Below are 57,671 nucleotides of genomic sequence, written 5' to 3'. Positions count from 1 at the left end.
TGCAAGCGTTGGTGCCATTACTGATCCATTCACCGGTCATTTTGGATTTATTCACGACACTGATTTCCAGTACCCGGCGTAGCGCTGTACCGGTGCGGGCATTTTCACTGGCGGCGCTAATGACGTCACGGATTAACGGCAGCGTGGCCTGCTTTAATGAACAGGCACATACAGCCAATGAATTAGCCAACGTTATCGCCCTGCTTCGCCAGGAGGAACGTGAATTACAGCGTTGGGAACAGCGACATCCGGTTGAGCGCGTCACCCTGCAGGCGGTACAATGGCTAACCCGAGCGCCCGACCGTTTTAGCGCCGCGCTGTTAACCCCTTTGTTCGATCAGGGCATCTCTTCTGAACAAGCGATTAACCTGCTGGCCTGGAGCGGATTGTGCGGATGGTTGAATCGCTTGAAAATCGCGCTGGGCGAGACTTATTAACCGATCCACTTACTGAAAGAGCGCTTGCCGCAACTGAGAGAATCGCGTAAAACTGTCAGCCGCTCTTTTAGCCACGAAAATAGACAATTATGCTTCAGGACAACCCGCTGCTAGCGCAGCTTAAACAGCAACTGCATTCCCAGACGCCACGTGCAGAAGGGGTGGTAAAAGCCACGGAAAAAGGCTTTGGCTTCCTGGAAGTCGATGCACAAAAAAGCTATTTCATTCCACCGCCGCAGATGAAAAAAGTGATGCATGGCGACCGCATTGTTGCGGTTATCCATACAGAAAAAGATCGTGAATCTGCCGAGCCGGAAGAACTGATCGAACCCTTCCTGACGCGCTTCGTGGGTAAAGTTCAGGGCAAAAATGATCGTCTGTCCATTGTGCCGGATCATCCGTTACTGAAAGAAGCGATCCCTTGCCGTGCCGCCCGCGGCGTTGAGCACGACTTTAAAGAAGGTGACTGGGCCGTCGCTGAAATGCGCCGCCACCCGCTGAAAGGCGATCGCACCTTCTATGCTGAGTTAACCCAATTTATCACTTTTGCTGATGACCACTTTGTCCCGTGGTGGGTCACGCTGGCACGCCATAATCTCGAAAAAGAAGCGCCGGACGGTGTGGCAACTGAGATGCTGGATGAAGGTCTGGTTCGTCAGGACTTAACCGCCCTCAACTTTGTCACCATCGACAGCGCCAGCACCGAAGATATGGACGATGCGCTGTATGCTGAAGAGCTGGCCGACGGCAAACTGCAATTAACTGTCGCCATTGCCGACCCTACGGCCTGGATTGCAGAAGGCAGCAAGCTGGATAAAACGGCAAAAATTCGCGCGTTTACTAACTATCTGCCGGGGTTCAATATCCCGATGCTACCACGCGAACTGTCTGACGATCTGTGCTCTTTACGCGCGAACGAAGTGCGTCCGGTTCTGGCTTGTCGTATGACCATCACCGCGGATGGCGCGATTGAAGACAACATCACCTTCTTCGCAGCGACGATTGAGTCGAAAGCGAAGCTGGTCTACGACAACGTCTCCGACTGGCTGGAAGATACCGGTGACTGGCAGCCTGCAAACGACGCGATTGCTGAACAAATCCGTCTGCTACACCGTATTTGCCTGAGCCGCGGTGAATGGCGTCATAACCATGCTCTGGTATTTAAAGATCGCCCGGATTACCGTTTTGTTCTTGGTGAAAAAGGTGAAGTCCTGGACATCGTCGCTGAGCCGCGCCGCATCGCAAACCGTATCGTGGAAGAATCCATGATTGCGGCAAACATTTGCGCCGCCCGCGTGCTTCGCGACAAGCTGGGCTTCGGGATTTATAACGTCCATATGGGATTCGACCCGGCCAACGCCGACGCTCTGGCCGCGCTGCTAAAAACCCATGGTATGCACGTTGATGCCGAGGAAGTCCTGACGCTGGAAGGTTTCTGCAAACTGCGCCGCGAGCTGGATGCGCAGCCTTCTGGTTTCCTCGACAGCCGAATTCGCCGTTTCCAGTCTTACGCTGAAATCAGTATCGAGCCAGGGCCGCACTTTGGGCTGGGTCTGGAGGCTTATGCCACCTGGACCTCTCCTATTCGTAAATATGGCGATATGATTAACCACCGCCTGCTTAAGGCCGTCATCAAAGGTGAAACCATTTCCCGCCCTGGGGATGATACCACGGTGCAAATGGCGGAACGTCGTCGCCTGAACCGGATGGCTGAACGTGATGTGGGCGACTGGTTATACGCCCGTTTCCTGAGTGACAAAGCCGGGACCGATACCCGCTTTGCGGCCGAGATAATTGACGTCAGCCGCGGCGGTATGCGCGTACGTTTAGTTGATAATGGTGCAGTCGCATTTATTCCTGCCCCATTCCTGCACGCCGTTCGGGACGAGCTGGTATGCAGCCAGGAAAGCGGCACGGTGCAAATTAAAGGTGAAGTGGTTTACAAAGTCACGGATGTGATTGACGTAACCATCGCCGAAGTTCGCATGGAAACCCGCAGCGTTATCGCGCGTCCAGCCGCGTAACACGTATCAATCCAGCGACCTTTCTCATTTTGTGAAAGGTCGTTTCTTTTTTCCGCCCAAATTCCCACCACCGCACTACACTTCTTTCATTCGGTCAATTTTATTTTTTTACTTTTTTCAGTTCCGCTGGCTTTGCTTTTTACGGATTCTGGATTAAACATAAATATATAAAAAAAACAATACGTTCAGCCATAATCACCCCGAATGAATCATGGCTACCCATACTTTTGAGGCTCTATGCGCTTTAAACGGGATAGTACACATGATGAAAGACGTCCGGGAGCTGGTTACGTTGTATAGCTATGTGGGCACTCATAACCCCTACTGGCGTTTATCAGAGGATTGCAACATCCTGCATTTCTCTATCGACGAAGCGTCAGAAGCTGATCAGACCATCGAATTATTACCTGAACAAGCCGATCGCATTCGCGAGATGACGGTGATCACGTCAAGTCTGCTAATGACGTTGCCCATTGAAGATGACGACATTCCCGTGCATCTGGTCGGTCGAAAAATCAATAAGCGCGAATGGGCCGGTAGCGCATCAGCCTGGGATGACACCCCCTCCGTCGCCCGCGATCTGGCCCACGGCCTCTCTTTTGCCGAACAAGTCGTTTCCGAAGCCAATTCCGTTATTGTCATTCTTGACCGCATGGGCAACATTCAGCGGTTTAATCGCCTGTGCGAAGAGTACACCGGCCTCAAAGAACGTGAAGTCATTGGTCAAAGTGTATTCACATTATTTATGAGCCGTCGTGAAGCGGCGGCTTCACGGCGCAATATTGAGGTCTTTTTTCGCGAAGGTAACTCGTATGAGGTTGAACGCTGGGTCAAGACCTGCAAAGGCCAGCGTCTGTTTCTGTTTCGCAATAAATTTGTGCATAACGGTAGCGGCAAGAACGAAATTTTTCTGATCTGTTCCGGGACCGATATCACTGAAGAACGCCGCGCGCAGGAACGACTGCGGGTGTTGGCGAATACCGACTCCATCACTGGATTACCAAACCGCAACGCAATTCATGAACTGATCAGCAATGCAATTGAGAACGCGGGCGATACGCAGGTCGGTATTGCGTACCTCGATCTGGATAACTTCAAAAAGGTAAACGATGCCTACGGGCATATGTTTGGCGATCAGCTACTACAAAGCGTGTCGCTGGCAATCCTCAGTTGCCTCGAAGACAACCAGATCCTGGCGCGATTTGGCGGTGATGAATTCATTGTTCTTGCCACCGAAACATCCCAGGGCACACTGGAAGCCACCGCATCACGCATTCTGACGCGCCTGCGCCAGCCCTTCCGCATCGGTCTGATTGAAGTCTATACCGGATGCTCTATTGGTATATCCCTCGCACCTCAGCATGGTCAGGACTGCGAGAGCGTCATTCGTAACGCGGATACAGCCATGTACACCGCGAAAGAAGGCGGCCGTGGGCAGTTTTGTGTTTTTTCTCCGGAAATGAATCAGCGAGTATTTGAATATCTGTGGCTGGATACTAATCTGCGTAAGGCGCTGGATAACGATCAACTGGTTATCCATTATCAGCCAAAGATAACCTGGCGCGGTGAAGTGCGCAGCCTGGAGGCGCTGGTTCGCTGGCAATCTCCGGAACGCGGCCTCATTCCACCGCTGGAGTTTATCTCCTACGCCGAAGAATCGGGGCTCATCGTCCCGCTGGGGCGTTGGGTTATTCTCGACGTTGTGCGGCAGGTCGCGAAATGGCGCGACAAGGGAATAAACCTGCGCGTGGCGGTAAACGTTTCTGCCCGCCAGCTCGCCGACCAGACGCTGTTTACCGCACTTAAGCAGGTACTTCACGAGCTCAACTTTGAGTATTGCCCCATCGATGTTGAATTAACGGAAAGCAGTTTGATAGAAAATGAGCAACTGGCGTTGTCAGTCATTCAGCAGTTTAGCCAGTTAGGAGCGCAAATCCATTTGGATGATTTTGGTACCGGTTATTCGTCGCTGTCTCAACTGGCCCGCTTCCCGCTAGATGCCATTAAACTGGATCAGACCTTTGTCAGAGAGATCCACAAACAACCTATTTCACAATCGCTGGTACGGGCCATAGTTGCGGTAGCGCAGGCGCTCAACCTGCAGGTCATCGCCGAAGGCGTGGAAAGCGCGAAAGAGGATGCGTTTCTGACCAAAAATGGCGTCAATGAGCGTCAGGGGTTTTTATTCGCCAAACCAATGCCAGCCGCCGCATTTGAACGTTGGTATCGCCGCCATCTGAGTAAAAAAATGCGCTAATGCAGAGAGAATGAAGGTGATAAATAGCCATAAATGGACATTACATGACGACGCTATCCACATGTAATCACAGAATATATAATATTCTTCAATCGTTCAGGTTAATACTATTTTTCCCTTCTCTTTTGCCATGAAATTCTGCATCATGAAATTCAAACTCTATTGCCATTAGGATGACGACCATGTCTGATATCGACGCTCAGCGTCTGGCCGAACGTATTGATACCGTGCTGGATATCCTCGTTGCAGGTGATTACCACTCAGCCATCCACAATCTTGAAATTCTGAAAGCTGAACTGTTAAACACGGTCAAAGAAGATGCCGAATCTTTGGCGAAAAAGCAGAAGGCGCCATGGGAGATCTGATGACAGTGATCTTTTGATGTCGCTGCTATCAGCAAGTGCAGATAATGCAGTTTCCGTTTAATTTCCGATACGATATCGCAATAAAATTAATACTATGAATTCCCGACAACAATCTATTTTGCAGATGGTGACCGATAAAGGTCAGATGAGCGTCGCCGATCTGGCAAAAGTCACCGGTGTCTCCGAAGTGACGATTCGACAGGATCTGAACACGCTGGAAAAACAGAGTTACTTACGCCGAGCCCACGGTTTTGCTGTTTCATTGAACAGCGATGATGTTGAAACGCGCATGATGACCAATTTCACTCTGAAACGTGAACTGGCTGAATTCGCTGCATCTCTGGTCAGTCCAGGCGAATCCGTATTCATTGAGAATGGCAGCAGCAATGCACTTCTGGCCAGAACGCTGGCAGAGCAAAAAGATGTCACCATCATCACCGTGAGCAGCTACATTGCTCATCTGCTCAAAGAAACGCCCTGTGAAGTGATACTTCTCGGTGGAATTTACCAGAAAAAAAGTGAGAGCATGGTCGGCCCCTTAACTCGCCAGTTTATCCAGCAGGTACACTTCAGTAAGGCCTTTATCGGCATTGACGGCTGGCAGGCTGATACCGGTTTTACCGGACGCGATATGATGCGTTCTGACGTGGTTAACGCGGTGCTGGAAAAAGGCGCAGAAGTTATTGTGTTGACCGACAGCTCAAAATTCGACGCCATTCACCCTTACACGCTGGGTCCATTAGAGCGATTCAGCCGCGTAGTAACGGACTCCAGACTCAGCGCCAGCGTACAAATGCAGCTCGAACATTCAGGATTAATCGTCAATATCATTGATGCCCACGCATAAAATCTTCAGTAGATGGTTTGTCACCAGACAAATCATCTGCTCTCTGAGAGTTATCTGACAGTCCAATTAAGACTTTTTACCTGTCGTTAACAGGATAAAGTCGTAAAATTAATGTTAGCGATATAACAGGAACGAACCTCCAACTTCAGGATAGTGTTTGTAATGACTTCGCTAAACGGTTTCACGGAAATATCTTCGATAGTCTTAATTTGACGCTATCCTTAAAGAACACTGGATTCCGTGAATCAATAATTCAGGAGAAAGTATTATGTTAGTAACGAGCAAAAAAATGACCGCTGCCATTCTGGCGATTACTCTGGCAATGTCGCTGAGTGCCTGCTCTAACTGGTCCAAACGAGATCGTAACACCGCAATCGGTGCTGGTGCAGGTGCAATAGGTGGTGCAGTCCTGACTGACGGTAGCACGCTGGGTACGCTGGGTGGTGCTGCAGTAGGTGGTATTATTGGCCACCAGGTGGGTAAATAATCTACGGTTAAACGGCTCGATATAATAATACGTTTACTTTTTCAGGTCTGTATTATTAAAAAGCCACGGAAATTTTCCGTGGCTTTTTTATTAACCGCCAGCCAGTTTAACTTTCATTCCTTTAGCTTCCAGCAGCGATTTAATCAGGTCGCGTTTATCCCCCTGAATTTCAATCACGCCATCTTTCACTGCTCCACCGCAACCACACTTTTTCTTCAGTTCTGCGGCTAATTTGGTCAGTTCGGCATCGTCTTGATCAATACCGGTAATCAGGCACACGCCCTTCCCTTTGCGACCACTGGTCTGGCGCTGGATACGAACAATGCCATCGCCTTTTGGACGCTCAGGCGCTGTTTTCGGTTCATCAATACGCCCGGAGTCGGTAGAGTAGACCAGACGAGAGTTTGAGTCGTTCATTTACGCACCTCGTTTCAGGGAAGCATTGATCATCTTCAGCGTCTGCGCGGGATCGGCCGACTGGGTGACCGGACGACCAATCACCATGTAATCCACACCTGCTAATTGCGCCTGTTCCGGTGTCATAATACGACGCTGATCGCCCGCCTCGCTGCCTTCTGGACGAATACCCGGTGTCACCAGCTTAAATGCCTGGCCCAACGCCTGCTTGAATCGCACCGCTTCCTGAGCTGAGCATACGACACCGTCCAGACCACAATTCTGGGTTAAGCGCGCCAGTCTTTCAGCATAATCTGCAGGTGACAACGTCACGCCGAGATCGGCGAGGTCGCTGGCTTCCATACTGGTCAGAACCGTCACGGCAATCAGTAGCGGCGCGTCCTGGCCAAAAGGCACTAAGGCTTCACGGGCTGCAGTCATCATACGCGCCCCGCCAGAAGCGTGAACGTTAACCATCCAGACACCAAGTTCGGCAGCAGCGGCAACTGCATGTGCGGTGGTATTGGGAATATCATGAAATTTCAAATCAAGAAAGATGTCAAAACCACGCTGTTGTAGATCGCGAACCAACTGAGGTCCAAAAAGCGTGAACATCTCTTTGCCCACTTTCAAACGGCAATCACGAGGATCAATTCTGTCGACAAAAGCTAATGCTTTATCACGATTAGAATAATCGAGAGCGACAACGACAGGAGAATCGGTAACAGCACGAGAAGAAGATGAAGCAGTAAACGTCATGACCAGACCTTCTTGAGGATGGGCGCCCACGGCGGCGCGAAATGGGTAAACGGCGTGCATTCTACCTGCGGTAATAGAAAATTAACAGGCGCGATTACATTTCTGCCAGGCGAACCGGCAGCGGAGGTTGTGGATGGATCGATTACACACCAATAGTATGTTGTAACTAAAATGAGGTTTTTTTAAAAATTACAGCCCATCAAGTCCGCGAATGGGCTTAATGGTTGACCATGAACGGCAGGATGGACAGTGCCAGTACAGCGTATACGCCGTAAAACCGCACTTCTGGCAGCTGTAACGCGGTTTACTACGTACCTGCTCTCCGACCATATCGCGCAGAACCATCAGGCTCTCTTTGGCACGCCCTTCTTCGGCTTCGTGGAGATGATAATCCATCAGCTTGTGGAACACGCGCATCGTAGGATGACGTTGCAGCTGACGAGTGATATAGACCTGAGCGGTATCAGCCCCCTCACGCGCCTCAAGAATATCCGCCAGCATCAGTTCGGCGGCGGCACCAGTATTTTCCTCGACGGCCCGACGTAAAAACTCCGCCCACTCATCGTTTTTCCCCAGATGCTGGTAGCAGCTTTGCAGCATTTCCAGCGTTTCGCTGACCAGTTCTTTGTCCTGGGAAATGACCCGTTGCAGGCTTTCAACCGCCTTCGCGTAATCACCTTTTTCCATGTACACGCGCCCCATCATGATGGATACCCGTGCACTGTTTTTGTCTGCCGCGGCGCCTTTTTTCAACAGCGTCATGGCGCGATCCATATCGTCGCTACCCATTTGCTGTAAGGCCAGTTCGCAGTAGAAGTGGGCTATCTCATTACGCTGTTTGTCTTTGCCGAGTTTTACCAGACGCTCTGCGACATCAATGGCTTTTTGCCATTCGCTGGTGGCCTGATAAATTTGCAACAGTTGCTGTAATGCGCCAACCCGAAAATCAGTTTCATCGGTAAGCTGATTGAACATGTCTTCCGCGCGGTCGTACAGTCCCGCGGCCATGTAGTCGCGCCCCAGCTGTTGCACGGCCAGCAAACGCTGCTCGTAGGTCAGCGAGGCACTTTCCATTAACGTTTGATGGATGCGGATTGCGCGATCGACTTCACCGCGAGAGCGGAACAGGTTTCCGAGGGTGAGATGAGCCTCAACGGTGCCTGTGTCCTCTTTTAGCATATCAAGGAACAGATCCACCGCTTTATCTTGTTGGTTGCTCAGGAGGAAGTTAACCCCGGCGACATAGTCACGAGAAAGACGGTTAGCTTCATCCTGCTTGGTTTGTTGCGCACTTCTGCGACCCATATACCACCCATAGGCAGCGGCTACAGGTAAAAGCAGAAACAACAACTCCAACATAAATAATTATTCCTTCACAACCGACGAATCGGCAGATACCGCAACGTCGGTCGCAGGCGCAAGCTGGTTTTCCAGTCGTTTGATTTTACGTTCGGCGCGCGCAAGAGACACACGAACCTTCAGCCAGAAAAGGCCGCAAATTAGCCAACCAATCGCAAACCCTGCGGCAAACAATACAGCAAGCAGCGTAGAGATACGATACTCACCCTGAGCCAGCAGGTAATTAAACGTAACCTGTTGATCGTTTTGCGCACCCAATGTCACCGAAATAACAAAAATCGCCAACACCAGTAAGAAAATGAGTAAATATTTCACATTACTTCCCGTTATGTGGTTTGAGCGAATAAATCGTGTCCAACTTACCGCGTTGAGCCCTTTAAATTACCATTTTCACAACGAGTGCGAAACGGAAAAGCGCTTTCCACTTTCTGATTTGAGGGCAAAATTTGAAAAATCAATCATCGCTAGCTTTCTTGTTCTCGCTGCGCGATTTCTTTTTCCTCCTGCACTGGTGGGGTTAATGGTCCGCATACCCGCTGTGCAAGCCAGGTTGCCAGCGTCACCAGCAGCCACGAAATCAGCGTTGCCACCACCAAATCACGGGGCCAGTGCATGCCTAACAGCAAGCGGCTGCCCATCACGCCGGTCGCCCAGATCAGCAAAAACACAATCGTCAGCGTTCGTCTGCGCGGCCATAACAGCCCTACGCCCAGTAAAGCCCAACTGGCGGCAAACATCGTATGTCCGGACGGAAAGGCAAAACCCGTTTCTTTTTGCCAGTGCTTGCGTAAAAACGTTGGAATATCCTGCTGTTCAGCCAATTGTTCTTTGACTAAATGCCCACGATCTTTACGTTTTAAAGTGTAGAACTCATCAACCGGAATATGGTGCGTTTTTTCCAGCCACACGACAAAAGGTCGCGGTTCTTGCACCCTGTCTTTTACCCAGGACTTCACGCCCTGTCCCACTAAAATCGCCGCTGCCAGAATAGCAAACAGCATTACCGCGGCTTTAAGACGAAAACGCAGGCACCACAGAAACCACGCACAAAGCGCAACGTGAGTGATAATTCCCCACGGCTGCGTCACCGTTTCCGTTACCCAGTACAAGGACTTTAACCACCAGACATTGTGCCCCGGCTGCCAGCTCCAGCCTGATACCCATACGGCAACCGGCATGATAAGTAGCAGTCCGGTCCCCACTGCGGTGCGCTTTGCAATAGACAGCATTGCCTCTCCTTTCGTCGATAAGTATCACAATCATAACTGAAAAATTCACACGTCGGGAAAATTGACAATTTTGTGCCATTCCAAAAGCGAATCCGTGGTCGCGATTAGGTGAACGTCGTTGCCTTATGGCAAAATAGTGTAATACAGAACAGAAGCCGACAGGCGAAGGCACGACGAGTGCCAGCATAATCTGGAGAATTACATGCAGCTTAAACGTGTGGCAGAAGCCAAACTGCCAACCCCCTGGGGTGATTTCCTGATGGTGGGATTTGAAGAACTGGCAACCGGACACGATCATGTCGCACTGGTTTTTGGCGATATCACAGGCCAAACACCTGTCCTGGCGCGCGTCCACTCCGAATGTCTGACTGGCGATGCGCTGTTTAGCCTGCGTTGCGATTGCGGTTTCCAGCTCGAAGCGGCCCTCACCCACATTGCAGAAGAAGGGCGTGGCATTCTGCTTTATCACCGTCAGGAAGGACGCAACATTGGCCTGCTCAACAAAATCCGCGCTTACGCGTTGCAGGACCAGGGTTATGATACCGTTGAAGCGAATCATCAGTTGGGATTTGCGGCAGACGAGCGCGATTTCACGCTGTGTGCCGATATGTTCAAGCTGCTGGGCGTGGATGCGGTACGTTTGCTGACCAATAACCCGAAGAAAGTAGAAATCCTGACCGAAGCGGGAATCAATATTGTTGAACGCGTGCCGCTGATCGTGGGCCGTAATCCAAAAAATGAACATTATCTGGACACCAAAGCCGCCAAGATGGGACATTTGCTGGGCAAATAATCGTTGTCACCGCCTATCAAAAAGCCTGCTCTCGCAGGCTTTTTTGCATTTTAATTCAACATATTACGAATCACGTAGTGCAGAATGCCGTCGTTTTGGTAATACGTTAGCTCCGTCGCGGTATCAATGCGACAGCGGCATAGAATCACCTCTTTACGCCCATCTGCGCGGACCATACTCACCGGAACTGTCGCCCCCGGTTTAATGTTTTGTAGGTCCGTAATATCGATCGCCTCCTCACCGGTTAATCCCAGCGTTTTACGCGTGACGCCCTGCGGGAATTCCAGCGGTAAAATGCCCATGCCAATCAGGTTAGAACGGTGAATTCGCTCAAAAGACTCTGCGATAACCACGCGAACGCCCAGCAAACGTGGGCCTTTCGCCGCCCAGTCGCGGCTGGAGCCGGATCCATACTCTTTCCCGGCAATCACTGCCAGAGGCACGTTCTCCTGCTGGTATTGCATGGCCGCATCATAAATAGCCACCACTTCGGTTCCCGGCAAATGACGCGTCATACCACCTTCCACGTCGGGTACCATCTCATTGCGAATACGAATATTGGCAAAGGTACCACGCATCATCACTTCATGATTCCCGCGTCGTGAACCGTAAGAGTTAAAATCTTTACGCTCAACGCCATGGCTTTGCAGATAGCGCCCCGCCGGGCTGTCTGGCTTAATACTGCCGGCAGGAGAAATATGGTCGGTGGTAACAGAATCTCCGAGCATCGCCAGAATATGCGCACCGTGAATGTCCTGAACCGGATCCGGCGTAGCCTGCATACCATCGAAGAACGGTGACAAACGGATATAGGTCGAGTCAGACTGCCAGCCATAGGTATCAGCGCGATCAACCTGGATTGCTTTCCATTCTGGCGTGCCTTCAAAGACTTCAGCATACTCTTTATGGAACATGGCGGTAGAGACCTGCTCAACGGCGCGGGCAATTTCCTTGGCTGTCGGCCAAATATCTTTCAGATAAACAGGATCGCCTTTTCTGTCATGGCCTAACGGATCTTTCGTCAGGTTGATGTTCATATTCCCCGCCAGCGCGTAGGCCACCACCAGCGGCGGAGACGCCAGCCAGTTGGTCTTCACGAGCGGATGGATACGACCTTCAAAGTTACGGTTTCCAGAAAGCACTGCCCCAACTGTAAGATCGCCTTTTTTGATGGCTGTTTCGATAGGATCGGGTAAGGGGCCAGAGTTGCCAATACAGGTGGTACAGCCATAACCCACAAGATTAAATCCCAGCTCATCAAGGTACGGAGTGAACCCAGCCTTTGCCAGATAATCGGAAACCACCTTCGATCCTGGCGCCAACGAGGCTTTCACCCATGGCTGACGTTTCAAACCAAGCGTTACGGCTTTTTTCGCCAGCAGCCCCGCCGCCATCAATACGCTTGGGTTTGAGGTGTTGGTACAAGAGGTGATAGCGGCTATCACCACCGCGCCGTCCGGCAGCTTATACTGCTGACCGCTCATGGTATAGTCCACTGGCTGACGGTCTTTCAGCGAGCTATTCACCTCAAGTTCATTACTCGCCGAAAAGGCTTTCGGCACATCAGCCAGCGCCACCCGATCCTGCGGACGCTTCGGTCCAGCAAGGCTTGCCTCTACGCTGCCCATATCCAGCTCCAACGAACTGGTAAACACAGGTTCATCCCCTGGGTTACGCCACATTCCCTGCGCTTTGGCATAGGCATTGACCAACTCAACCTGTTCCTCACTGCGCCCGCTCAGACGCATATACTCAAGGGTAATGTCATCGATCGGGAAGAAACCGCAGGTTGCGCCGTATTCCGGTGCCATGTTCGCAATGGTTGCTCGATCGGCCAGAGGTAAGGTGTCCAGCCCATCACCATAGAATTCAACGAATTTACCGACGACACCGTGCTTACGCAGCATCTGGGTGACGGTCAGAACCAGGTCGGTGGCAGTGATACCTTCCCGCAGTTTACCCACCAGTTTAAAGCCCACAACATCCGGGATCAGCATTGAGACCGGTTGACCCAGCATTGCCGCTTCAGCTTCAATGCCTCCAACGCCCCAGCCCAGCACACCGAGACCATTAATCATCGTGGTATGGGAATCGGTACCGACCAGTGTATCGGGATAAGCCACCCACTCACCGTCCTGTAACTCGCTCCAGACAGCTTTGCCAAGATATTCAAGGTTAACCTGGTGGCAAATCCCCGTACCCGGTGGTACAACGCTGAAGCGACTAAATGCCTGCTGTCCCCATTTCAGGAACACATAACGTTCATGGTTACGTTCCATTTCCAGGCGCACGTTTTCTTCGAAAGCATCATCATCACCGAAACGATCCACCGTTACCGAGTGGTCAATGACAAGATCCACTGGCGAAAGCGGATTCACTTTTGCCGTATCCCCACCCAGACGTTTTACCGCTTCGCGCATGGCGGCGAGATCGACCACCGCCGGCACGCCGGTAAAATCCTGCATCAGAACACGAGCAGGTCGATAGGCAATTTCTCGATCGGCATGGGCGGTCTTCAGCCAATGCGCAAGCGCATGAATATCATCTTCGGTAACGGAATTACCGTCCTGCCAGCGAAGCAGGTTTTCCAGCAAAACTTTTAGCGATTTCGGTAAACGGGTGATATCACCCAGTGATTTAGCGGCCAGCGGCAGACTGTAGTAACGGTAGGTTTTATCTTTAACCTGCAATGTGTCCTTACTGGCTTCTCGTAGGGTCGACGACATAGCTCCTCCTTAATGACAGGGTTGGATCCCCTGGTTTTCCTCAGGGTTAGTATTAAAGATAACACAAACAAAATGTAACGCTTTGATAACAACTCAAATTGATAAAAGTGGAGGGCTACAAAAGGGGCAACTGAAGTATCTGGCGAGGAGAAAGGTTTAAGCGGTCAAGGTTAATACGGTGATAAGCATGGCTCATCACGATTGCCCGGAATAAAATATTTGCAGTACAAGACAACGGACTAATAATAATTATAAAATTCGTATCAATTATTGTTTCTGTTCATCATCATCCGCAAACAGATCGATAAACGTCCGTTGTTCAGGAGAGAGTTTCCAGGTCGCTGGAATATTCGGCTTATTCTCTGCGCTGCGTTGACTCTCTTGTTCAGGGTCATCCGGAGATGGCATCACGGTGGAGCGTTGTTCCAGTGTGGACATGACCTACCCCCACACGTTCCAGGCCACGAGCGCGACAATAATCCAGAACACGGCAGAGCCAAGAAACACAGCGAACCAGGCTTTACGTTTCATCACGGGATCCCGGCGTGCTGGCTGGTTTCCTGAAGGCATCGCTAACCTCATACTATCGAAATCACTTATCATTTAAGCACCAAACAATCGGTACAATTAATCATCAGATAGGAGGAATCCTAATAAAAAAGGTCAAAAAAAGCCAGTTAATTTTCATGCTCGACCTGATAAATAAATTAATTATTTGATCGGTTATAAATATTTGAGAGGGGTTTTTGGCGACCTTACTAATTTGAAACTACTTTAGCAAGTGTTTACCATAAACAATATATGGTTAATATATAGAGGAAAAATATTGAATAGATTCAGACTCTGCCGTCGGTATCGCTTTATGTTTGAGGATACCGACGAGGTAACAGCCGTTATTATTTCTCAGGCAATTTAATATCTTTAAACATGGCTTCAATATCGTCGTTGGAACGTAGCGCCACCGCCGTATCTACCACATCACGCGTCAGATGCGGCGCGAAACGTTGAATAAAATCATACATGTAACTGCGTAAAAAAGTGCTGCGACGAAAACCAATCTTGGTGGTGCTATGGCTGAAGATATCATGGGCATCAACGCGCACCAGGTCAGGGTCGGAGACAGGATCAACCGCCATACTGGCAATTACCCCCACGCCGAGGCCCAGGCGTACATAGGTCTTAATGACATCGGCATCGGTCGCGGTAAAAACTATACGCGGCTCAAGCCCCGCACGGTTGAACGCGGTGTCCAGTTCCGAACGTCCGGTAAATCCAAACGTGTAGGTCACCAGCGGGTACTGCGCCAGTTCTTCAATGGATACGGCGGATTTGCCCGCCAACGGATGGTCCGGCGTAACGACAATCGAACGGTTCCAGTGGTAGCAAGGCAGCATCACCAGATCGTCATACAGGTGCAGGGCTTCCGTCGCGATAGCAAAATCTGCATTCCCTTTCGAGACGGCTTCGGCGATTTGCGTCGGCGACCCCTGGTGCATATGCAATGAGACGCGTGGATAACGCTCAATAAAGCCTTTAATAACGTTCGGCAAAGCGTAACGCGCCTGAGTGTGCGTGGTGGCGATATACAGTGAGCCTTTGTCCGGCCGGGTATGTTCGCCAGCAACGGACTTAATGGCATCCACCTTCGACAAAACTTCTCGCGCGATTCGAATGACTTCCTGCCCCGCTGGCGTAACCTGGGTCAGGTGCTTACCGCTACGGGCAAAAATCTGGATGCCAAGTTCATCTTCCAGCATACGAACTTGCTTACTGATACCTGGCTGAGAGGTATAAAGCCCTTCCGCCGTTGAGGAGACATTAAGGTTGTGGTTCACCACCTCAACAATGTAGCGAAGCTGCTGTAATTTCATGTTAAGCCATCCCGATTTGCGCCATCAAATCATCGTTTCAGAGCAGGCTCGTTGGCGCTGCTAATACGATTTAATAATAAAAAGTGTGTTAACTATAACCACTATATCATTTCTATGTGAGCTGTATAGGGATGACAAAAAATAATACGCCAGAAACAAAAAGGGCCGCTTACGCGACCCTTTGAGGAGAAATTCAGCCGGAATGCTGTTATTTCTTCCCTTCTACCCATTTACCGTCAACGAAGAACGCGGACCAGCCGGTCGCCTTACCGTCTTTCTCCGCAGCAACGTATTGCTGCTTGGTTTTACGGCTGAAACGAACCATCGACTTGTTGCCGTCCGGGTCAGTCTGCGGCGCATCTGCCAAATAGCGCAGTTTTTCCGGCAGACGATCGCGGAAGCGGTACAACTCTTCAACCAGCGGCGCACGTGTCTCACGTGATTTCGGGAACGTATTTGCCGCCAGGAAGATACCTGCAGCACCATCACGTAACACGAAATACGCATCAGATTTTTCACACGGCAGTTCTGGCAACGGAACCGGATCCTCTTTCGGTGGAGCAACTTCACCGTTACGCAGGATCTTACGGGTATTTTTGCACTCGTCGTTGGTACACGCCATGTACTTGCCGAAACGTCCCATTTTCAGGTGCATTTCAGAGCCACATTTCTCGCACTCAACGATAGGACCGTCATAACCCTTGATGCGGAATTCGCCTTCCTCGATCTCATAGCCATCACAGGTAGGGTTATTACCGCATACATGCAGCTTGCGCTTAGGATCGATAAGGTAGCTGTCCATCGCCGTGCCGCACTTCTGGCAGCGACGTTTGGCGCGCAAAGCGTTGGTTTCCGCATCGTCGCCTTCCAGCACGTTCAGCACTTCATTTTCCGGCACCAGGTTAATGGTGGTTTTGCAACGCTCTTTCGGGGAAAGCGCATAGCCAGAACAACCCAGGAAAACGCCGGTGCTGGCGGTACGAATACCCATCTTGCGTCCGCAGGTTGGGCAATCAATGCTGGTCAGCACCATCTGGTTCGGACGCATACCGCCCTCTTCAGGATCTTTCTCGGCTTTATCCAGTTGCTGAGTAAAATCAGTGAAGAAGTTGTCGAGTACGCCCTTCCATTCGGCTTCGTGATTTGCCACCTGGTCGAGACTGTCTTCCATCTGCGCGGTAAAGTCGTAGTTCATCAGTTCGCGGAAGTTTTCTTCCAGACGATCGGTGACGATTTCACCCATTTTTTCAGCGTAGAAGCGACGGTTCTCAACGCGAACATAACCGCGATCCTGAATCGTAGAAATGATCGACGCATACGTGGATGGACGACCAATACCACGTTTTTCAAGCTCTTTAACCAGCGAAGCTTCACTGAAGCGCGCAGGCGGTTTGGTAAAGTGTTGCGCAGGTGTCAGTTCGATGAGCGTCAACGTATCGCCTTTATCCACCGCTGGTAAAATGCGGTCTTCATCGCCCTTACGCAGCGCAGGCATCACTTTCGTCCAGCCATCGAAGCGCAGAATACGACCACGCGCCTTCAGACGGAAATCACCCGCACCCACCGTCAGCGTGGTGGAATCATATTTAGCAGGCGTCATCTGACAGGCAACAAACTGACGCCAGATCAGCTGATACAGTTTTTGCGCATCGGCTTCCATATCTTTCAGCGATTCCGCCTGAACGGCGACATCGGAAGGACGGATAGCTTCGTGCGCTTCCTGCGAGTTCTCTTTGCTGGCGTACTGGTTCGCGCTCTCCGGCAGATACTTTTTGCCGAAATTATCGCTGATGTAATCGCGAACCATGTTCACCGCATCCTGGCTCAGGTTGGTTGAGTCAGTACGCATATAAGTGATGTAGCCCGCTTCATACAAGCGCTGCGCCATCATCATGGTTTTCTTCACGCCGAAGCCCAGACGCGTGCTGGCGGCCTGCTGTAGCGTGGAGGTGATGAACGGCGCACCCGGCTTGCTGCTGGTCGGCTTATCTTCACGTTCCAGAACGCTGTAGCGCGCTTTTTCCAACAGGCTAACAGCGGCAAGCGTTTGTTCCCGGTTGACCGGACGGAACGGTTTATCATTCTGATGCGTCACCTCAAGCGGTAACGCGTCGCCGCCTGGCGTGGTCGTGTTAGCATCAATTTCCCAGAACTCTTCTGGAACGAATGCTTTGATTTCGCGTTCACGCTCAACCACCAGACGCACGGCAACCGACTGTACGCGGCCTGCTGACAGGCCTCGCGCAATTTTTTTCCACAGCAGCGGCGACACCATATAGCCCACAACACGGTCCATAAAGCGGCGCGCCTGTTGCGCATTGACGCGGTCGATGTTCAGCTCGCCCGGTTTTTCAAACGCCTGACGAATAGCGTTTTTGGTAATTTCGTTAAACACCACGCGACTGTAGCGGGTGTCGTCGCCACCGATCACTTCCCGCAGGTGCCACGCAATGGCTTCCCCTTCGCGGTCAAGGTCGGTTGCGAGATAGATGTGGTCGGCTTTTTCAGCCAGTTGCTTCAGTTCAGAAACAACTTTTTCTTTACCAGGCAGCACTTCATAGCGCGCATCCCAGTTGTGCCACGGGTCAACACCCATACGATTGACGAGAGCGCCACGTTCATCCTTTTTGGGCTTTTTAGCCGTTTTGGTGGAGGTTGAGTCGGCGCTCTTTTTAGTTGCTGAGCCACTGGTCGGCAAATCACGGATATGACCGACGCTGGATTTCACCACGTAGTCATTACCCAGATACTTGTTGATCGTTTTGGCTTTTGCCGGGGACTCAACGATGACAAGAGCTTTACCCATATTCACCTTTACCTAATTTGATTCTTCCAGAATGCGTCGCACGTTGATTCACCTTCCACTGGCGACGAGACATCGATATGGTCTCTGCGTCGGCGGATATCAACCCTTAAACTAATTCGCGCTTGTAATGTAACTCTCATGTAACTGAGTTAACAGGCTTTTTCGCTCACAAACGCTATAGCACGACGGAGTATTGGTCGAATGTCAAGCAAATCTGTTGCCAGATTGACGAAAGCGTCACACTGTACCTGATAAAATGCGTTACGCAACTTTATTAGCATGCAAAAACAAATCTCGCCACTTGCAACACTGTCGTAAGACCTTCATTTAAGTCAGGGAATATTTGCCCATAAGCCGGGCTCGGCGTAGACTAATGTCCTTGTTTAAGGAGTAAATAATGCATAAAGACACTCAACCCATCGATCGCGAAACACTGCTGATTGAAGCCAACAAAATCATTCGTGAGCATGAGGACACGCTGGCGGGGATTGTCGCCACCGGCGTAACGCAGCGAAATGGCGTGCTGGTTTTCAGCGGAGATTACTTTTTAGACGAGCAAGGGCTACCGACGCCCAAAAGTACGGCGGTGTTTAATATGTTTAAACATCTGGCGCACGTACTTTCTGAAAAGTATCACTTGATCGATTAACACGAGAAATGATTTGCCGGATGACGGCTGCGCCTCATCCGGCAATAACAATTTTACATCAGCGGTTTTTGTCCTCGCTGCCACCAACGCATCAGTAAACGATCGGCGCTCTCGGCGGCACTGCCGGTAAAACGGTCCATCAGTTTTTTACGCTGCAGATAACGTACGTTCAATACGTCACGACCGTCCATCAGTCCGAGGATCACCTCATCACTGGTATTGATCTCATCCACCAGCCCGTTGGCCAGCGCCTGTTGACCAAACCAGTGTTCACCCGTGGCAACCTGCTCAATGTCCAGAGCCGGACGCATGCGCTGTACAAAATCTTTAAACAGATGATGGGTTTCGTTCAGGTCTTCGCGGAATTTCTGCCGCCCTTCTTCCGTGTTTTCACCAAGTAAGGTCAGCGTACGCTTGTACTGTCCGGCGGTGTGCAGTTCGATATCAATATCTTTCCCTTTCAGGAAGCGGTGAAAGTTCGGGATCTGTGCCACAACGCCAATAGAGCCGACAATAGCAAATGGTGCCGAGACAATTTTATCCGCCACGCAAGCCATCATATATCCGCCGCTCGCAGCGACTTTATCTACCGTAACGGTCAGCGGGATCTGCTTATCGCGCAGACGTTGTAACTGGGACGCGGCCAGGCCATAGCCGTGTACTACGCCGCCCGGACTTTCCAGACGAACCACGACCTGATCCTGGGGTTTAACGACCGCCAGCACTGCCGTCACCTCTTCGCGTAATGCGCTGACCTCATGGGCATCCATACTGCCTTTAAAATCAAGTACCCAAACCCGTGGTTTATCAGATGACGTACTGTCTCCCAGTTTCGCTTTTGCCTTAGCGGCCTTCGCCTCAAGTTTGTGTTTCTTTTTCTGCGCCTTATGCCAGAATTTTTGCTGATGCCCATCCAATAAGGCCAGCGACAGGTCTTCTTTCATCTCTTTATATTGATCGCTGAGATTAATGACCCGCAATTCCCCACGCTGACGTTTGCGTTGTGTCGCGTTTACGATCAGCATAACTACCACCGCAATAGCCACCACGACAGTGACAATTTTTGCCAAAAACAACCCATATTCAGACAACAATTCCACGTGACCCACCTTGGTTAAACAACGCTACTTTCGCTCAGTGTACAACAGCCTTGTTAACCCGTCTTGCTTCATCCATTCAGTAAAAAGCATGACAACGCGTTCATTTTGCGGTGTTATTGCCTTTGGCTGATTGAAAAAGAACAGGGTTTAAGGCATAAAGCCCAAAAGTTATCGCGAACGAGATGGCCAGGACGTCGCCGAGGAGTAGCCGTGCATTATCAACCGAAACAAGATCTTCTACAGGACCGCATTATTCTGGTCACCGGTGCCAGCGATGGTATCGGACGTGAAGCCGCACAGACCTACGCGCGTTATGGCGCGACCGTGATTCTGTTAGGGCGTAACGAAGAAAAACTGCGTCAGGTTGCCCGCTCCATCGCCGAAGAAAAAGGTACGCAACCACACTGGTTCACGCTGGATCTGCTCACCTGTACGTCTGACGAATGCCACCAGCTCGCACAGCGCATTGCCGCGCATTTCCCGCGTCTGGATGGCGTATTGCATAATGCCGGATTGCTCGGTGACATTTGCCCGATGAGCGAGCAAAACCCGCAGGTATGGCAGGACGTGATGCAGGTAAACGTGAACGCCACCTTTATGCTGACTCAGGCATTGCTGCCGTTGTTGCTCAAATCCGATGCCGGATCGCTGGTCTTTACCTCCTCCAGCGTCGGTCGCCAGGGGCGCGCCAACTGGGGGGCATACGCCACCTCCAAATTTGCTACCGAAGGAATGATGCAGGTTCTGGCTGATGAATATCAGAACCGCCACCTGCGCGTAAACTGTATCAATCCTGGTGGAACGCGTACCGGCATGCGAGCCAGCGCGTTCCCGACGGAAGATCCGCAAAAATTGAAAACCCCCGCCGATATTATGCCGCTGTACCTGTGGCTGATGGGCGATGACAGCCGCCGTAAAACCGGTATGACTTTCGATGCCCAGCCGGGCCGTAAACCAGGAATCGCCCAATGAGTGAAGAACGCTATCAGCAGCGCCAGCAGCGCGTAAAAGACCGGGTTGACGCCCGTGTTGCCGCCGCCAGAGACGAGCGCGGGATTATTATTGTGTTCACCGGAAATGGTAAGGGTAAAACCACCGCCGCGTTCGGTACCGCCACGCGCGCAGTAGGCCACGGTAAAAAAGTCGGCGTAGTGCAATTTATTAAGGGGACGTGGCCAAACGGTGAACGTAACTTACTCGAACCCCACGGCGTTGAGTTTCAGGTCATGGCGACAGGATTTACCTGGGAAACGCAGAACCGCGAGTCCGACACCGCAGCCTGCATGGCCGTATGGGAACACGGCAAGCGGATGCTGGCCGACGCAGAGCTGGATATGGTGATACTGGACGAGCTGACCTACATGGTTGCATACGACTATCTGCCGCTCGACGAGGTCATCAATGCCCTAAACGCGCGCCCTGCCCATCAAACGGTTATTATCACCGGTCGTGGATGTCATCGCGATATTCTGGAGTTAGCGGATACGGTCAGCGAACTGCGGCCGGTTAAGCACGCCTTTGAAGCGGGTGTGAAAGCCCAGATGGGGATCGATTACTGATAGTAGGCCGGATAAGGCGCTTACGCCGCATCCGGCTCCACGCTAACGCCTGATGGCGCGTTGCTTATCAGGCCTACTCATGATTAACCGTTGTTGCTGCGACCGCCCGGACGACGGCTGCTGCCAACCTGAGAGTGGCGCTTCACCGCACGGCGGATCTGGTTTGCCTTCATACGGCGACGATCTTTCTCGACGGCAACTTTAGAGGTGGTTTCCGGCTTCAGTTCCACCAGTTCACGCAAATAGTTGGTCTGCGCGAGGTCAAGTTCCGTCCAGCCGCCACGCGGCAGGCCTTTCGGCAGCGGAATATCACCGTAACGTACACGGATAAGACGACTTACCTGCACGCCCACGGCTTCCCACAGGCGACGGACTTCACGGTTACGCCCTTCGGTCAACGTGACGTTATACCACTGGTTGATCCCTTCACCGCCGCTGAACTTGATCGTTTTAAATGCGGCCGGACCATCTTCCAGTTGCACGCCACGACTCAGATCGCGCAGTTTTGCGTCATCAACCTGACCAAACACACGCACCGCATATTCACGTTCAACTTCGCGGCTTGGGTGCATCAGACGGTTCGCCAGTTCGCCATCGGTGGTAAACAGCAGTAAACCACAGGTATTCACGTCCAGACGTCCCACGGCAATCCAGCGCGCATCGCGCAGTTTTGGCAGACGATCAAACACGGTCGGACGACCTTCCGGGTCGTTACGGGTACACAGTTCACCTTCTGGCTTGTAATAAGCCAGAACACGGCAGATTTGCTCCGCAGATTCTTTCACCGAAATCAGATGACCGTCGATACGGATTTTCAGACCCGGCGTAACTTCAACGCGATCGCCGAGCGTGGCAATTTTGCCATCAACGCTCACGCGACCCGCGGCAATTATGGATTCAATTTCACGGCGAGAACCGTGGCCAGCGCGCGCCAGCACTTTTTGTAACTTTTCGCTCATAGAGCTTCCTTTAGATGTCGCCTTCACAGGCGTCGAACAGGAGAATCAACGGCGCCAGTCAGCGCCATTTTAAGGCCGCGTAGTATAGCGGTTCGCGCCCTTATAAGAAAGGTTTAACGTCGCCGACGCCTTCGCGCAATACCACCGGGGAATCATCGGTTAAATCAATGACCGTGGTTGGCTGCTGGCCGAGATATCCACCGTGGATAATCAAATCCACCACTTTCTCCAGACGATCTTTGATTTCTTCCGGATCTGACTCGGTAAATTCGCTGCCCGGCAGCATCAGTGATGTAGAGAGCATGGGCTCGCCCAGCGCTTCCAGCAGCGCCAGCGCAATCGGATTCGAGGGTACACGCAAACCAATGGTCTTACGTTTTTCCTGCAACAGTCGACGTGGTACTTCTTTCGTCCCCTTCAGGATGAACGTGTAGTTGCCCGGCGTGTTGTTTTTAATTAAACGGAAGGCCACGTTGTCGACAAACGAATAGGTCGACAGTTCGGACAGGTCACGACACATCAGCGTAAAGTTGTGCCCGTCCGGCAGGTGACGGATGCGACAAATGCGCTCCATTGCGCCTTTATCTTCAATTTTGCAACCCAACGCATAGCCGGAATCAGTTGGATAGACGATCACCCCTCCTTTACGCACGATTTCAACGGCCTGATTGATCAGGCGCTGCTGTGGGTTTTCGGGATGAATATAAAAAAACTGGCTCATACTTTCCTCTCTGTGGTCTCGGGCTGTTCCCAAAGTTGCCAGACGCCTTCTACGCCTGCGGGCAACCAGAGTTTACGACCCAGCTCAATCCATGGGCAGGGTAGATGAAAATCAGACCCTTGCGATGCCCACAGTTGATGCTGACGCGCAAGCGTCGCCAGATGGGTGCGTTCATTGGGAGACTGCTGGCACTGTGCCACTTCCATCGCGTCGCCGTGATGTTCAGCAAAATGCGCAACCAGTCTTTTCAGCCACTTAGCGCTAAGATCGTACCGCCCAGGATGAGCCAGAACTGCCTTACCGCCAGAATGATGAATGACATCAATAGCTTGTTCTATTGTACACCACTGTGGCGGAACGTAACCGGTTTTCCCACGAGCAAGATATTTTTTAAAGACATCCGCCATGGTTGTGGCTTTTCCGCATTCCACCAGAAAACGCGCAAAATGCCCCCGAGTGATCGCCCCGCCATCAGCCAGGCGTAATGCCCCTTCCCACGCGCCGGGAATATGCGCTTTGTCGAGTCGTTCAGCAATCAGGCGCGCGCGCTGCTGACGACGTTCCGTTTGCTGCGCCAGAAATTCGCACATCATTGGATGGGCGATATCAATGTTCAGACCCACGATATGGATCTCATGGTTTTCCCAGACTGTTGATATCTCGACGCCAGGGATCAAATTTAACGCTAAACCCGCACGTGAAATTTCTTCTCTTGCCGCCGCAATACCCGCCGTGGTGTCATGATCGGTGATCGCCAGTGTACCGACTCGCATCTCTACCGCACGGTGTACTAAGGCTTCTGGCGTTAATCGCCCATCGGAGGCTGTAGTATGACTGTGCAGGTCATAAATCACTGCGTAATTCGTGTCGCTCAATGCGGCTCCCGTTTCACTAAATGTCTTAACCCGCCCATCATAGCGGTTTAGACAAATATACTGAAATCAGGTGTTGACTTTATTCCATTGAACTAGTTAACTAGTACGCAAGTTCACATGAAGAAGGTATCTGAGATGAAAGCAACATTTGTTCTGCACGGTTGGTGGCGCACTTCCTGATTTCGGGCAGTGTCTTACGTCTGCAATATGCAACCAGATACCCGGCCCGCCAAATGAGCGGGCTTTTTTTTGAACAAAATTAATGAGAATAACGATGCAAACACAAAAACCGACACTCGAACTGCTTGCCTGCGATGCCGCCTACCGTGAAAATCCGACGGCGCTGTTTCATCAGGTGTGTGGCGCACGTCCGGCAACGCTGCTGCTGGAATCTGCCGATATCGACAGCAAAGACGATCTGAAGAGCCTGCTGCTGGTCGACAGCGCATTACGTATTACCGCCATCGGTGACACTGTCACCATTCAGGCATTATCCGCTAACGGCGCATCGCTGCTGCCGCTGCTGGATGCTGCCCTGCCAGCGGGTGTTGAGAACAAACAACAGCCGAATGGTCGCCATCTGCGATTCCCTGCCGTTAGCCCGCTGCTGGATGAAGACGCCCGCTTATGTTCCCTGTCCGTATTTGATGCCTTCCGTTTATTGCAGGAGCTGGTTAATGTTCCTGCGCAAGAACGTGAAGCGATGTTCTTTGGCGGTCTGTTTTCCTACGACCTGGTTGCCGGTTTTGAAGATTTACCTCAGCTTGAAGCGGGCAACCGTTGCCCTGACTACTGCTTCTATCTGGCAGAAACGCTCATGGTCATCGACCATCAGAAGAAAAGCACCCGCATTCAGGCCAGCATATTTACCCCCAGCGATGCAGAAAAACAGCGTCTTAATGCCCGTCTGGCGCAACTGAGCCAGCAGCTTACCGAACCTGCGCCGCCGCTGCCCGTCACTGAAGTTCCGCACATGCGCTGCGAATGCAATCAGAGCGATGAAGAGTTTGCCGCCGTGGTTCGTGGTATGCAAAAAGCCATTCGCGCTGGCGAAATTTTCCAGGTGGTTCCATCCCGTCGTTTCTCGCTGCCCTGCCCGTCACCGCTGGCGGCCTACTATGTGCTGAAGAAAAGTAACCCCAGCCCGTACATGTTTTTTATGCAGGACAACGATTTCACTCTGTTCGGCGCCTCTCCGGAAAGCTCGCTGAAATACGATGCCACCAGCCGGCAGATTGAAATCTATCCGATTGCCGGGACCCGCCCACGCGGTCGTCGTGCGGACGGTTCGCTGGACCGCGATCTCGACAGCCGTATTGAGCTGGAGATGCGTACCGATCATAAAGAGCTTTCCGAGCACCTGATGCTGGTAGACCTGGCGCGTAACGACCTGGCGCGCATCTGTACGCCCGGCAGCCGCTACGTTGCTGACCTCACCAAAGTGGATCGTTATTCCTTCGTTATGCACCTGGTTTCCCGCGTAGTCGGCGAGCTGCGTAGCGATCTGGATGTGCTGCATGCTTACCGCGCCTGTATGAACATGGGTACGCTAAGCGGAGCGCCGAAAGTTCGCGCCATGCAGCTTATCGCCGAGGCCGAAGGCCGTCGTCGCGGCAGCTATGGCGGTGCAGTAGGTTACTTCACGGCCCATGGCGATCTGGATACCTGTATTGTGATTCGTTCCGCCCTCGTGGAAGACGGTATTGCCACCGTTCAGGCTGGCGCCGGAATTGTTCTGGATTCCGTTGGGCAGTCAGAAGCCGATGAAACCCGTAATAAAGCGCGTGCGGTTCTGCGTGCTATCGCCACCGCACACCACGCACAGGAGACCTTCTAATGGCTGACATTCTGCTGCTCGATAATATCGACTCTTTTACCTATAACCTGGCAGATCAGCTGCGTACTAACGGTCATAACGTGGTGATTTACCGCAACCATATTCCGGCCCAGACATTAATAGACCGCTTAGCGACCATGAAAAATCCGGTGCTGATGCTCTCTCCAGGTCCAGGTGCGCCAAGCGAAGCGGGCTGCATGCCGGAGCTGTTAACCCGCCTGCGCGGCAAGCTGCCAATCATCGGCATTTGTCTGGGGCATCAGGCCATTGTCGAGGCCTATGGTGGATACGTGGGACAGGCTGGGGAAATCCTGCACGGCAAAGCGTCCAGCATTGAACACGACGGTCAGGCAATGTTCGCCGGTCTGGCAAATCCGCTGCCGGTGGCGCGCTATCACTCGCTGGTTGGCAGCAACGTTCCGGCCGGATTGACCATCAACGCCCACTTTAACGGCATGGTGATGGCGGTACGTCACGATACCGATCGCGTATGTGGCTTCCAGTTCCATCCAGAATCTATTCTGACCACCCAGGGCGCACGTCTGCTGGAGCAAACGCTGGCCTGGGCGCAACAGAAACTCGAACAGACCAATACCCTGCAACCTATTCTGGAGAAACTGTATCAGGCCCAGACGCTGTCTCAGCAGGAAAGCCACCAGCTGTTCTCCGCCGTGGTACGCGGTGAACTGAAGCCGGAACAACTGGCTGCGGCGCTGGTGAGCATGAAAATTCGCGGCGAGCACCCGAATGAAATTGCCGGTGCGGCAACCGCGTTGCTGGAAAACGCCGCCCCGTTCCCGCGACCTGATTATCTGTTTGCCGATATTGTCGGTACCGGTGGTGACGGCAGCAACAGTATCAATATTTCCACCGCCAGCGCCTTTGTGGCGGCCGCTTGCGGACTGAAAGTCGCCAAACACGGCAACCGCAGCGTCTCCAGCAAGTCGGGCTCTTCGGATCTGTTAGCGGCTTTTGGCATCAATCTGGATATGAACGCCGATAAATCCCGTCAGGCACTTGACGACCTCGGTGTGTGTTTCTTGTTTGCGCCGAAATACCACACCGGTTTTCGCCATGCCATGCCAGTACGCCAACAGTTGAAAACCCGTACGCTGTTTAACGTCCTCGGCCCGTTGATTAACCCGGCACATCCGCCGCTGGCGCTGATCGGCGTTTACAGTCCGGAACTGGTGCTGCCAATTGCCGAAACGCTGCGCGTGTTGGGGTATCAGCGGGCAGCCGTGGTGCACAGCGGCGGCATGGATGAAGTTTCGCTGCATGCGCCGACCATTGTGGCAGAGCTGCATGATGGCGAAATCAAGAGCTATCAACTGACGACGGAAGACTTTGGCCTGACGCCTTACCACCAGGAACAGCTGGCTGGCGGCACGCCGGAAGAAAACCGTGACATTCTTAGTCGCTTGTTACAAGGTAAAGGTGAAGCCGCTCATGAAGCTGCTGTTGCCGCGAATGTCGCCATGTTAATGCGCCTGCACGGTGAAGAAGATTTAAAAGCCAATGCGCAAACCGTGATTAATGTACTGCGCAGCGGTGCGGCCTATGACCGTGTCACTGCACTGGCAGCAAGAGGGTAAATGATGCAAACCGTTTTAGCGAAAATTGTCGCAGACAAGGCGATTTGGGTAGAAGCCCGCAAACAGCAACAACCGCTGGCCAGCTTTCAGAATGATGTTCAACCCAGCGCTCGTGATTTCTACGATGCGCTGCAAGGTGCACGCACCGCCTTTATTCTGGAGTGCAAAAAAGCGTCTCCGTCAAAAGGCGTGATCCGTGATGACTTCGACCCGGCACAGATTGCGGGCGTATATAAACAATATGCTTCCGCGATTTCCGTACTGACCGATGAGAAATATTTTCAGGGGAGCTTTGATTTCCTGCCCATCGTCAGCCGCATCGCACCGCAGCCGATTCTGTGTAAGGACTTTATTATCGATCCTTACCAGATTTACCTGGCGCGCTTCTATCAGGCGGACGCCTGTCTGCTGATGCTGTCGGTGCTTGATGATGAGCAATATCGTCAACTCGCCGCCGTCGCCCACAGTTTGAAAATGGGCGTACTGACCGAAGTCAGTAACGATGAAGAGCTGGAGCGTGCTATCGCACTGGGTGCCAAAGTCGTCGGTATCAACAACCGTGATTTACGCGACCTGTCGATTGATCTGAATCGCACCCGCCAACTGGCGCCGCGACTGGGTCATGGCGTAACCGTCATCAGCGAGTCCGGTATCAATACCTATGGTCAAGTGCGAGAACTCAGCCACTTCGCCAACGGTTTTCTGATTGGCTCCGCGTTGATGTCGCATGATGATCTGCATGGTGCCGTGCGTCGCGTTCTGCTCGGCGAAAATAAAGTCTGCGGTTTAACCCGAGCTCAGGATGCAAACGCGGCATACGAAGCGGGTGCCATATACGGCGGGTTGATTTTTGTGTCCACATCGCCACGCACGGTCAGCGTTGAACGCGCGCGCGAGGTCATGACCGGCGCACCGCTGCAATATGTCGGGGTGTTCCGCAACGCAGAGATCACCGACGTGCGCGAAACAGCGGCGGCTCTGGGGTTAACAGCCGTGCAATTGCATGGTAGCGAAGACCAGACCTATGTTGACGCCCTGCGCGACGCGCTCCCCGAACAGGTGCAAATCTGGAAGGCGTTAAGCGTCAGTGAAACGTTGCCAGCTCGTGATTATCAGCACGTCGATAAATACGTATTCGACAATGGTCAGGGCGGCAGCGGTCAACGCTTCGACTGGTCACTTTTAGGCGGACAATCTCTGGATAACGTTTTACTGGCTGGCGGACTCGGCGCTGATAACTGCGTTGACGCGGCAAAAACCGGCTGTGCCGGTCTCGATTTCAATTCTGGCGTAGAGTCACAGCCGGGCATCAAGGATGCACGTCTTTTGGCTTCGGTCTTTCAGACGCTGCGCGCATATTAAGGAAAAGGACATGACAACATTACTCAATCCGTATTTTGGTGAATTTGGCGGTATGTATGTGCCACAGATTCTGATGCCTGCCCTGCGCCAGCTGGAAGAAGCTTTTGTCAGCGCGCAAAAGGATCCTGAATTTCAGGCGCAGTTTACAGACCTGCTGAAAAACTATGCTGGTCGTCCAACTGCACTGACCAAATGCCAGAACATTACTCAAGGCACCCACACTACGCTGTATCTCAAACGTGAAGATTTGCTGCACGGCGGCGCGCACAAAACCAACCAGGTGCTGGGCCAGGCATTGCTGGCGAAACGTATGGGGAAAACGGAGATCATCGCCGAAACCGGCGCGGGCCAGCACGGTGTTGCATCAGCTCTCGCCAGCGCACTGCTGGGGCTGAAATGCCGTATTTATATGGGTGCAAAAGACGTTGAACGCCAGTCGCCAAACGTTTTCCGTATGCGTCTGATGGGGGCTGAAGTTATCCCGGTTCACAGCGGTTCTGCAACGCTGAAAGATGCCTGTAACGAAGCGCTGCGCGACTGGTCTGGCAGCTACGATACCGCGCACTATATGCTCGGTACGGCGGCAGGTCCACATCCCTTCCCGACCATTGTTCGTGAATTTCAGCGCATGATCGGCGAGGAAACTAAAGCGCAGATCCTTGAAAAAGAAGGTCGCCTGCCGGACGCGGTTATCGCCTGCGTGGGCGGCGGTTCTAACGCCATCGGTATGTTCGCGGACTTTATTAATGAAACCAGCGTCGGTCTGATTGGCGTCGAGCCTGGCGGCCATGGGATTGAATCAGGGGAACATGGCGCACCGTTGAAGCATGGTCGTGTCGGGATTTACTTCGGCATGAAGTCCCCGATGATGCAGACCGAAGAAGGACAGATTGAAGAGTCTTACTCTATTTCCGCGGGGCTGGATTTCCCGTCTGTCGGGCCGCAGCATGCGTATCTGAACAGCATTGGTCGCGCCGATTATGTTTCGATCACCGACGACGAAGCGCTTGAGGCCTTCAAAACGCTGTGTCTGCACGAGGGGATTATTCCGGCGCTGGAGTCCTCCCATGCCCTGGCACACGCATTGAAAATGATGCGTGAAAACCCGGAAAAAGAGCAGTTACTGGTGGTTAATCTCTCCGGTCGCGGCGACAAAGACATTTTCACCGTACACGATATTCTGAAAGCGCGAGGGGAAATCTGATGGAACGTTACGAAAACCTGTTTGCACAGCTGAAGGACCGCAAAGAAGGCGCTTTTGTCCCCTTCGTAACCCTGGGCGATCCGTCTGTTGAGCAGTCACTGAAAATCATTGATACGCTGATTGAAGCCGGTGCCGATGCCCTTGAGCTCGGTATTCCGTTCTCCGATCCGCTGGCTGACGGTCCAACCATTCAGGAAGCCACCTTGCGTGCGTTTGCCGCCGGCGTCACGCCGTCGCAATGCTTTGAAATGCTGGCGCTGATTCGCCAGAAGCACCCTACGATTCCCATTGGCTTGCTGATGTATGCCAACCTGGTGTTTAGCAAGGGCATTGACGAGTTTTACGCCCAGTGTGAAAAAGTGGGCGTGGATTCCGTGTTAGTGGCCGATGTTCCCGTTGAGGAGTCCGCGCCATTCAGAGCTGCGGCGCTCCGCCACAACATTGCGCCAATTTTTATCTGCCCACCGAACGCTGATGAAGAACTGCTGCGCCAGATAGCCTCTCATGGCCGCGGCTATACCTATTTGCTTTCGCGTGCGGGCGTGACCGGTGCAGAAAATCGAGCGGCGTTACCGCTGCATCACCTGGTCGAAAAGTTGAAAGCATATGATGCTCCACCTTCTTTGCAGGGGTTTGGTATCTCTGCGCCTGAACAGGTAACCGGCGCGATTGACGCTGGCGCTGCTGGCGCTATTTCCGGCTCGGCAATTGTGAAAATCATTGAGAAAAATGTTGCGGCACCGGAACAGATGCTGGCTGAGCTGAAAGCTTTTGTCAGCGCGATGAAAGCCGCCACCCGGCAGTAAGCTAAATCAACCGCCAGAGACTTCTGGCGGTTTTACGCTTCTTTCGTGTGCTTCATTTTATACATGGCGCTATCTGCATTCTGAATAGCCACATCCAGTTCGCCGTTCACCTCTGCAATCCCCCACGATACTGACAATGGCACGGTATGACCGTCCACTACAAACACATGGCTGGTCACCTGCCCGCTGATACGTTGAGCGATTGCGATGGCATCAGTTGCCTGCGAGCGAAACAGCAGGATCATAAATTCATCCCCGCCGGTACGAATCACAATATCGTGACTGGTGCGGGTGTTTGATAACATCCTGTTGGCGATAATTTGCAGCGCACGATCGCCTGCCGCGTGACCCCAGGTATCATTGACGGCCTTGAACTTATTGCAGTCCAGTAGCACCACCGAACAGTGGGATAAATCACGGCGCTTGATGATGTCGAGTATTCGGCGATTAAAGCAACCGGTCAGGGTGTCTATATAAACCTTCAGGTCGCTTTCGTTTAGCCATGATTTTAGCGAGAAACTAATCATGATGAAAAAGAACGGCGCCAGCAGGATCACGATCCCGGCATGGGTATCGCGCGTCATAAAACGGCCTAATGAAAGCGAATAGTGCAGCGCATATTTCTCCGAAAAATTGCGCACTAAAAAACGGGATTGACCTGTACATTTACCGGATAAACAGAGACTTTCATTGTTGGTCAAATTTACCAATTCCACATTCAGCTCTGGTGGGAGCTGGTAGTCAAATGCTTGAGCCAACGCTTCCTGCAATTCGGGCTTTGAATGGTCATAAACCAGATAGGCCACGATTTGGTCTGATATCTCTTTGCCAGACAGATCGTAGATATAGCTCACCACGCTGTAAGCTTTTTCACCGGTAATTTTATCGGTATAGAAGTTCGTTGAACTAAGGGCTTTGTTTTTGACGTTTTTTTGCAACAGTCGGGTATAGAAATCGACCGGCGGATAGAAAAAGTTGGTGAGATCCCGCGCCATTTCAGAATTTGAGAAACTGAAGTTGCGCGAATCGGAAGCCATAAACCAGTAAAAATAATCTGAATTTTTGGCGATAATATAACGATGTGCATCGAAGCTGCCCGGATTTAGCTCGTTAACCATACCGCGAATAAACTCCGCCGCCGTATACATACACAGCGCGTTGTGGCTGGCTTGCTGGGCAATAATTGTCCCTGTTACCGAATGCAGACGCTTTGGGTCGGCGTTAATTCCCCATTCAATCTCATTGCGGGGAACAAATTGTGAAATATCGCCACATTGCTCACCCGATTTAATATGGTGATAGCGCTCACCAATCGCATCGGCGATCAGCTCATTATCGTTAAAAATGTCCATCATGCGCGCTTGCATGCGGTTAACACCGTCACTGACTGCAGCCATCCGCTGCTCATAAATTATAAACAGAAACAACGACGTAAATATCAACGTAATGAGCCCTGATACCAGCAGTGCCTGCCTGTTTCTGAGCTTGTCCTGCACAATCTTCACGAGTTCACCCTGATAGTTAACATATTGCCAAACCGGTTACCCGTTTCTGTCGTTGCATAACTGCGCTGTATGTTGATTGAGAATGTTAACCGTCCCTAAGCTGATGCCTTAGAAGCCCGCCGTTGTGTGCGCTAAAGTTACAGACTTATACAATAAAAGCACATTTTTGTTAACATAAATGCAAACTAATCATCACCCTCAATCGGATACCCCGCCCGACGAATGGCCTCACGACAATCGCTCACGCCTGCAGCGTAGCCCGCTTCGATCTCACAAACAGGACTGGCGCTGCAATAAGGTAGTTTAACCGGAGTCGCAATGCGTTTCTCCAGTACTTCAATTTTATCCATAAAATTCAATAAGTCACGCGCGGCACTCACGGCGAACTCTGCCGTTTCATCTCCGGTGAATGGTTCCAAAAGTGTGATTTTTTGTTGTAGCAGGTGGCGAGTCAACATCATCGTCAATACCCTCAAAGCCAGTTTGCTTAAAGAGTAGCATTACATCGACGGGGAGAAAGGCAGGAAGAAATAAACTGGTAATAAAAAAGCTGACCGTGGAACGATCAGCTTTTCAGTATTTTAATCACGGACTTAGAAGCGATAACCCGCGGAGAACATAAACACCCACGGATCGAGGCGGACGCTGTCATGCTGCTGCGCGCCAGCCAGTTTGTAGCTCGCGGTGGTGTCGATATCCATGTACCAGACCGACATGTTAATCAGCCAGTCGCGGTTAATCAGATAGTCCATACCCACTTGCCCTGCTGCGCCCCAGGAGTCTTTCAGGCTCAGGTCAGATAAACCGGTTTCTTTGCCGTTATTGTTAAAGCCTTCGTCAAAGAAGGTGGTGTAGTTCACACCGACACCAACGTACGGACGCAGTTTGCTGCTGGAATCGCCGAAATACCACTGCGCCATTAAGGTCGGCGGTAAATGGTGAACGGTCGCAATATCACCTGTTGTGGCAGTGCCAATTTTATGGCGGAACGGCGTGGCTGCCAGTAATTCAACACCGATATTGTCGGTTGCCATGTAGGTAAATGTCAGACCCAACTGCGTGTTATTGCTGACATCAAAGCCACCCAGGCTTCCCAGCGTACCACCCGCGCCTTCCGTCGGTCTGACGGTGGCAGAACCTGCACGAATAAAGAATTCTCCGGCCTCATGCGCAAATACGTTACCAGAGAGAAGAGTTGTTAAAGCCACTGCTGCAACTGTTAATTTTTTCATGTCCGCTCCATCGTTATGGTTATAAAAGCGGAACGAATATACCCACATTGGAGTAATAAGTGATCTAACCTGGATCACATTGACTTTGATAATTTAACATTTATTGATCCAGATTAAGTTAGAACTTGCATTCAAAATCCTGGTTAACCTAATTCAGATCAATTTCGATATATTTTCGCCACGCAAGTACCTGACCTCCGTTGCAGAATAGCGATGGTTATTTGTTCGTGATGCGCAGAGAACAACCAACGTTCTTGCATGACGCTGAAGTCATAGTCAAAAATTACCGGGGCTTTACAAAGATATGCTTTTCCATACACCGCGCGATGCTGCCACTGTAGAGTTATCCAGGGTACAATTGCCCACAAATGAACACCTGCAAAACTCAAGGAGAGTGCATGTCTATCACGGCGAAATCCGTTTACCGTGACACGGGAAACTTTTTCCGTAATCAATTCATTACCATCTTGCTGGTATCGTTGTTGTGCGCGTTTATCACAGTGGTGTTAGGGCATGCCTTTTCTCCCACCGACGCACAAATTGCGCAACTTAGTGAAGGCGATCAGTTAACCAGCAGCGTGGGATTGTTCGATCTGGTGCAAAACATGACCCCGGAGCAACAGCAAATTTTGCTACGCGCTTCCGCGGCGTCGACGTTTTCCGGTCTGATTGGTAATGCCATCCTCGCCGGAGGCATTATCCTGATGATTCAGCTGATTTCAGCCGGTCATCGGGTCAGCGCGTTACGCGCCATCGGTGCCAGCGCGCCGGTTTTGCCGAAGCTGTTTATTCTGATTTTTCTGACTACTCTGCTGGTGCAAATCGGTATTATGCTGGTGGTGGTACCCGGTATTCTGCTGGCTATCCTGCTGGCACTTGCACCGGTGATGTTAGTACAGGACAAAATGGGTGTCTTTGCCGCGATGCGCAACAGTATGCGTCTGGCGTGGTCGAATATGCGCCTGGTTGCACCAGCAGTGATCGGTTGGCTGTTGGCAAAAACGTTGTTGTTGCTTTTTGCGCCAAGTTTTGCGGTACTTACGCCAAATGTAGGCGCGGTATTGGCGAATACGCTGAGCAATATGATCTCCGCCGTATTGCTGATCTATTTGTTCCGCCTGTACATGCTAATTCGCCAATAAACCCTGAACGCATTCCGGGCTTGTCCCCGGTGCTTTTGATGACGGAATCGAAGAATGAAGCAGTTTCTTGATTTTTTACCGCTGGTTGTCTTTTTTGCTTTTTATAAGCTCTATGACATCTACGCGGCGACCTCGGCGCTGATTGTTGCGACGGCTGTGGTTTTGATTTACAGCTGGGTCCGCTATCGCAAGGTCGAGAAGATGGCATTGATCACTTTTGTTCTGGTAGCCGTGTTCGGTGGCCTGACCATCTTCTTCCACAATGATGAATTCATTAAGTGGAAAGTAACGGTGATTTACGGGCTGTTTGCCGGTGCGCTGCTGGTTAGCCAATGGGTAATGAAAAAGCCGCTGATTCAGCGCATGTTAGGTAAAGAGCTGAGCTTGCCACAGCCGGTTTGGACAAAACTTAACTTCGCCTGGGCCGTCTTCTTTATCCTGTGCGGTCTGGCGAATATCTATATCGCGTTTTGGCTACCGCAGAATATTTGGGTCAACTTTAAAGTGTTCGGCCTGACCGCCCTGACTTTACTATTTACGTTACTGAGCGGAGTCTATATTTACCGCCACCTTCCGCAGGAAGATAAATCGTAATAAATGCTCGCCAGATCTCCGGATCTGGCGAATTTTTATCCCTTCGCGTTCCTTGTTGCCTTCAACCTGGCTTACTTCCGCCCCGCAGGCCGCATCCCCTCTGTTCTCAGCGCGTAAATTCTAGTAGCATCGCGCCTGTAATCTTTCTCTATAGTCGGTTCTACAATGACAACAACGAATAACACTCCCCAGGGCGAACTGGTTTTACGCACTCTGGCTATGCCTGCCGATACCAACGCAAACGGTGATATTTTTGGCGGCTGGCTGATGTCACAAATGGATATAGGTGGCGCTATTCAGGCCAAAGAGATCGCACATGGTCGCGTGGTAACGGTGCGGGTTGAAGGAATGAGCTTTTTGCGCCCGGTTGCCGTGGGCGATGTGGTTTGTTGCTACGCACGCTGCGTGAAACGCGGGACGACCTCGATCAGCATTAATATTGAAGTCTGGGTGAAGAAAGTCGCTTCAGAACCTATCGGCCAGCGCTATAAAGCTACCGAAGCCCTGTTTATCTACGTTGCCGTTGATAAAGACGGTAAACCGCGGCCAATTCCCTCCCTGGCCTGATAGCACGCGCAAGCATCGCCATCCGGCAATCATTCTGCCGGATTTGGCGGCGTAACGCCAAATCCGGCCTGATGCTTACTCGATCTGTGTTGTGCCGTTCAGGCGGAAAACAATATTCACCACCAGCCCGGAACCTGGCTTACCGGCTTCATAACGCCATCTGCGCATCGCATTTTTCACTTCACGCTCAAACATATTCGCAGGCTGTGCGGACAGAACTTCCACATTTTCAACCCGGCCATCCGAGGTCACGTCAAATTTGACCTTCACACGGCCTTCAATGCGCAATGCCTGTGCACGTGCCGGATATTGAGGCTGATTACGACTTAAGGCTCGCGGACCCGATGGTACGCTCACCGCCGGTTTAGTGGTTGCCGGAGCGGTACTGGTTGTTGGACGCGCAGGCGCCGTATTTTCAAACGGGGATGCCGGACGAGGCTCTGCTGGTTTAACATCACGCTTCGGCTGCTTTTCCACCTTTTTCACCGGTTTTGGCTTCGGTTTAGGCTTGGGCTTCGGTTTCTCAATCACTACCGGCGCTTCTTTTGGCGGTTCGGGGATCGGTTCTGGCTCCGGTTCAGGCTCGACGACAGGTTCCGGCGGCGGCTGAACGGCCTGAGGCGGTTCAAGATCGGCAGGCGCAACCATCGTAACGGAGATCGGCTGCGCTGGCGCAGGCAGTTCAATAACCTGATGTACCGAGGTATACAGCAAACCTGCCACTACAGCACCATGAATGCCGACAGAAAGTAACGTAGGCCAGGGAAAGCGACGAGGTAAATCAAGGGTCATTGAAGTCATAATCGTTTCAGTAAAAAAACCAGGCCCTGATTTTAAATGCAAATAGCAATCATATTCAATAAGACCGTGAAGCTAACTGGCATTTAAAACGCGATTTTATGATAAAAAACCATTTTCAAAGTATGGCCTTAACATATTAGTTATCTTTCCGTTGCAGTTACCAGGCCTTTCCAATAACGTAAATATGACCTTTTACCGTTCAAGGAGCTCTACCCGTGCTGTACGTTATTTACGCTCAAGATATCGCAGACTCTCTCGAAAAACGTCTTTCCGTACGCCCTGCTCATCTGGCTCGTCTGCAACTCCTTCATGACGAAGGCCGTTTGCTCACGGCTGGCCCCATGCCAGCGGTTGACAGTAACGATCCGGGCGCCGCAGGCTTTACCGGCTCAACGGTGATTGCAGAATTTGAATCTTTAGAAGCCGCGCAGGCGTGGGCGGAAGCCGATCCCTACGTGGCGGCAGGTGTTTACGCGCAGGTTTCAGTAAAACCGTACAAAAAAGTATTTTAAAAACAAAACGAAAAGCAGACATTGGGCACCGCCAGCGGTGCCCTTTTGAGATCAGATGTTGTGGATCGCAAACAGCAACGAGTTACGTTGATGGTTGAGAATACACTTTCTGATGGTATGGATACGCATATTACGGCGCGATTGTCCTTCAAGCCAACGTGCTTTACGGCGGCTAGCCTGACGCAGCATCCGCCAGCGTCCCACTTCCGTTCTACTACGCTTCATGTTTACTACTCTTTCAGTCACTGAACGGCCATTATAACGCCACACCGAATGCAGACCAGTGGTTTTCCCGTGTTTTTATTTGCCAGATTAATCCTGATGCGTAAACTCTTAACAATACGCTTTCAAAAGGATTTTTAAATTTATGACAACCTTCTACACCGTGGTGAGTTGGCTGGTCATTCTGGGTTACTGGGTACTCATTGCTGGCGTAACATTACGCATACTAATGAAACGACGCGCAGTGCCCTCCGCAATGGCCTGGCTTTTGATCATCTATATTCTGCCATTGGTAGGGATCATTGCTTATCTGTCCTTCGGTGAGCTCCACCTGGGTAAACGTCGCGCCGAACGCGCCCGGGCAATGTGGCCGTCAACGGCCAAGTGGCTGAACGATCTAAAAGCCTGTAAGCATATTTTTGCGCAGGAAAACAGCAGCGTCGCGTCATCCTTATTTAAGCTGTGCGAGCGTCGTCAGGGAATCGCTGGCGTTAAAGGGAATCAACTGCAGTTGCTCACCAGTTCAGAGGACGTGATGCAGGCATTGATCCGTGATATTCAACTGGCGCGTCACAACATCGAGATGGTGTTCTACATCTGGCAACCGGGCGGTATGGCCGATCAGGTCGCCGAGTCATTAATGGCTGCCGCAAGGCGTGGAATTCACTGCCGCCTGATGCTGGACTCCGCGGGTAGCGTGGCGTTCTTTCGCAGCCCATGGGCGGCGATGATGCGTAACGCGGGTATCGAGGTTGTTGAAGCGCTGAAAGTAAACCTGATGCGTGTATTTTTACGCCGTATGGACCTGCGTCAGCACCGCAAAATGATCATGATCGATAACTATATTGCATATACCGGCAGCATGAACATGGTCGATCCCCGTTTCTTCAAACAAGATGCAGGCGTCGGGCAATGGGTGGATTTGATGGCGAGAATGGAAGGCCCGGTAGCCACCGCTATGGGCATCGTCTATTCCTGCGACTGGGAAATTGAGACCGGCAAGCGCATTCTGCCCCCGCCGCCAGACGTCAATATCATGCCGTTTGAGCAGGCCAGCGGCCACACCATTCACACAATCGCTTCGGGACCTGGTTTCCCTGAAGATTTGATTCATCAGGCGCTGTTAACCGCAGCTTATTCGGCGCGTGAATATTTAATTATGACCACGCCCTACTTCGTTCCCAGCGACGATCTGCTGCACGCGATCTGTACAGCGGCGCAGCGCGGGGTCGACGTCAGTATTATTCTTCCACGCAAGAATGATTCCCTGCTGGTTGGCTGGGCAAGCCGGGCCTTTTTCACTGAGTTGCTGGCGGCTGGCGTTAAAATCTATCAGTTCGAAGGTGGCTTACTGCACACCAAGAGCGTACTGGTCGATGGCGAGCTGAGCCTGGTCGGTACCGTTAACCTGGATATGCGCAGTCTGTGGCTCAATTTTGAAATCACGCTGGTCATTGATGATGCCGGATTCGGTGGCGATCTCGCGGCAGTACAGGATGATTATATTTCGCGTTCCCGTCTGCTTGATGCCCGTTTGTGGGTAAAACGACCACTCTGGCAGCGGATCGCTGAGCGACTGTTTTACTTCTTTAGTCCGTTGCTGTAAAACGTGCCCATCAGACAGTAAACAGGTAGTCATTATGGATATGGATTTGAACAATCGCCTGACTGAAGACGAAACGCTTGAGCAGGCTTACGATATTTTTCTCGAACTGGCTGCGGACAACCTGGATCCAGCCGACATCATTCTGTTTAATTTACAGTTTGAAGAGCGCGGTGGTGCCGAGTTATTCGACCCGGCAGAAGACTGGCAGGAGCATGTTGATTTTGACCTGAACCCTGACTTCTTTGCCGAAGTGGTGATTGGTCTGGCAGATACAGAAGACGGCGAGATTAACGATATTTTTGCGCGCGTTTTATTATGTCGCGAAAAAGATCACAAACTCTGCCATATTCTTTGGCGCGAGTAACAAACAAAAAAGCTGCTCTCGCAGCTTTTTTCATTTTTAGCCCGGCAGTTTACTTCCGCAGCGGTTACAAAACTGCGCACTATGTTCATGCTGCGCCTGCTGACACTGTGGACATCTACGCTGATATCCGCGCTGTTGAAACGCACTGCTCATGTGTGTGGTTATCAATCCGGTCGGTATCGCAATCACAGAGTATCCAATCAGGATAAGCACTGACGCCACCATGCGTCCCAACGGCGTGTGCGGTGTAATGTCACCGTAGCCGACGGTGGTGACCGTAACAATAGCCCAATACACAGACGCATTCAGCGTAGTAAAGCCATATTTGGGCCCTTCTATCAGATACATCATCGCGCCGAAAACAACCATCAGAATGGCAATAAAGGAATAGAACAACATCAGTTGATGACGGGCGCTTTTTAACGCATTCCAGAACACTCGCAGAGAAGGCATAAAACGCAGCAGCTTGAGAATACGCAAGACGCGCAGGACACGCATCGCTCGCCAGGCGAAGACATAGCTCAGACTGATTTCAGGCCATAGCCACATCACATACAGCGGTAAAATGGTGGCCAGATCGATAATCCCCCAGAAGCTAAACACATATTTTGCGGGATTGGCCCAACTGCACAAGCGAAGAAAATATTCGAGGGTAAAGACCAGAGTAATAAAGATCTCCAGCCAGACAAAAATGCGCCATTCCTCAAAGGTTAAATGGTATTGCGTCCCGACCCCGGACTCAATGAAGATAACAATAACGCTGAGCAAGGCGAACAGCGCACACATACCTTCAAAGCGACGCCCTGAACGGGTGTTTAAATCGAATAATTTGCGATAGAGCGCGCGGCGGACAGAAGAGACTAAACCTGACACATATACCTCACCAAAAAGAAGGGCTGACCTTTGTCAGCCCTCAGGATTATAGCGGGTCTACTTTCAGGCAGGAAACTGCGTGACGGAAACTTCCTTCGAGAACCGGGCGGGTTTTTGCGCATTCCGGTCCGGCAATCGGGCAGCGCGTACGGAACACGCAGCCGGAAGGAGGGTTAATCGGCGACGGCAATTCGCCTTCCAGCAACTGGATAACCTTGTTCCTTTCCTGATCCGGGTCGGGTATCGGCACTGCAGACATCAACGCTTTGGTATAAGGGTGCAGCGGATTATGGTACACCTCATCATAAGTCCCTAATTCCACCGCGTGTCCGAGATACATGACCAGCACACGATCGGAGATATGTTTCACCACCGCCAGGTCGTGAGCAATGAAGATTAACGATAATCCCATTTCACGCTGGAGCTGTTGTAACAGGTTCACCACCTGGGCTTGAATGGATACGTCCAGTGCCGAAACCGGTTCATCGCAAATAATCAGCTTCGGCTCGAGGATCAGCGCCCGGGCAATACCAATACGCTGACACTGACCGCCGGAAAACTCATGCGGGTAGCGGTTAATCAGATTTGGCAGCAACCCCACCTTCATCATCATCGCCTTCACACGGTCGCGGACTTCCTGACCTGACAGGTTCGGATGATAAGTCCGCAGCGGTTCGGCAATGATTTCACCGATGGTCATGCGCGGGTTCAGTGATGCCAGCGGATCCTGGAAAATCATCTGAATATCGCTACGCACTTCCCGCCACTCATCGGGTTTCATGCCCAGCAAATCTTTACCCAGCCAGGCGACTTTTCCATCGGTGGCTTTCACCAGGCCAATAATCGCACGGGCAAAAGTCGATTTTCCACAGCCTGATTCGCCGACCACGCCCAGGGTTTCACCTTCATACAGTCGCAGAGTCACGCCATCAACCGCTTTCAGGGTTTTAGACGGCTGCCAGAACCACTGCTTGCCGTCTTTAATGTCGAAATGGACTTTAAGATCGGCAATTTCAAGGAGCACTTTTCGTTGTTCGGTGACCGCATTCATACCAGTTCCTCCACCGGTTTAAAGCAGGCGCGCAGGCGGCCCGGACTAAACTCTTCCAGTGGCGGAGCACTGCTACAGATTTCCATCGCATGCGGGCAACGCGGCTGGAATGGACAGCCTTTTGGTAGACGCAACAGGTTCGGCGGGTTGCCCGGGATAGTCAGCATCTCTTCCCCTTCGGCATCCAGACGAGGTACGGCATTCAGCAAACCAATCGAATACGGATGAACGGGCTTATAAAAGACATCCCGTGCACTGCCATATTCCATGGTACGTCCGGCGTACATCACCAAAACTTTATCGCAAATACCGGCAACTACTCCCAGATCATGGGTGATCATGATAATCGCAGTGTTGAATTCGCTTTTCAGTTCATTCAGCAGGGTCATGATTTGCGCCTGTACCGTAACATCGAGCGCAGTAGTCGGCTCATCGGCTATCAGTAATTTAGGCCTGCACAACAGTGCCATGGCGATCATTACACGCTGACGCATCCCGCCAGAGAATTCATGCGGATACATTTTCATACGCTTACGCGCTTCCGGCATTTTCACCGCATCCAGCATTCTGACCGATTCTTCAAAGGCTTCCGCTTTGCTCATGCCTTTATGCAGCATGAGAACTTCCATCAACTGCTCGCCGACTCGCATGTACGGATTGAGAGAGGTCATCGGGTCCTGGAAAATCATCGAGATTTGCTCGGCGCGCAGTTTGTTCAACTCTCGTTCCGGTAAATTCAGAATTTCACGTCCGTTGAAAGTTGCAGAACCTCCGATACGGCCATTTGCTGCCAGCAGGCCCATCAGGGCAAAGGCCGTTTGCGATTTACCTGAACCGGATTCCCCAACAATACCCAGCGTTTCTCCAGCTCGCAGAGAAAAGTTTAAATCGTTTACCGCAGTCACATCGCCGTCGGGGGTGGCAAACGTCACGCGCAGATCTTTAACGTTCAGCAGTGCGTTAGCCTGTTGTTGCGCGAGCGGCGCGGTTGAGGTTTCAATTACGCTCATGGCTGCACTCCTTAACGGTCTTTCGGGTCGAGGGCATCACGCAGGCCATCGCCAATAAAGTTAAAACAGAACAAAGTGACCACCAGGAATCCTGCCGGGAACAGCAGCAGCCATGGTGAGACTTCCATCGAGTTGGCACCATCACTCAGCAACGCCCCCCAGCTACTTAACGGCTCCTGCGTCCCTAATCCCAAAAAGCTCAGGAAGGATTCAAACAGGATCATGCTGGGCACCAGCAACGAAGCGTACACCACCACCACGCCCAGCACGTTCGGCACAATATGACGGATAACGATGCGCACGGTAGATACCCCACCCACTTGCGCTGCTTCAATAAACTCTTTGCGCTTAAGACTCAGCGTTTGCCCACGCACGATACGCGCCATATCCAGCCAGGATACCATCCCAATAGCGACAAAAATCAGCAGGATATTTTGCCCAAAGAAGGTGACCAGCAGAATCACGAAGAACATGAACGGGAAGGAGTTGAGGATTTCCAGCAGACGCATCATCACCGAGTCGATTTTACCGCCGAGGTAGCCCGACAGAGAACCGTATAGCGTGCCGACAACTACCGCGACCAACGCCGCGGCAATGCCGACCATCAACGAGATGCGACCGCCAATCGCCACACGAACCAGCAGGTCTCGACCTGACGAGTCGGTGCCGAAATAGTGTCCAGATTCTGTATCCGGCGCGCTGGACATCATGCCCCAGTCGGTATCGAAGTAGGTAAACTGCGACAGCATCGGCGCCAGCGTCACAAACAGCGCAATAATCACCAGCACGACCAGGCTTGCTACCGCCGCGCGGTTATGCATAAAGCGTCGACGCGCGTCCTGCCACAGACTGCGGCCCTCGACCTCCAGCTTTTCACTGAAATTCTCCAGCGCTTCGCTGTTTTTCTTACTTAACATCATAGCGAGCTCCAGTATCAGTAACGAATTTTCGGGTCGATAACGGCATACAGCACGTCGACAATCGCGTTAAACACGATGGTCAGCGTGCCTACCAGTATGGTGAGGCTCAGGACCAGCGAATAGTCGCGGTTTAACGCGCCATTGACGAACAGCTGGCCAATGCCCGGCAAACCATAGATGGTTTCAATAACCATCGAACCGGTAATAATGCCGACAAATGCTGGTCCCATATAGGACAGCACAGGCAACAGCGCAGGTTTTAACGCATGGCGGAAAATAATCCGCCGCATCGGCAACCCTTTAGCGCGTGCGGTACGAATAAAGTTAGAGTGCAACACTTCAATCATCGAACCGCGGGTAATACGGGCGATACTGGCGATATAAGCCAGTGACAAGGCCACCATCGGCAGGATCATAAATTTCAACGCCCCGCCATTCCAGCCGCCTCCGGGCAGCCATTTCAAGGTTATGGCAAATATCATGACCAATAAGGGAGCGACCACGAAACTGGGGATAACCACCCCGGTCATTGCCACCCCCATCACCGTGTAGTCCCAACGCGTATTTTGTTTCAGCGCGGCTATTACCCCAGCGCTAACGCCAACGAGGACCGCCAGAATAAAGGCCGCAGCTCCCAGCTTCGCAGAAACCGGAAAGCTCGAGGCCACGAGGTCGTTTACCGTATAGTCTTTATATTTAAAAGATGGCCCAAAATCGCCATGTGCCAGCTGCTTGAGGTAACTGAAGTACTGCGTCGAGATAGGATCGTTAAGATGATATTTCGCTTCGATATTAGCCAGTACCTCTGGCGGTAACGCGCGTTCCCCGGTGAATGGACTTCCCGGCGCAAGGCGCATCATAAAGAATGAAATCGTAATAAGTATAAACAGCGTCGGAATCGCTTCCAGACAGCGACGTAATATAAATTTTAACATTGCCCGTACCTTCTGGCGTGTGCCTTTACACCTCTTCTACCCCGACGTTCAGGTAAAGCGGTGTTAATAGTTCGAAGAAAAAGACACTGTGGGGCAAAATGATTGCCCCACGTCTTGCCATTAATGCTTGATAATATACAAGTCTTTAACGTGGATATTATCCATCGGGTCTTTACCGGAGTATCCGCCAACCCATGGTTTCACCAGGCGGGCGTTAACATAGTAATAAACCGGTACAATCGCAGAATCTTTATCCAGCTGCTGTTCCGCTTTCGAATACAGTTCGCTGCGCTGCGCTTCATCAGTCACTTTCAGCGTATCCGCAATCAGCTTATCAAACGCCGGGCTCTTATAGTGGACGGTGTTGTTGGAGCTGTCAGACAGCACCATATTCAGGAAGGATGTTGGTTCGTTGTAATCCGCACACCAGCCCGCACGCGAAACATCATAGTTACCCTGATGGCGCGTATCGAGGAATGTTTTCCATTCCTGGTTTTCCAGCTTCACGTTGGCGCCCAGATTTTTCTTCCAGATAGATGCCGCAGCGATGGCCAGCTTTTTATGCAGATCTGAGGTGTTATACAGCAGGTCAAAGGTCAACGGTTTTTCAGCGGTATACCCGGCTTCAGCCAGCAGTTTTTTCGCTTCTTCATTACGTTTTTCCTGAGACCATTTGAACCACTCAGGTTCAACCAGTTTCGCGCCATCGGTGTAAGGAGGGGTAAAGCTATACGCCGGCAGGTCCCCCTGGTTTTTAACTTTGTTGACGATAATGTCACGATCCAACGCCAGTTTCAGGGCGGTACGAACACGAACATCGTTGAACGGTGCTTTCTGGTTGTTGATTTCGTAATAATAGGTGCACAGATACGGGTCAACGTGAACTTCGTTCGGGATCTCTTTTTTCAGTTTCTGGAATAACTCGATCGGCATGTTGTTATAGGTCATGTCGATTTCGCCGCTGCGATAGCGGTTAACGTCAGTCACTTCAGAAGAAATTGGCAGGTAGGTAACCTGGTTAATAACCGTTTTGGCGTTGTCCCAGTAGTTGGTGTTACGCTCAAGTACAATGCGCTCGTTGACCACCCAGTCTTTCAGCTTATAGGCGCCGTTGGTAACGATGTTAGCGGGCTGGGTCCATTTCTCACCGTATTTTTCAACCGCTGCTTTAGGAACCGGAGAAACGGATGAGTGCACAAGCAATTTGTAGAAATAAGGAACAGGCTCGCTCAGGGTGACTTCAAATGTATGATCGTCGAGAGCTTTGACACCGAGATCGGTGATCGGCTTTTTGCCGGCGATAATATCGTCAATATTGACAATGTGACCGTACTGTAAATAACTGGCGTACGGTGACGCGGTATTTGGATTAGCCAGGCGTTGCCAGCTATACACGAAATCTTGCGCGGTAACAGGCGTGCCGTCAGACCATTTAGCGTCTTTACGCAGATGGAATGTCCACACCTTAAAGTCTTTATTTTCCCACTTTTCAGCCACGCCAGGCGATGGTTTGCCATCGACATCGCTGATTAATAAACCTTCAAACAGGTCACGGTTGATATTGGATTCAGGTACACCTTCGATTTTATGTGGATCGAGTGACTGAACTTCCGAACCGTTATTACGCACCAGAGTCTGCTTTTCAGCAAGCTGCACACCGGCTGGTACAACTGCCGCCGTAGCAACATTCCCAGCGATTAGCGCAGTTAGGATCCCCGCAGCTACTAAACTTTTTTTAGTGATGTTAGTCATTGTGTTTGTACTCCCTCATTATTATGGCTGGTTTTTTAACCAGACTGTTAATCCTGTCAGGATCCCTGTACGGCACCGGAGATTTTCTGCCGTCAGGTAGTTTCTTGTTTTACTGCTTGCTATCACCGACTTTATTTATTTCTGGCGATTCGTATGACCGCCTTGCGTCGATTGCCTACGTGCCTCCCCTGCCGGAAACACGTTATTACCCTGTTGAGAGAAACTAATTGAAAATGATTCTCATCAACGTGAATTCTTCTGCATAATACCTGGCCGGAAAGTATCAAATGCGTTTCTTAACCGCCAATACATTTTACAAATTTGTTAACCAATTCTCTTTTATTGGAAATAAATCTCACTAAAAAAGTCTTACGAATGAAAGATTGTGACAATAAAACGATAAAAATCATTATGTTGCATCCAGCGCAGTGTTAAACCCCCGGACCTTTGTCAACACCACGCCAAAATGCACATAAATTTAACAATTGGTTATTAATTAGCACATTCATCTAAAAAAAACGCTGAAATAACTAATAACATTTCGATAATCCTTCAGCAAGCCCCAGAGTATGATGTTAATAAAATAACAGTGACATCGGGATCCCTCTGGTGGACCATTGAGTGTTATATCCATAAAATCAATGAATAAATTAATGAATCACCATCAGATATTTTTATATTTCTATGCTGATTTTCAACTTTAGTGAGAAGTTTTACTAATAATGAAAGGAAACGGAGCCGAAAGAGGCTCCGTTGATACTAGGAGGAATATCAGGCAAGCAAACCGGGGAAAATGGACTTGATTCCAGTCACAATGAATTCGATCCCTAAGGCCATTAACAACAACCCCATAATACGCGTAATGACGTTGATACCGGTTTGGCCCAGCAGCCGTACCAGCCACGGTGCCATGCGGAACAGTCCCCAACAGCACAGGGCAAACAACGCAATCGCCACAAAAAAACCAAACAGGTTAATCGCACTGTGATAGCGCGTACCCCAAACAATAGTTGAGCTTATCGCCCCCGGCCCCGCCATTAACGGCAATGCCAGCGGCACTACGCCGATACTTTCGCGGATTGCTGTTTCTGATTTTTCCTGTTTGTTTTGCTTATCTTCGCCCAGTTTTCCGCTAATCATGGACATTGCGATAGTCACCACCAGAATGCCGCCGGCAATCCTGAACGAATCTATCGAGATACCGAAGAGCTGCAGAATACCGTCACCAAGGAACAGCGAAGTCCACAGGATGATGGCAACCGACAGGTTTGCCGTAAGGTTGGTTTTATTTCGCGCAGCAGCCGTTTGATAGCTGGTCATACTGATAAAGACTGGGATGATCCCGACCGGGTTAACCAATGCGAATAACCCAATGAAAAACTTAAAATAGACAGGAAAATCAAATAGCGTTTGGATCACGGTTAGCTCCGAAGCGTTAGCCGGATAAAATGAGTCATAAAAATTGATAAAATCCGCGCTGAAGATACGCCTTTTGTCAGCATACTTCACCTTCTATCTGTGTATATCTACGTAAATACACTTCCAATACTTAGTGTTATTAATATGTATTAAATATGCTAATGTTAATGGCATTCACCCCATCAATTTATTAACACTTACCGACAAACGCTAAAAGGGCCTGCTGAAAGGTGTCAGCTTTGCGAAATTTTGATCCAGATCACGCAATTACTACTCAGAAGTGAGTAATCTTGCTTACGCCACCTGGAGGTAGCGCGTTAGAATTAAGTGGCGCTAGCGTATAAGCTCTTTTAGTAAATCAAGGTAAAGTGGACGTTAATTAACCGTTTGATTTTCAAAGCGTTACACAAATTTTCGTCGATCTGTCTATACTCTCGTATCGAGCAGATGATTTACTAAAAAAGTTTAACATTATCAGGAGAGCATTATGGCTGTTACTAATGTCGCTGAACTTAACGCACTTGTAGAGCGCGTAAAAAAAGCCCAGCGTGAATATGCCAGTTTCACTCAAGAACAGGTTGACAAAATCTTCCGTGCCGCCGCTCTGGCTGCCGCAGACGCTCGAATCCCTCTCGCGAAAATGGCCGTTGCCGAATCTGGCATGGGCATCGTCGAAGATAAAGTGATTAAAAACCACTTTGCTTCCGAATACATTTATAACGCATATAAAGACGAAAAAACCTGTGGTGTGCTGGCTGAAGACCACACTTTCGGTACCATTACCATCGCTGAACCGATTGGTATCATCTGCGGTATCGTTCCAACCACTAACCCGACTTCTACTGCAATCTTCAAATCACTGATCAGTCTGAAGACGCGTAACGCCATCATCTTCTCTCCGCATCCGCGTGCTAAAGATGCCACTAACAAAGCTGCTGATATCGTTCTGCAGGCAGCAATTGCTGCTGGCGCACCGAAAGATCTGATCGGCTGGATCGATCAACCTTCCGTAGAACTGTCAAACGCGCTGATGCACCACCCGGACATCAACCTGATCCTTGCGACCGGTGGTCCAGGCATGGTTAAAGCAGCATACAGCTCCGGTAAACCGGCAATCGGTGTAGGCGCAGGTAACACCCCTGTGGTTATCGATGAAACCGCTGATATCAAACGTGCTGTTGCATCTGTTCTGATGTCTAAAACCTTCGATAACGGCGTAATTTGTGCTTCTGAACAGTCCGTTGTTGTCGTTGACTCTGTATACGACGCAGTACGTGAGCGTTTCGCGACTCACGGCGGCTACATGCTGCAAGGCAAAGAGCTGAAAGCCGTTCAGGACGTTATCCTGAAAAATGGCGCGCTGAACGCGGCTATCGTTGGTCAGCCGGCATACAAAATTGCTGAACTGGCAGGCTTCTCCGTACCAGAAACCACTAAGATTCTGATCGGTGAAGTGACAGTTGTTGACGAAAGCGAACCGTTCGCTCACGAAAAATTGTCTCCGACGCTGGCAATGTACCGTGCGAAAGACTTCGAAGACGCCGTTATTAAAGCTGAAAAACTGGTTGCGATGGGCGGTATCGGTCATACCTCTTGCCTGTACACCGACCAGGACAACCAGCCAGAACGTGTTGCTTACTTCGGTCAGATGATGAAAACCGCACGTATCCTGATTAACACCCCAGCTTCTCAGGGTGGTATCGGTGACCTGTACAACTTTAAACTCGCGCCTTCCCTGACTCTGGGTTGTGGTTCCTGGGGTGGTAACTCCATCTCTGAAAACGTTGGTCCTAAGCACCTGATCAACAAGAAAACCGTTGCTAAGCGAGCTGAAAACATGTTGTGGCACAAACTTCCGAAATCTATCTACTTCCGTCGTGGCTCTCTGCCAATCGCACTGGATGAAGTGATTACCGATGGTCACAAACGTGCTCTGATCGTGACCGACCGCTTCCTGTTTAACAATGGCTATGCTGACCAGATCACCTCCGTGCTGAAAGCTGCTGGCGTTGAAACCGAAGTGTTCTTTGAAGTGGAAGCTGACCCAACTCTGACCGTTGTACGCAAAGGTGCTGAGCTGGCTAACTCCTTTAAACCAGACGTGATCATCGCGCTGGGTGGCGGTTCCCCGATGGATGCCGCGAAAATCATGTGGGTTATGTACGAACACCCAGAAACCCACTTCGAAGAACTGGCACTGCGCTTTATGGACATCCGTAAACGTATCTACAAGTTCCCGAAAATGGGCGTAAAAGCGAAGATGGTTGCCGTCACCACCACTTCTGGTACCGGTTCTGAAGTTACTCCGTTTGCGGTTGTTACTGACGATGCAACTGGTCAGAAATACCCGCTGGCAGACTATGCGCTGACTCCGGATATGGCGATTGTTGATGCCAACCTGGTGATGGATATGCCTAAGTCCCTGTGTGCGTTCGGTGGTCTGGATGCCGTCACTCACGCCCTGGAAGCTTACGTATCCGTGCTGGCTTCTGAGTTCTCCGACGGTCAGGCTCTGCAAGCGCTGAAACTGCTGAAAGAAAACCTGCCAGCGTCCTACCACGAAGGTTCTAAGAACCCGGTAGCGCGTGAGCGTGTACACAGTGCAGCAACCATCGCCGGTATTGCATTTGCTAACGCCTTCCTGGGTGTATGTCACTCAATGGCGCACAAGCTGGGTTCTCAGTTCCACATTCCTCACGGTCTGGCGAACGCCCTGCTGATCAGCAACGTTATTCGTTATAACGCGAACGACAACCCGACTAAACAGACTGCATTCAGCCAGTACGACCGTCCGCAGGCTCGTCGTCGCTACGCTGAAATCGCAGACCATCTGGGTCTGAGCGCACCGGGCGACCGTACTGCTGCAAAAATCCAGAAACTGCTGGGCTGGCTTGACGAAATCAAAGCTGAACTGGGTATTCCTAAGTCTATCCGTGAAGCTGGCGTTCAGGAAGCTGACTTCCTGGCACACGTGGACAAACTGTCTGAAGATGCGTTTGATGACCAGTGTACTGGTGCTAACCCGCGTTACCCGCTGATTTCTGAACTGAAACAGATCCTGATGGATACCTACTACGGTCGTGAATACAGCGAAGATCAAACCGCCGTTAAGACTGAAGCAGTAGCAGCGCCGAAAGCTGAGAAAAAAGCGAAGAAATCCGCTTAATTCATCCAGATAAGTTTTAGTTTCACCATAAACGGTCCCAAATTGGGGCCGTTTTTTTTTACATCTTTCGTTATCAGAATCGATACATGACCAATTCAGCGACGTGTAAAGGATGGACCTGTAAAAGGATGCTTAGGAGGATGCGAGAATAGCGTCAGGAGAGTGTCTGACAGGGTAGCGAACATTAGCGAATGTCTCAGCCTACCCTGTGCTAATAAGCGCCCAGAAGCGCGTAGAGTTAATCGTGGTTGTGTCGTTCTTGTATCGCCGTCAGAGAGCCCTCAGACTGTGCTTGCTTATAATGCTTACGGCATACCGATACATAGCGTTCGTTCCCGCCAATCACCACCTGTTCGCCCTCGTTATAAGGTCGTCCTGCCTGATCAAGACGCAACACCATGCTGGCCTTACGCCCACAGAAACAAATGGTTTTTAATTCAACCAGTTTATCTGACCATGCCAACAGGTATTCGCTGCCGCCAAATAACTCACCACGAAAATCGGTACGCAAGCCGTAGCACAACACGGGAATATCCAGCTGATCGACAACTTCTGATAATTCATAAACCTGCTGTCGAGTCAGAAACTGCGACTCATCAACCAGTACACAGTGAATTCTTTGCTGCTCATTCTCAGCCCGAATCTCTTCGAACAATGATGAATTTTGGTTAAACAATTTTGCAGGTGACGACAGACCTATACGTGAACTTACTTTTCCAGCACCAAAGCGGTCATCAATTTCCGCTGTATATACCACGGCACGCATCCCACGTTCCTGATAATTGTACGAAGATTGCAGCAATGCAGTCGACTTACCGGCATTCATTGCAGAATAGTAAAAATATAGCTGTGCCATTGACCGTAGGCCCTCACCCGGGGAAATAAATATGGGCAGGATTGTACCATATTTCACGAACGTGTCGGTGTAGCGTTGCCTGCATAGGCGTATAAATAGGCGTTCAGACTCGCTCAGTGTCGCCTAAATAACCGATCCTTTAAGTGACATGGGAGCGCTAGTACACTCCAGTCATAGCCCAGGCAGCCTGAAACTGGACGGGTATATACACACTCTTTCACAAATAGTGCTCATGAAATTTATCCATACCTCTTATCTTCTTACGGCAATAAAGAAACCCTTCCCTTATTGTTATTGAATCTACCCACTGTCGCCATGTATTAGCGAATTCATGTAAGCAAAACTAATACAAAAGGTTGAAATCACTGCAAAGAGATACTATTTGTACACCATAAAATGTGACCTGAATCTTGAATTTTTACTCTCAGCCGCTGAGAAGCCCCCTCACCAATAAGCCTTTTTTATGCCCAACGTCGCGGTGAATTTAAGACAGATGAATTAATTCTGATACTAAATAAAGCGCAATTTTGAATTCCTTACATTCCTGGCTATTGCACAACTGAATTTATCGCTCTATTATTAGCTCAACAAACCACCCCCAATATAAGTTTGAGATTACTACAATGAGCGAAGCACTTAAAATTCTGAACAACATCCGTACTCTTCGTGCGCAGGCAAGAGAATGTACTCTGGAAACGCTTGAAGAAATGCTGGAAAAATTAGAAGTTGTTGTTAGCGAGCGCCGTGAAGAAGAAAGCGCTGCAGCTGCTGAAGTTGAAGAACGTACTCGTAAACTGCAACAATATCGTGAAATGCTGATCGCTGACGGCATTGACCCGAACGAACTGCTGAATAGCATGGCTGCTGTTAAATCTGGCACCAAAGCTAAACGCGCTGCACGTCCGGCTAAATATAGCTATGTTGACGAAAACGGTGAAACTAAAACCTGGACTGGTCAGGGTCGTACACCGGCAGTGATCAAAAAAGCGATGGAAGAACAAGGTAAACAACTGGACGATTTCTTAATCAAGGAATAATTCAGAAATAGTTTGCTTAAAATCCCGCCACTGGCGGGATTTTTTTTACCTGTACTTCGCACAGTCCCTACCCAGTTCAGGTATAAAAAAACGGTGCTGGATTAACAGCACCGTTCAGACCTGATAATACCAGCAGGTTACTTCTTAATACCCATCTCATCTTCCAGCCAGGCTTTAAATTCAGCGCCGAGAGTATTATGGCGAATACCATATTCAACGAACGCCTGCATATAGCCCAGCTTATTACCACAGTCATGGCTTTTGCCCTTCATGTGATAAGCTTCAACCGTTTCTTTTTCAATCAGCATATCGATAGCATCAGTCAGCTGAATTTCGTCACCGGCTCCCGGAGGCGTTTTTGCCAGCAGAGGCCAGATATCCGCGCTAAGGACGTAACGCCCCACGACGGCCAGATTAGATGGCGCCACATTCGCTTTCGGCTTTTCAACAACGCCAACCATCGGTACGCTTTCGCCCGGCGCTAATTCAACGCCTTTACAATCAACAACACCATAAGCGGTAACATCTTCTACCGGCTCAACCATAATCTGGCTGCTGCCTGTTTCATCGAAACGATGAATCATTTCGGCAAGGTTGTCGCGTGATAAATCAGATTCGTATTCGTCAAGAATGACGTCCGGCAAGATAACCGCAACGGGCTCATCGCCAACCACCGGGTGCGCGCACAATACCGCGTGGCCCAGACCTTTGGCCAGTCCCTGACGCACCTGCATAATAGTGACATGTGGCGGACAAATAGATTGCACTTCTTCCAGAAGCTGGCGTTTTACACGTTTTTCCAGCATAGCTTCAAGTTCAAAGCTGGTATCGAAGTGGTTTTCAATCGAATTTTTAGACGAGTGAGTTACAAGTACAATTTCAGTGATGCCCGCAGCAATACATTCGTTTACGACGTACTGAATTAATGGCTTATCAACCAACGGTAGCATCTCTTTCGGGATTGCTTTCGTAGCCGGTAACATCCTGGTTCCTAATCCCGCAACCGGGATAACGGCCTTTTTGACTTTTGAATTAAGGGCAGCCATTTAAAACTCTCCTGGACTGTTCATGTATTGAACGTGTTCATCAATCTGTATCGCATCCAAGTATATCAGTACCGCGACAAGCTTCTGGTCTGAAAAGGACGCGCGTCGGTATAATTAAGATAAATACGAATAAATCTGGCGCTGATAGTAGCACTCACAGCATGAGGGGGGTGAGCCAATTTCATTCTCACTCCACTCGGTTGTTCATTCTGCAGACAACATCAGGCGCAGCCGACCACCGGCCCCCCAAATTTGGCATTGCCAGGATTCGCAACGTTGGCTCAGTTGATTAAGATACGCATTCCCTAAGGTTCCCAACGGAACGCCATTGCTGATTTGTACATTGTGGGAACCTGTATTTAATGTCGCATTCAGCCCTGCTGATACCAGAATCAGGTTTTTTAATCCGCTGTGGTAATAACCCACCAGCAAAGGGAATTGTCCGGGCAAATTAGCCTGGCGCAATAAATGGTTAACCTGTTTCAATAACGCACCGAGCTCCGGCAATCGTTGATTTTGATGCGCGAGCTGTTCCTGCAGCAAACCGTTAAATAGCGCCCGCAGTAACAATGCTGCCAGAACGCCATTATCCCCTGCCCGCGTCACATCCAGACAATAAAACGCAAGGTCATGGTCCGATAGCGGTGCAATATCCAGTACCAGCCCCGGCTGATCGGCGGCTACCAATTGACGATAGTTGATCCGACATCGTGAAATAACTTGCGACACAGGAGGCTGTAATTCTTGTAACAGCTTCGCTGCAGCGGCGGGATCCCCGACCATCGCATCCCAGTCGCGAAACAGCCGCTCTTCTTCTTCCACGCGTGAATTAAACATATTCGGATACAGACACGCAAAGACGGTTTCGCGCAGGCGGTTCAGGTCTTTTACCGGCTTTAGCAGCACATCATCCACACCCAATCGCAGTGCTTTGGCTATATCAGACATGTTTTCCGTCGCTGATATCACCAGGATTGGGGTCTGATCGCCACGATTACGCAGATACTCTACTAGCTTAAGGCCGTTCATTCGTGGCATAGCCAGGTCGCAGATAATCAGGTCGGGGTTAAAGTGCCCGAGTAATTCAAGTGCTTCAAGTCCATCGCCAGCTACCGCCGTTGTCGCTCCCAAAGAGGAAAACCATGAGTCCATGAGTGAGCGAAATACCGGCTCATCCTCAACGATAAGAATCTGTTTTCCGACCAATGGCTGCGTCATATTCTCCCCCCTGACTGGCTTTAGTAAATAGTGGCATGCTATTGCTACTCACGCCTGTCAGAATTTGCTTAAGTGTTGATAAAAAATGCGTTAGATGTTGGTTTTCACCAGGGGTAGAAGCTCATCCATTTTCTTCTCGACCGCCAGTTGCCCAGCAGCAATGGCTGCGCTGGCTCGGTGAAAATCCAGCGTGGATATTTGCGGACAAAACGGCTGGATCAGGATATCTGGCGGGTCACCGGCCATGCGGTTACGTTTCAGACGGTTTTCCAGAACCTGAATAGAAGTCGTCATGATCTCCATCGCCGTCGGCGCGGTTACCGCACGCCTGGCCGTTATGTTGCTCAAGCGCTCTTTCAGTCGGGCACGCCATGAAAGCGCGTCAACATCATCACCCGTTTCGGCATCACTGCTGACGTTGAAGGAGAGTAAATCTTGCTGCATAAGATGCGCATCGTGTTGCAGATCGACGGCAATAACGATATCAGCGCCCAGCGCGCGAGTTAAGGATACAGGAACGGGATTCACCACCGCGCCATCGACCAGCCAGTAACCATTATGCGCTACAGGGGACATCAGACCAGGAATACTGCAGGAGGCCCGAACAGCCAGGTGCAAATCACCTTCCGTGAACCAGAGCTCCCGACCCGTACTCAGATTAGTAGCCACAGTTGCAAAACGGCGAGTGCATTGCTCAATTGCTTCTACCGGCATGACATTACGGTACTGATTGAATACCCGTTCACCACGCAGTAAACCGCCCCTGCGCCACGAGAGATCCATCAGACGTAAGACGTCCCAATAGCTGAAAGAACAAACCCATTGTTCGAGAGCAGGTAACTTATTGCATGCGTAGGCTGCACCAACCAGCGAACCAATGGAGCACCCTGCCACAATATCAACATCAATGCCCATATGCTTTAGGGCTTTAATAACGCCAATATGCGACCAACCTCGCGCCGCGCCGGAACCTAGCGCCAGCCCAATTTTTATTTTTCTCATTGTACGTACAAACTTCCCCTGGCTTGCAGACGTAGCAACATCGCTACCGCTCAGTTAACATAGTGCTACCCTGGCGTTTTTACGCCGTTTTTTTATTCCAGGGAGTACTTTGTGTCTCAGCTTTGTCCCTGTGGTAGCGCTGTCGAGTATAGCCTATGTTGCTACCGTTATGTGTCCGGCGCGCAAGTAGCACCTACGCCGTCACACCTCATGCGTTCTCGTTACTGTGCTTTTGTGATGAAAGACGCAGATTACCTTATCAAGACCTGGCATCCGGACTGTCATGCAGCCGCGTTTCGTGACGACATTATCGCAGGATTTAGCCACACCGAATGGCTCGGGCTGACCGTTTTTGAACAACAAACGGCAGACACAGAAAATATCGGCTATGTCAGCTTTGTTGCGCGATTTTCTGAACAAGGTAAAACAGGTGCAATTATCGAGCGCTCTCGTTTTTTAAAAGAAAACGGTCAGTGGTACTATATAGACGGTACACGCCCTCAAATTGGACGAAACGATACCTGCCCTTGTGGCTCCGGTAAAAAATTTAAAAAGTGCTGCGGCTAATCAACGCCCGACAGTATCAATTTTGCAAACATTCTCAACAGGATCACCGCTGCAAATGCATTCATTACAACGAAAAGTGCTGCGTACTATTTGTCCGGACCAAAAAGGTCTGATCGCGCGCATTACGAATATCTGTTACAAGCATGAACTGAACATCGTGCAGAACAATGAGTTCGTGGACCACCGGACCGGGCGCTTTTTTATGCGTACCGAACTGGAGGGTATTTTTAACGACGTCACGCTGCTTGCCGATCTGGATAGTGCCCTTCCAGATGGATCCATTCGTGAATTAACACCAGCAGGACGCCGCCGTATCGTCATTTTGGTCACCAAGGAGGCACATTGTCTGGGTGACCTGTTAATGAAGGCCAATTATGGCGGGCTGGATGTTGAAATCGCCGCTGTGATCGGCAACCACGAGACGCTGCGACCTTTGGTTGAACGGTTTGATATCCCATTTGAGCTGGTCAGCCACGAAGGTTTAACGCGTGACGAACATGACCTGAAAATGGCCGACGCTATCGACGCGCACCAACCTGACTATGTCGTGCTGGCAAAATACATGCGCGTTCTGACACCAACATTTGTTTCACGCTTCCCGAATAAGATTATCAATATTCACCATTCATTCCTGCCAGCGTTTATTGGCGCTCGCCCTTACCATCAGGCTTATGAGCGCGGTGTGAAGATCATCGGTGCAACAGCCCACTACGTGAATGATAACCTCGATGAAGGCCCAATCATTATGCAGGACGTAATTCATGTGGATCACACCTACACCGCGGAAGACATGATGCGTGCGGGTCGCGACGTTGAGAAAAATGTATTAAGCCGCGCGCTGTATCAGGTTCTGGCTCAACGCGTCTTTGTTTACGGTAACCGAACGATTATTCTGTAATCGATTGATAATTGAATTGGTTACCTTTACATCTTTACGCGTAAAAATCAGGCAACCAGTTCTTTTTTATCAACGGAATACTTTACAGGGGCGCATCATTTGATATGATGCGCCCCGCTTCCAACGGAAGCAGGCCAGTAACTAGCATTACCCCGTGGTGGGGTTCCCGAGCGGCCAAAGGGAGCAGACTGTAAATCTGCCGTCATCGACTTCGAAGGTTCGAATCCTTCCCCCACCACCATTCATTCCGATAGATTCATAAAATTAGTATACCCCTGGTGGGGTTCCCGAGCGGCCAAAGGGAGCAGACTGTAAATCTGCCGTCATCGACTTCGAAGGTTCGAATCCTTCCC

General features: G+C 50.8%; 56 protein-coding genes, 1 tRNA gene, 1 pseudogene and 1 other annotated feature (1 of these 59 running past the window's edge). Of the genes and pseudogenes, 28 read left to right on the top strand and 30 right to left on the bottom strand.

What is annotated here, in order from left to right:
* From N0B36_RS14405 to osmB, 6 genes are all read left to right on the top strand, one after another.
* Positions 1–437: the end of a carboxymuconolactone decarboxylase family protein gene (locus N0B36_RS14405; protein ID WP_259688531.1), read on the top strand. The gene continues 709 nt to the left of window position 1, outside the view; the window shows 437 of its 1,146 coding nt (coding positions 710–1,146); its start codon lies off the left edge, out of view; it ends in the stop codon at positions 435–437.
* A gap of 89 nt (positions 438–526) precedes the next feature.
* Positions 527–2,461: an exoribonuclease II gene (locus N0B36_RS14400; protein WP_047500361.1), complete on the top strand. Its 1,935-nt coding sequence runs from the start codon at positions 527–529 to the stop codon at positions 2,459–2,461.
* 265 nt (positions 2,462–2,726) lie between these two features.
* Positions 2,727–4,718: a cyclic di-GMP phosphodiesterase gene (pdeR, locus tag N0B36_RS14395; protein ID WP_047502364.1), complete on the top strand. Its 1,992-nt coding sequence runs from the start codon at positions 2,727–2,729 to the stop codon at positions 4,716–4,718.
* A 182-nt stretch (positions 4,719–4,900) separates the two neighbouring features.
* Complete coding sequence (locus N0B36_RS14390) at positions 4,901–5,083, top strand: hypothetical protein (RefSeq protein WP_016153241.1); 183 nt, start codon at positions 4,901–4,903, stop codon at positions 5,081–5,083.
* Positions 5,084–5,177: 94 nt separating this feature from the next.
* A complete protein-coding gene (locus N0B36_RS14385) occupies positions 5,178–5,930 on the top strand; it encodes a DNA-binding transcriptional regulator YciT (RefSeq protein WP_016153242.1) in 753 nt (250 codons plus the stop codon).
* Positions 5,931–6,198: 268 nt separating this feature from the next.
* Positions 6,199–6,417 (top strand): osmotically-inducible lipoprotein OsmB, encoded by a 219-nt coding sequence (gene osmB, locus N0B36_RS14380; RefSeq protein ID WP_003020583.1) that lies wholly within the window; start codon positions 6,199–6,201, stop codon positions 6,415–6,417.
* A gap of 90 nt (positions 6,418–6,507) precedes the next feature.
* On the opposite strand, the gene yciH is transcribed toward osmB, so the two are convergent.
* The 5 genes from yciH to pgpB all read right to left on the bottom strand — a co-directional run bounded on the left by yciH (position 6,508) and on the right by pgpB (position 10,160).
* Complete coding sequence (gene yciH, locus N0B36_RS14375; protein ID WP_016153243.1) at positions 6,508–6,834, bottom strand: stress response translation initiation inhibitor YciH; 327 nt, start codon at positions 6,832–6,834, stop codon at positions 6,508–6,510.
* Positions 6,835–7,572 (bottom strand): orotidine-5'-phosphate decarboxylase, encoded by a 738-nt coding sequence (pyrF, locus tag N0B36_RS14370; protein WP_049282555.1) that lies wholly within the window; start codon positions 7,570–7,572, stop codon positions 6,835–6,837.
* A 189-nt stretch (positions 7,573–7,761) separates the two neighbouring features.
* Positions 7,762–8,931 carry a lipopolysaccharide assembly protein LapB gene (gene lapB / locus N0B36_RS14365; RefSeq protein ID WP_047417273.1) on the bottom strand — a complete coding sequence of 390 codons (1,170 nt, stop codon included), beginning with the start codon at positions 8,929–8,931 and terminating at the stop codon, positions 7,762–7,764.
* A gap of 6 nt (positions 8,932–8,937) precedes the next feature.
* Positions 8,938–9,246 carry a LapA family protein gene (locus N0B36_RS14360; RefSeq protein ID WP_006684318.1) on the bottom strand — a complete coding sequence of 103 codons (309 nt, stop codon included), beginning with the start codon at positions 9,244–9,246 and terminating at the stop codon, positions 8,938–8,940.
* A 149-nt stretch (positions 9,247–9,395) separates the two neighbouring features.
* Entirely contained in the window at positions 9,396–10,160 is a 765-nt protein-coding gene (pgpB, locus tag N0B36_RS14355; RefSeq protein ID WP_046275276.1) for a phosphatidylglycerophosphatase B, read from the bottom strand.
* A 202-nt stretch (positions 10,161–10,362) separates the two neighbouring features.
* On the opposite strand from pgpB, the gene ribA reads away from it, so the two are divergent.
* Positions 10,363–10,953, top strand: coding sequence for a GTP cyclohydrolase II (gene ribA, locus N0B36_RS14350; protein ID WP_016153247.1), 591 nt, complete (start codon positions 10,363–10,365; stop codon positions 10,951–10,953).
* Between the two features lie 50 nt (positions 10,954–11,003).
* On the opposite strand, the gene acnA is transcribed toward ribA, so the two are convergent.
* From acnA to topA, 5 genes are all read right to left on the bottom strand, one after another.
* A complete protein-coding gene (gene acnA / locus N0B36_RS14345; RefSeq protein WP_259688530.1) occupies positions 11,004–13,679 on the bottom strand; it encodes an aconitate hydratase AcnA in 2,676 nt (891 codons plus the stop codon).
* Positions 13,680–13,946: 267 nt separating this feature from the next.
* Positions 13,947–14,117, bottom strand: coding sequence for a hypothetical protein (locus tag N0B36_RS14340; protein WP_216403811.1), 171 nt, complete (start codon positions 14,115–14,117; stop codon positions 13,947–13,949).
* Between the two features lie 3 nt (positions 14,118–14,120).
* Entirely contained in the window at positions 14,121–14,261 is a 141-nt protein-coding gene (locus N0B36_RS14335) for a YmiA family putative membrane protein (RefSeq protein ID WP_213238933.1), read from the bottom strand.
* A gap of 314 nt (positions 14,262–14,575) precedes the next feature.
* On the bottom strand, positions 14,576–15,550 hold the full coding sequence (gene cysB / locus N0B36_RS14330; RefSeq protein WP_259688528.1) for an HTH-type transcriptional regulator CysB: 975 nt from the start codon (positions 15,548–15,550) through the stop codon (positions 14,576–14,578).
* A 208-nt stretch (positions 15,551–15,758) separates the two neighbouring features.
* Positions 15,759–18,356, bottom strand: a complete 2,598-nt coding sequence (topA, locus tag N0B36_RS14325; RefSeq protein WP_016153252.1) for a type I DNA topoisomerase — start codon at positions 18,354–18,356, stop codon at positions 15,759–15,761.
* A gap of 397 nt (positions 18,357–18,753) precedes the next feature.
* Here topA and N0B36_RS14320 point away from each other — a divergent pair, with 397 nt between their 5' ends.
* Positions 18,754–19,005: a YciN family protein gene (locus N0B36_RS14320; RefSeq protein WP_003020616.1), complete on the top strand. Its 252-nt coding sequence runs from the start codon at positions 18,754–18,756 to the stop codon at positions 19,003–19,005.
* Between the two features lie 53 nt (positions 19,006–19,058).
* Here the strand turns inward: N0B36_RS14320 and sohB are convergent, their stop codons facing one another.
* Entirely contained in the window at positions 19,059–20,105 is a 1,047-nt protein-coding gene (gene sohB, locus N0B36_RS14315) for a protease SohB (protein WP_016153253.1), read from the bottom strand.
* Positions 20,106–20,315: 210 nt separating this feature from the next.
* On the opposite strand from sohB, the gene N0B36_RS14310 reads away from it, so the two are divergent.
* Both N0B36_RS14310 and cobO read left to right on the top strand, forming a co-directional pair.
* Positions 20,316–21,077 carry a YciK family oxidoreductase gene (locus tag N0B36_RS14310; protein WP_016156651.1) on the top strand — a complete coding sequence of 254 codons (762 nt, stop codon included), beginning with the start codon at positions 20,316–20,318 and terminating at the stop codon, positions 21,075–21,077.
* Positions 21,074–21,664, top strand: a complete 591-nt coding sequence (gene cobO, locus N0B36_RS14305) for a cob(I)yrinic acid a,c-diamide adenosyltransferase (protein WP_016153255.1) — start codon at positions 21,074–21,076, stop codon at positions 21,662–21,664. The genes N0B36_RS14310 and cobO overlap by 4 nt, the downstream gene beginning before the upstream one ends.
* A gap of 83 nt (positions 21,665–21,747) precedes the next feature.
* On the opposite strand, the gene rluB is transcribed toward cobO, so the two are convergent.
* The 3 genes from rluB to rnm form a co-directional block, all read right to left on the bottom strand.
* Positions 21,748–22,623, bottom strand: a complete 876-nt coding sequence (gene rluB, locus N0B36_RS14300; RefSeq protein ID WP_003020625.1) for a 23S rRNA pseudouridine(2605) synthase RluB — start codon at positions 22,621–22,623, stop codon at positions 21,748–21,750.
* 100 nt (positions 22,624–22,723) lie between these two features.
* Positions 22,724–23,344, bottom strand: coding sequence for an L-threonylcarbamoyladenylate synthase (locus N0B36_RS14295; protein ID WP_016153256.1), 621 nt, complete (start codon positions 23,342–23,344; stop codon positions 22,724–22,726).
* A complete protein-coding gene (rnm, locus tag N0B36_RS14290; protein ID WP_029139558.1) occupies positions 23,341–24,219 on the bottom strand; it encodes an RNase RNM in 879 nt (292 codons plus the stop codon). The genes N0B36_RS14295 and rnm overlap by 4 nt, the downstream gene beginning before the upstream one ends.
* Before the next feature lie 135 nt (positions 24,220–24,354).
* On the opposite strand from rnm, the gene trpL reads away from it, so the two are divergent.
* From trpL to trpA, 6 genes are all read left to right on the top strand, one after another.
* Positions 24,355–24,399 carry a trp operon leader peptide gene (gene trpL, locus N0B36_RS14285; protein WP_012905981.1) on the top strand — a complete coding sequence of 15 codons (45 nt, stop codon included), beginning with the start codon at positions 24,355–24,357 and terminating at the stop codon, positions 24,397–24,399.
* Positions 24,376–24,470: a sequence feature (Trp leader region), on the top strand. It overlaps the preceding gene by 24 nt.
* A 23-nt stretch (positions 24,471–24,493) precedes the next feature.
* Positions 24,494–26,056, top strand: coding sequence for an anthranilate synthase component 1 (locus N0B36_RS14280; protein WP_016156654.1), 1,563 nt, complete (start codon positions 24,494–24,496; stop codon positions 26,054–26,056).
* A complete protein-coding gene (gene trpD, locus N0B36_RS14275; protein WP_259688527.1) occupies positions 26,056–27,651 on the top strand; it encodes a bifunctional anthranilate synthase glutamate amidotransferase component TrpG/anthranilate phosphoribosyltransferase TrpD in 1,596 nt (531 codons plus the stop codon). The genes N0B36_RS14280 and trpD overlap by 1 nt, the downstream gene beginning before the upstream one ends.
* 3 nt (positions 27,652–27,654) lie before the next feature.
* Positions 27,655–29,013 (top strand): bifunctional indole-3-glycerol-phosphate synthase TrpC/phosphoribosylanthranilate isomerase TrpF, encoded by a 1,359-nt coding sequence (trpCF, locus tag N0B36_RS14270; protein WP_259688626.1) that lies wholly within the window; start codon positions 27,655–27,657, stop codon positions 29,011–29,013.
* A gap of 10 nt (positions 29,014–29,023) precedes the next feature.
* Complete coding sequence (gene trpB / locus N0B36_RS14265; RefSeq protein ID WP_103766363.1) at positions 29,024–30,217, top strand: tryptophan synthase subunit beta; 1,194 nt, start codon at positions 29,024–29,026, stop codon at positions 30,215–30,217.
* Positions 30,217–31,023: a tryptophan synthase subunit alpha gene (trpA, locus tag N0B36_RS14260; protein WP_016156657.1), complete on the top strand. Its 807-nt coding sequence runs from the start codon at positions 30,217–30,219 to the stop codon at positions 31,021–31,023. Before trpB ends, trpA begins: the two co-directional genes overlap by 1 nt.
* A 32-nt stretch (positions 31,024–31,055) precedes the next feature.
* Here the strand turns inward: trpA and N0B36_RS14255 are convergent, their stop codons facing one another.
* The 3 genes from N0B36_RS14255 to ompW form a co-directional block, all read right to left on the bottom strand.
* A complete protein-coding gene (locus tag N0B36_RS14255; RefSeq protein ID WP_016153261.1) occupies positions 31,056–32,528 on the bottom strand; it encodes a GGDEF domain-containing protein in 1,473 nt (490 codons plus the stop codon).
* Between the two features lie 185 nt (positions 32,529–32,713).
* Positions 32,714–32,989: a hypothetical protein gene (locus N0B36_RS14250; protein WP_016153262.1), complete on the bottom strand. Its 276-nt coding sequence runs from the start codon at positions 32,987–32,989 to the stop codon at positions 32,714–32,716.
* Between the two features lie 132 nt (positions 32,990–33,121).
* A complete protein-coding gene (gene ompW, locus N0B36_RS14245; protein ID WP_016153263.1) occupies positions 33,122–33,760 on the bottom strand; it encodes an outer membrane protein OmpW in 639 nt (212 codons plus the stop codon).
* Between the two features lie 283 nt (positions 33,761–34,043).
* Between ompW and N0B36_RS14240 the strand changes: the two are divergent.
* From N0B36_RS14240 to yciA, 4 genes and pseudogenes are all read left to right on the top strand, one after another.
* A pseudogene (locus tag N0B36_RS14240) lies at positions 34,044–34,130 on the top strand (YkgJ family cysteine cluster protein); the annotation flags it as partial.
* Positions 34,131–34,158: 28 nt separating this feature from the next.
* Positions 34,159–34,902, top strand: a complete 744-nt coding sequence (locus N0B36_RS14235; protein ID WP_016153264.1) for a YciC family protein — start codon at positions 34,159–34,161, stop codon at positions 34,900–34,902.
* A 54-nt stretch (positions 34,903–34,956) separates the two neighbouring features.
* Positions 34,957–35,496 carry a septation protein A gene (locus N0B36_RS14230; RefSeq protein WP_016153265.1) on the top strand — a complete coding sequence of 180 codons (540 nt, stop codon included), beginning with the start codon at positions 34,957–34,959 and terminating at the stop codon, positions 35,494–35,496.
* A gap of 165 nt (positions 35,497–35,661) precedes the next feature.
* A complete protein-coding gene (yciA, locus tag N0B36_RS14225) occupies positions 35,662–36,063 on the top strand; it encodes an acyl-CoA thioester hydrolase YciA (RefSeq protein WP_016153266.1) in 402 nt (133 codons plus the stop codon).
* A 75-nt stretch (positions 36,064–36,138) separates the two neighbouring features.
* On the opposite strand, the gene tonB is transcribed toward yciA, so the two are convergent.
* On the bottom strand, positions 36,139–36,855 hold the full coding sequence (gene tonB / locus N0B36_RS14220) for a TonB system transport protein TonB (protein WP_259688625.1): 717 nt from the start codon (positions 36,853–36,855) through the stop codon (positions 36,139–36,141).
* Between the two features lie 224 nt (positions 36,856–37,079).
* On the opposite strand from tonB, the gene N0B36_RS14215 reads away from it, so the two are divergent.
* Positions 37,080–37,376 carry a YciI family protein gene (locus N0B36_RS14215; protein ID WP_003020675.1) on the top strand — a complete coding sequence of 99 codons (297 nt, stop codon included), beginning with the start codon at positions 37,080–37,082 and terminating at the stop codon, positions 37,374–37,376.
* 51 nt (positions 37,377–37,427) lie between these two features.
* On the opposite strand, the gene N0B36_RS14210 is transcribed toward N0B36_RS14215, so the two are convergent.
* Positions 37,428–37,601, bottom strand: coding sequence for a YciY family protein (locus N0B36_RS14210; RefSeq protein ID WP_016153268.1), 174 nt, complete (start codon positions 37,599–37,601; stop codon positions 37,428–37,430).
* 142 nt (positions 37,602–37,743) lie between these two features.
* Between N0B36_RS14210 and cls the strand changes: the two genes are divergently transcribed.
* Together cls and N0B36_RS14200 are read left to right on the top strand one after the other, a co-directional pair.
* Positions 37,744–39,204, top strand: a complete 1,461-nt coding sequence (gene cls, locus N0B36_RS14205; RefSeq protein ID WP_016156727.1) for a cardiolipin synthase — start codon at positions 37,744–37,746, stop codon at positions 39,202–39,204.
* 34 nt (positions 39,205–39,238) lie between these two features.
* Complete coding sequence (locus tag N0B36_RS14200) at positions 39,239–39,568, top strand: HI1450 family dsDNA-mimic protein (protein WP_003020691.1); 330 nt, start codon at positions 39,239–39,241, stop codon at positions 39,566–39,568.
* Between the two features lie 36 nt (positions 39,569–39,604).
* On the opposite strand, the gene N0B36_RS14195 is transcribed toward N0B36_RS14200, so the two are convergent.
* The 7 genes from N0B36_RS14195 to ychE form a co-directional block, all read right to left on the bottom strand.
* Complete coding sequence (locus N0B36_RS14195) at positions 39,605–40,441, bottom strand: ion transporter (protein WP_049269434.1); 837 nt, start codon at positions 40,439–40,441, stop codon at positions 39,605–39,607.
* A 46-nt stretch (positions 40,442–40,487) separates the two neighbouring features.
* A complete protein-coding gene (gene oppF / locus N0B36_RS14190) occupies positions 40,488–41,492 on the bottom strand; it encodes a murein tripeptide/oligopeptide ABC transporter ATP-binding protein OppF (protein ID WP_016156729.1) in 1,005 nt (334 codons plus the stop codon).
* Complete coding sequence (gene oppD / locus N0B36_RS14185; protein WP_003833364.1) at positions 41,489–42,502, bottom strand: murein tripeptide/oligopeptide ABC transporter ATP-binding protein OppD; 1,014 nt, start codon at positions 42,500–42,502, stop codon at positions 41,489–41,491. Before oppD ends, oppF begins: the two co-directional genes overlap by 4 nt.
* 11 nt (positions 42,503–42,513) lie before the next feature.
* Positions 42,514–43,422: an oligopeptide ABC transporter permease OppC gene (oppC, locus tag N0B36_RS14180; RefSeq protein ID WP_003020701.1), complete on the bottom strand. Its 909-nt coding sequence runs from the start codon at positions 43,420–43,422 to the stop codon at positions 42,514–42,516.
* Between the two features lie 14 nt (positions 43,423–43,436).
* Positions 43,437–44,357 (bottom strand): oligopeptide ABC transporter permease OppB, encoded by a 921-nt coding sequence (gene oppB, locus N0B36_RS14175; RefSeq protein ID WP_003020708.1) that lies wholly within the window; start codon positions 44,355–44,357, stop codon positions 43,437–43,439.
* Positions 44,358–44,477: 120 nt separating this feature from the next.
* Positions 44,478–46,109 (bottom strand): oligopeptide ABC transporter substrate-binding protein OppA, encoded by a 1,632-nt coding sequence (gene oppA / locus N0B36_RS14170; protein ID WP_016153271.1) that lies wholly within the window; start codon positions 46,107–46,109, stop codon positions 44,478–44,480.
* Positions 46,110–46,880: 771 nt separating this feature from the next.
* Positions 46,881–47,528 carry an NAAT family transporter YchE gene (ychE, locus tag N0B36_RS14165; protein WP_003020714.1) on the bottom strand — a complete coding sequence of 216 codons (648 nt, stop codon included), beginning with the start codon at positions 47,526–47,528 and terminating at the stop codon, positions 46,881–46,883.
* Between the two features lie 487 nt (positions 47,529–48,015).
* On the opposite strand from ychE, the gene adhE reads away from it, so the two are divergent.
* The gene (adhE, locus tag N0B36_RS14160; RefSeq protein WP_016153272.1) at positions 48,016–50,694 is read left to right on the top strand and encodes a bifunctional acetaldehyde-CoA/alcohol dehydrogenase; all 2,679 of its coding nucleotides are present in this window, start codon (positions 48,016–48,018) and stop codon (positions 50,692–50,694) included.
* A gap of 238 nt (positions 50,695–50,932) precedes the next feature.
* On the opposite strand, the gene tdk is transcribed toward adhE, so the two are convergent.
* A complete protein-coding gene (gene tdk, locus N0B36_RS14155) occupies positions 50,933–51,550 on the bottom strand; it encodes a thymidine kinase (protein ID WP_019076935.1) in 618 nt (205 codons plus the stop codon).
* Between the two features lie 623 nt (positions 51,551–52,173).
* Here tdk and hns point away from each other — a divergent pair.
* The gene (gene hns / locus N0B36_RS14150) at positions 52,174–52,587 is read left to right on the top strand and encodes a histone-like nucleoid-structuring protein H-NS (RefSeq protein ID WP_003020723.1); all 414 of its coding nucleotides are present in this window, start codon (positions 52,174–52,176) and stop codon (positions 52,585–52,587) included.
* A gap of 137 nt (positions 52,588–52,724) precedes the next feature.
* On the opposite strand, the gene galU is transcribed toward hns, so the two are convergent.
* The 3 genes from galU to rssA form a co-directional block, all read right to left on the bottom strand.
* Positions 52,725–53,633 (bottom strand): UTP--glucose-1-phosphate uridylyltransferase GalU, encoded by a 909-nt coding sequence (galU, locus tag N0B36_RS14145; protein WP_016153274.1) that lies wholly within the window; start codon positions 53,631–53,633, stop codon positions 52,725–52,727.
* Positions 53,634–53,837: 204 nt separating this feature from the next.
* A complete protein-coding gene (rssB, locus tag N0B36_RS14140) occupies positions 53,838–54,851 on the bottom strand; it encodes a two-component system response regulator RssB (protein ID WP_016153275.1) in 1,014 nt (337 codons plus the stop codon).
* Positions 54,852–54,941: 90 nt separating this feature from the next.
* Positions 54,942–55,853: a patatin-like phospholipase RssA gene (gene rssA / locus N0B36_RS14135; RefSeq protein ID WP_016156731.1), complete on the bottom strand. Its 912-nt coding sequence runs from the start codon at positions 55,851–55,853 to the stop codon at positions 54,942–54,944.
* Between the two features lie 111 nt (positions 55,854–55,964).
* On the opposite strand from rssA, the gene N0B36_RS14130 reads away from it, so the two are divergent.
* The 3 genes from N0B36_RS14130 to N0B36_RS14120 all read left to right on the top strand — a co-directional run bounded on the left by N0B36_RS14130 (position 55,965) and on the right by N0B36_RS14120 (position 57,559).
* A complete protein-coding gene (locus N0B36_RS14130; protein WP_016153277.1) occupies positions 55,965–56,420 on the top strand; it encodes a YchJ family protein in 456 nt (151 codons plus the stop codon).
* Between the two features lie 55 nt (positions 56,421–56,475).
* A complete protein-coding gene (gene purU / locus N0B36_RS14125) occupies positions 56,476–57,318 on the top strand; it encodes a formyltetrahydrofolate deformylase (RefSeq protein ID WP_016153278.1) in 843 nt (280 codons plus the stop codon).
* A gap of 156 nt (positions 57,319–57,474) precedes the next feature.
* Positions 57,475–57,559, top strand: a tRNA-Tyr gene (locus tag N0B36_RS14120).
* Positions 57,560–57,671: the final 112 nt, after the last annotated feature.

It is taken from the genome of Citrobacter sp. XY323 (genome assembly GCF_025106035.1).
GTDB classification, from domain to species: Bacteria; Pseudomonadota; Gammaproteobacteria; order Enterobacterales; family Enterobacteriaceae; genus Citrobacter; species Citrobacter braakii.
The sequence above is the reverse complement of the archived record's forward strand: the minus strand, read 5'-3'. Positions and strand labels throughout refer to the sequence as shown.

Bases quoted from the DNA above. Each gene is read 5' to 3' on its own strand.
- N0B36_RS14335 (WP_213238933.1), bottom strand. From the start codon at position 14,261: ATGAGGTTAGCGATGCCTTCAGGAAACCAGCCAGCACGCCGGGATCCC.
- N0B36_RS14280 (WP_016156654.1), top strand. From the start codon at position 24,494: ATGCAAACACAAAAACCGACACTCGAACTGCTTGCCTGCGATGCCGCC.
- ribA (WP_016153247.1), top strand. From the start codon at position 10,363: ATGCAGCTTAAACGTGTGGCAGAAGCCAAACTGCCAACCCCCTGGGGT.
- topA (WP_016153252.1), bottom strand. From the start codon at position 18,356: ATGGGTAAAGCTCTTGTCATCGTTGAGTCCCCGGCAAAAGCCAAAACG.
- ompW (WP_016153263.1), bottom strand. From the start codon at position 33,760: ATGAAAAAATTAACAGTTGCAGCAGTGGCTTTAACAACTCTTCTCTCT.
- lapB (WP_047417273.1), bottom strand. From the start codon at position 8,931: ATGTTGGAGTTGTTGTTTCTGCTTTTACCTGTAGCCGCTGCCTATGGG.
- oppB (WP_003020708.1), bottom strand. From the start codon at position 44,357: ATGTTAAAATTTATATTACGTCGCTGTCTGGAAGCGATTCCGACGCTG.
- N0B36_RS14230 (WP_016153265.1), top strand. From the start codon at position 34,957: ATGAAGCAGTTTCTTGATTTTTTACCGCTGGTTGTCTTTTTTGCTTTT.
- oppD (WP_003833364.1), bottom strand. From the start codon at position 42,502: ATGAGCGTAATTGAAACCTCAACCGCGCCGCTCGCGCAACAACAGGCT.
- hns (WP_003020723.1), top strand. From the start codon at position 52,174: ATGAGCGAAGCACTTAAAATTCTGAACAACATCCGTACTCTTCGTGCG.
- N0B36_RS14320 (WP_003020616.1), top strand. From the start codon at position 18,754: ATGCATAAAGACACTCAACCCATCGATCGCGAAACACTGCTGATTGAA.
- rluB (WP_003020625.1), bottom strand. From the start codon at position 22,623: ATGAGCGAAAAGTTACAAAAAGTGCTGGCGCGCGCTGGCCACGGTTCT.
- tonB (WP_259688625.1), bottom strand. From the start codon at position 36,855: ATGACCCTTGATTTACCTCGTCGCTTTCCCTGGCCTACGTTACTTTCT.
- N0B36_RS14210 (WP_016153268.1), bottom strand. From the start codon at position 37,601: ATGAAGCGTAGTAGAACGGAAGTGGGACGCTGGCGGATGCTGCGTCAG.
- N0B36_RS14295 (WP_016153256.1), bottom strand. From the start codon at position 23,344: ATGAGCCAGTTTTTTTATATTCATCCCGAAAACCCACAGCAGCGCCTG.
- osmB (WP_003020583.1), top strand. From the start codon at position 6,199: ATGTTAGTAACGAGCAAAAAAATGACCGCTGCCATTCTGGCGATTACT.
- galU (WP_016153274.1), bottom strand. From the start codon at position 53,633: ATGGCTGCCCTTAATTCAAAAGTCAAAAAGGCCGTTATCCCGGTTGCG.
- N0B36_RS14235 (WP_016153264.1), top strand. From the start codon at position 34,159: ATGTCTATCACGGCGAAATCCGTTTACCGTGACACGGGAAACTTTTTC.
- purU (WP_016153278.1), top strand. From the start codon at position 56,476: ATGCATTCATTACAACGAAAAGTGCTGCGTACTATTTGTCCGGACCAA.
- oppF (WP_016156729.1), bottom strand. From the start codon at position 41,492: ATGAATGCGGTCACCGAACAACGAAAAGTGCTCCTTGAAATTGCCGAT.
- pgpB (WP_046275276.1), bottom strand. From the start codon at position 10,160: ATGCTGTCTATTGCAAAGCGCACCGCAGTGGGGACCGGACTGCTACTT.
- oppC (WP_003020701.1), bottom strand. From the start codon at position 43,422: ATGATGTTAAGTAAGAAAAACAGCGAAGCGCTGGAGAATTTCAGTGAA.
- cobO (WP_016153255.1), top strand. From the start codon at position 21,074: ATGAGTGAAGAACGCTATCAGCAGCGCCAGCAGCGCGTAAAAGACCGG.
- yciA (WP_016153266.1), top strand. From the start codon at position 35,662: ATGACAACAACGAATAACACTCCCCAGGGCGAACTGGTTTTACGCACT.
- trpB (WP_103766363.1), top strand. From the start codon at position 29,024: ATGACAACATTACTCAATCCGTATTTTGGTGAATTTGGCGGTATGTAT.
- pyrF (WP_049282555.1), bottom strand. From the start codon at position 7,572: ATGACGTTTACTGCTTCATCTTCTTCTCGTGCTGTTACCGATTCTCCT.
- cls (WP_016156727.1), top strand. From the start codon at position 37,744: ATGACAACCTTCTACACCGTGGTGAGTTGGCTGGTCATTCTGGGTTAC.
- yciH (WP_016153243.1), bottom strand. From the start codon at position 6,834: ATGAACGACTCAAACTCTCGTCTGGTCTACTCTACCGACTCCGGGCGT.
- oppA (WP_016153271.1), bottom strand. From the start codon at position 46,109: ATGACTAACATCACTAAAAAAAGTTTAGTAGCTGCGGGGATCCTAACT.
- pdeR (WP_047502364.1), top strand. From the start codon at position 2,727: ATGAAAGACGTCCGGGAGCTGGTTACGTTGTATAGCTATGTGGGCACT.
- adhE (WP_016153272.1), top strand. From the start codon at position 48,016: ATGGCTGTTACTAATGTCGCTGAACTTAACGCACTTGTAGAGCGCGTA.
- N0B36_RS14340 (WP_216403811.1), bottom strand. From the start codon at position 14,117: ATGTCCACACTGGAACAACGCTCCACCGTGATGCCATCTCCGGATGAC.
- trpD (WP_259688527.1), top strand. From the start codon at position 26,056: ATGGCTGACATTCTGCTGCTCGATAATATCGACTCTTTTACCTATAAC.
- rssB (WP_016153275.1), bottom strand. From the start codon at position 54,851: ATGACGCAGCCATTGGTCGGAAAACAGATTCTTATCGTTGAGGATGAG.
- N0B36_RS14200 (WP_003020691.1), top strand. From the start codon at position 39,239: ATGGATATGGATTTGAACAATCGCCTGACTGAAGACGAAACGCTTGAG.
- cysB (WP_259688528.1), bottom strand. From the start codon at position 15,550: ATGAAATTACAGCAGCTTCGCTACATTGTTGAGGTGGTGAACCACAAC.
- acnA (WP_259688530.1), bottom strand. From the start codon at position 13,679: ATGTCGTCGACCCTACGAGAAGCCAGTAAGGACACATTGCAGGTTAAA.
- N0B36_RS14400 (WP_047500361.1), top strand. From the start codon at position 527: ATGCTTCAGGACAACCCGCTGCTAGCGCAGCTTAAACAGCAACTGCAT.
- N0B36_RS14250 (WP_016153262.1), bottom strand. From the start codon at position 32,989: ATGATGTTGACTCGCCACCTGCTACAACAAAAAATCACACTTTTGGAA.
- trpA (WP_016156657.1), top strand. From the start codon at position 30,217: ATGGAACGTTACGAAAACCTGTTTGCACAGCTGAAGGACCGCAAAGAA.
- N0B36_RS14385 (WP_016153242.1), top strand. From the start codon at position 5,178: ATGAATTCCCGACAACAATCTATTTTGCAGATGGTGACCGATAAAGGT.
- N0B36_RS14390 (WP_016153241.1), top strand. From the start codon at position 4,901: ATGTCTGATATCGACGCTCAGCGTCTGGCCGAACGTATTGATACCGTG.
- trpCF (WP_259688626.1), top strand. From the start codon at position 27,655: ATGCAAACCGTTTTAGCGAAAATTGTCGCAGACAAGGCGATTTGGGTA.
- tdk (WP_019076935.1), bottom strand. From the start codon at position 51,550: ATGGCACAGCTATATTTTTACTATTCTGCAATGAATGCCGGTAAGTCG.
- rssA (WP_016156731.1), bottom strand. From the start codon at position 55,853: ATGAGAAAAATAAAAATTGGGCTGGCGCTAGGTTCCGGCGCGGCGCGA.